Genomic DNA, 56571 nt, shown 5'->3' on the forward strand with positions numbered 1-56571 from the left:
CGCCGCCCTTGGCCGCGACGAGGTGGCGATGCCGCCGATCCTCAGCATGAACATCGCCGAGAGCAACGGCGAGGTCGACGTGAAGACCGCGCATATCCAGGGCTGGCCGCGTTTCGCGGTGAAGATCAGCCCCGGCTTCTTCGACAACCCCAAGCTCGGCCTGCCCAGTCTCAACGGCCTGATGCTGCTGTTCTCGGCCAAGACCGGGCTGGTCGAGGCGGTACTGTTCGATGAGGGCTACCTGACCGACATCCGCACCGCCCTGGCCGGCGCCATCGCCGCCAAGCACCTGGCCCGCGAGGACGCCCAGCGCGTCGCGGTGATCGGCGCCGGCCTGCAGGCCGAATTGCAGGTCGCGGCCTTGCGCCTGGTGCGCGATATCCGTGAGGTGCATGTGTACGCCCGCGACCGCGCCAAGGCCGAGGCCTATGCCGCGCTCATGCAGGAGCATCATGGCCTGACGGTGACGGTGCACGACAGCGCCGCCGACGCCTGCGCCGAGGCCGACATCGTGGTCACCACTACCCCGGCGCGCGAGCCGGTGCTGCGCTGGAGCGACCTGCCCAAGGGCGTGCACGTCACCGCCATGGGCTCGGACAACCCGCACAAGAACGAGCTGGAGGCGACCATCCTGGCCAGTGCCGACGTGCTGGTGGTCGATCGCCTCAGTCAGTCCCGCGCCCTCGGCGAGCTGCATCACGCTCCGGCCCTGCAGCGCGAGGTGTTCGAGCTGGGCAGCCTGATCGCCGAGGGCCGCCAGGCGCGCAGCGGCGCCGAGCAGATTACGGTGTGCGACCTGACCGGCACCGGGGTGCAGGACACCGCCATCGCCAACTACGCCGCGCGCCTGCTTGAGGAGGCCTGAGATGGAGCTGTCCTTCGCCGGCTTTCTGGACCTGCAACGCACCTTCGCGCATCAACGCGCGACAGATGACGGCCATGTGCGCATCGGCCTGGTGCAACTGGCCAGCGACTTCACCCTGGAAAACGAATGGCGCCAGCTGCTCGGCGAGCGGGTCGAGCTGTACAGCACCCGCACCCCCTGCAGTCCGACGGTCACCCCGGAGGGGCTGCGCAACATGGCTCAGAGCCTGACTCAGTCCAGCGCCCTGCTGGTGCCGGGGCTGCCCCTGGACGTGCTGGCGTTCGGTTGCACCTCGGGGAGCATGCTGATCGGCGAACAGGAGGTGAGTCGCTTGATCAACCGGGCGCATCCCGGCGTGCCGGTGACCAACCCCTGGAGTGCGGTCAAGGCGGCTATGCGTGGCCTGGGAGCGCGGCGCATCGCCGTGCTCACGCCGTATATCGGCGAGGTCAACTACCCGATCTACCAGGGGTTACGCCAGGCTGGTCTGGAGATCGCCGCCTTCGGCACCTTCGGCGTGCTCGAGGACGCCGAGATTCCGCGCATCCCGGCCGAGGCGATTCGCCAGGCCGCCGAGCAGTTGTTGCTCGGCACTCGGGCCGATGCGCTGTTCCTGTCCTGCACCAACCTGCGCACCCTGGAGTTGCTGGATGACCTGGAGAGGCAGCTGGGCTTGCCGGTGATCTCCAGCAACCAGGCGCTGTTCTGGCATGCCCTGCAGCTGGCCGGCTGCGTGCATCGGCCACAGGGATTTGGCGCCTTGCTGACCGACAGTTACCCTTTGCCTTAACGGCGCGCGTGTCAGTCGCCATGGGTTAGGGAGTCGCCGGTGCAGGACCGACAGAAAGGCTTGTTGTTGACCGCGCTGGGGGTGCTGGTGTTGTCGCCGGACGCCCTGGTGCTGCGCTGGCTGGCCGCCGATGCCATGCAAGTACTGGCCTGGCGCGGCCTGCTGATGGCCGTCGGGCTGAGCCTGCTGCTGAGCTGGCGTTACCGTGGCGGACTGCCCGCCGCGCTGCGCCGTTGTGGTTGGACCGGCCTTGGCTGCGCCCTGTGTTACTGCATCAGCACCCTCGGCTTCGTCCAGGCGATCAGCCTGGCCGGGGCGGCCAATACCCTGCTGATCCTCAGCATCGCCCCGCTGATAGCCGCGGCCATGGCCTGGCTGTTTCTCGGCGAACGCCTGGCGCTGCGTACCCTGCTGGCAATCCTGGTGTGCGTCGCCGGGGTGGGGCTGATCGTCGCTGACCGCACGCCGGGCAACAGCCTGCCGGGTAATGCCTGGGCGCTGGCGGCCGCCACCTTCCTGGCGGGTAACTTCACTCTGGCGCGCAGTCGGCCGACGGTGGACATGAGCCCGGCGCTGATGCCCGGCGCCTTGCTGGTGTCGTTGCTCGGGTTCGTGTTCGGCGGCAGCCCGCAGCTCGCGCCGCTGCAGTGGGCGGGACTGGCGCTGATGGCCGGTGTGCTGCTGCCCCTGGCGTTCACGCTGATTCAGCTCGGGCCACGCTGGATCAGCGGCACCGAGGTAGGGCTGTTGCTGTTGCTGGAGGTGGTGCTGGGGCCGTTATGGGTCTGGTGGCTGCTCGGCGAGGTGCCGAGCAGCCAGGTGCTGTTGGGTGGCGCGTTGATTTTCGTCACCCTGTGCGTGCACAGCCTGCTGGGCTGGCGGCGCAGCTCAATATCCCTGGCGGGTTGAGCGGCTCAGTCGAGCTTGACCACCTTGGCCAGGAGAATTTTCGGCCCCTTCATCTTCTTGACCACGATGCGCAGGCCTTCGACCTCCAGCACTTCTTCTTCTTCCGGCACCCGCTTGAGCGTCTCGTAGATCAACCCGGCGAGGGTCTCGGCTTCGATATGGTCGAAGTCGACGCCGAGCAGGCGTTCGACCTTGAACAGCGGGGTGTCGCCGCGCACCAGCAGCTTGCCGGGTTGGTAGGCGAGGATGCCGCGATCGGCCTTGCGGTGTTCGTCCTGAATATCGCCGACCAGGGCTTCCAGCACGTCTTCCATGGTCAGGTAGCCGATCACCTTGCCGTCGGCTTCCTCGACCAGGGCGAAATGCGCGCCGCCCTGACGGAACTGCTCGAGCAGGCTGGACAGCAGCATGTGCCGGCTGACGCGATCCAGCGGGTGCATCAGTTCGCCGATGTTGAGCGCCGAGGGCAGCATTTCCAGCAGGGACAGTTGCAGCAGCAGGTCCTTGATGTGCAGCACGCCGACAAACTCCTCTGCCTCGGTGTCGTAGACCGGGTAGCGGCTGTATTTATGCCGGCGAAACACGCTGAACACTTCATCCAGCGGCGCATTGAGCTCCAGGTAGATCAGGTCTTCGCGGGAGTTGGCCCAGTCGGCCACCTCCAGCTCACCCAGTTCCACTGCTGAGGCCAGCACGCGCATGTCCTGATCGCTGGGATCGCGGGCGCGGCTGGAGTGGAGGATCAGCTTGAGTTCGTCGCGGCTGTAATGATGTTCATGGTGCGGCCCCGGCTCGCCCTGGCCGGCAATGCGCAGGATGCCGTTGGCGCTGGCGTTGAGCAGGAAGATCGCCGGGTACATGGCCCAGTAGAACAGGTACAGCGGCATCGCCGTCCACAGTGACAGCAGCTCGGGCTGGCGGATCGCCCAGGACTTGGGGGCCAGCTCGCCAATCACGATGTGCAGGTAGGAAATGATGAAGAAGGCAGTGAAGAAAGCGATACCGCTGACCAGCGCCGGCGAGTCGATACCCAGGGCGCCGAGCATTGGCTCGAGCAGACTGGCAAAAGCCGGTTCGCCGATCCAGCCGAGGCCCAGCGAGGCCAGCGTGATGCCCAGCTGGCAGGCCGACAGGTAGGCATCCAACTGGTTGTGCACGGTGCGCAGGATCTGTCCGCGCCAGCCATGCTGGCTGGCAATGGTCTCGACCTTGGTGGCGCGCAGCTTGACCATGGCGAATTCGGCGGCGACGAAAAAGCCGTTGAGCAGCACCAGGGCCAGAGCGAACAACACGAGGCCGAATTCGGCTAAATAAGTGGCGATAGAGAAGCTAGGGGAGGGGTCCATATAGGGTTCGGTTGGCCAATGACCGCTAGAGGGTGAGGGCTGCCGTGCGGCTTTGCAAGCGTGGGCGTTTGCCGCGCCGACTACTTGCCGCGGCGGACCACCTGAGTGCCCGGGAAATGACAGATGAAGGTGCTGCCTTGACCCACTCGACTGTCGATGTCCAGGTGCGCGCGATGGCGCAGCAACACGTGCTTGACGATGGCCAGGCCGAGGCCGGTGCCGCCGGTGTTGCTGGCGCGACTGGAGTCGACCCGGTAGAAACGCTCGGTCAGACGCGGCAGGTGCTTGGCCTCGATGCCCAGCCCGTTGTCCTGCACCGCGAGGCGCGCACCATGCTCGTCGCCCGACCAACGGATATGGATCTGGCCTTCGTTGGGGGTGTATTTCACCGCGTTGAACACCAGGTTGGAGAAGGCACTGCGCAGTTCGGTTTCGCTGCCCTTGAGCTTGAGGTGGGGGTCGGCTTCCAGGCTGATACGGTGCTGGCGTTCGCCCGAGAGGGCCTGGGCGTCGTTCTTGATCGACAGCAACAGCAGGTCGACCGCCACTGGCTGATTGTCCGAGGGGTAGTCGGTGGCTTCCAGCTTGGCCAGCAGCAGCAGGTCATTCAGCAGGTTCTGCATGCGCCCGCCTTGTTGCTGCATCTGTTGCAGGGCACGCAGCCAGCGCGGGTTTACCGCCTCGACATTGTCCAGCAGGGTCTCCAGGTAGCCGGAGATCACCGTCAGGGGCGTGCGCAGCTCGTGGGAGACGTTGGCGACGAAGTCCTTGCGCATCTGTTCCAGCTGGTGAAGACGGGTGACGTCACGCACCAGCACCAGGTGTTCCTGATTGCCGTACTGGGTGATATGAAACTGCAGGTGCAGGCTGTCGCTCAGGGGCGAGGGCAGTTCCAGGGGTTCCAGGTAATTGTTGCGCGCAAAGTACTCCTTGAAGCGTGGGTGGCGCACCAGGTTGCCAATCGGCTGGCCGCTGTCCTGCAGGGTTTTCAAGCCGAGCAAGGTTTCTGCCGCGGGGTTCCACCACTCCAGGTTGCCGTCGCTGTCGAGCATGATCACCGCGTCTTTCAGCGCGGAAGTGGACTCCTGGGCACGGTCGATCACGGCCTGCAGGCGCGCTCGCGCGCGTTGCTCATTGCGCTGCTGGTGATAGATGCTGTCGAACACCTCTCCCCACAGCCCCGAGCTGTCGGGTGGCGGCTCGTCAGGTTGGTGGTGTTTCAGCCAGGTGTGCAGGCGCAACAGCTGATGCAGGGTCCAGCACAGGTAAGCGCCCAAGCCGAGCACCAGGGCCCAGGCATATTGGCCGCTGATCGCACCGAGCAGCAGGCAAATGCCGACTAACAGCAGCAGACGGCGTATCAGGGCGCCACGCCAGTCTTGATTCACTTAGAGCTCATCCGCCAATCGATCCATTATGCCGCCAGGTCCGGCCGGCAATCCTAACCCGCGCAGCTCGGCGCGGACATACTGCTAGGGTCTGTTGCCATTTCCCGCGCAACCCGANNAAACGGCAACAGACCCTAGCCTTTGGTGGAGAAACGGTAACCGGTGCCGCGTACGGTCTGCACCAGGTTTTCGTAGACTTCGCCCAGCGCCTTGCGCAGGCGACGGATATGCACGTCGACCGTGCGCTCTTCGACGTAGACGTTGCCGCCCCAGACCTGATCAAGCAACTGGCCGCGGGTGTAGGCCCGCTCCTGGTGGGTCATGAAGAATTGCAGCAGGCGGTATTCGGTCGGGCCCATCTCGGCCGGCTTGCCGTCGATGGTCACACGGTGGCTGATCGGGTCGAGCAGCAGGCCATTGACCTCGATCGGCCCTTCACTGTCACTGGGGCCGGCCCGGCGCAGCACGGCCTTGAGGCGTGCCACCAGCTCGCGCGGCGAGAACGGCTTGGTGATGTAATCATCGGCGCCGACTTCCAGGCCCTGGATCTTGTTGTCTTCCTCGCCCTTGGCGGTGAGCATGATGATCGGAATGTCGCCGGTCAGCTCGTCACGCTTGAGGCGCCGCGCCAGCTCGATGCCGGAGGTGCCGGGGAGCATCCAGTCGAGCAGGATCAAATCGGGCTTGCGGTCGACGATGATGGCATGGGCCTGCTGGGTGTTCTCCGCTTCCAGGCACTCGTAACCGGCCATTTCCAGGGCCACCGCGATCATTTCGCGGATCGGTGCTTCGTCATCGACGATCAGGATGTTCTTGCCAACCATGGGTCCTGCCTCGGTTTGTTCAGCTGTCTTGTGGCGCATTAGATAACGGAATTATTGCAGGGATATGACATCCCGATGTTAACGGCTGCGCCAGCGCCTGCCTGGTCTATGCTCAAGGATGCGCCCGGTCGGTCGATCGGGCGCGTGGAGCCTGGCGCAAAAGAGCCTGCTAGATGCAGGCTTTTCAGGGTTCTGCCTGCTCGTCCGTCGAGGTTGTCCGGCACCGATTTTAGCCTGTCGCCAAGCTAACGCTGTTAGACAAAAGGAGGCATCAGATGATCAGAATCAACCCAGTCCGACTGGCTCTGCTCGGCGGCGCGTTGCTGGCGCTATCAGGCCTGGTATACGCGGACGAACCGGCGATGGTCGAGAACGGCATGTTGGTCGACAGCAAAGGCATGACGCTTTACACCTACGACCCGGACGGCATGGATAAATCCAACTGCTATGGCCCGTGCGCGGAGAACTGGCCACCCTTGGCCGCCGAGGCCGGTGCTGTGGCTGAAGATGACTGGACGGTGGTCAAACGCGACGATGGCACCCTGCAGTGGGCCTATTACGGCAAACCCTTGTACACCTTCATCAAGGACATGAAGGCGGGTGATATTACCGGTGACGGCAAGGGGGGCGTCTGGCACGTGGCCAAGCCTGAGTGACCCACTGTCCACGCAGCGCTTGAGCGCTGCGTGGACCTCAGCGCAGGGCGTAGTCGGCGACCAGGCCGATAAAGATCGCCAGCCCGGCCCAGTGGTTGTGCAGGAACGCCTGGAAACAGGCCAGCGTCTCCCGCTGACGAGTGCTCCAGTATTCCCAGGCGAAACAACCGGTAGCCACCAGCAGGCCGAGGTGGAAATACAGACCCAGCTCGAAGCGCGCGCCGGCCAGAAGCAGGCACAGCAATGCCAGGCCCTGGAGAGTAGCGATGATCAGCCGGTCGGCTTCGCCGAACAGGATGGCGGTGGACTTCAGCCCGATCTTCAGGTCGTCGTCACGGTCGGCCATGGCGTAGTAGGTGTCGTAGGCCACGGTCCACAGCAGGTTGGCGAGATACAGCAGCCAGGCTTCGGGCGGCACACTGCCGGTTTCGGCGGTGAAGGCCATCGGCATGCCCCAGGAAAACGCCGCACCGAGCACCACCTGGGGGTAGAAAGTGTAACGCTTCATGAAGGGGTAGCAGGCGGCCAGGGCCAGGCCGCCGAAGGACAGCCAGACGGTCGTGGCGTTGGTCAGCAGCACCAGGCCGAAGGCCAGCGCCACCAGCCCGGCGAACAGCAGCAGTGCCTCGCGTGGCTTGATCTTGCCGCTGGCCAAAGGGCGCGCCTGGGTACGGCTGACGTGGCCGTCGAAGTTGCGGTCGGCATAGTCATTGATCACGCAGCCGGCAGCACGCATCAGGATCACCCCAACCACGAAAATGCACAGGTTCTTCGCGCTCGGCACGCCCTCGGCCGCCACCCACAGCGCCCACAGGGTCGGCCACAGCAGCAGGTAGATGCCGATGGGTTTGTCCAGGCGCATCAGTTGGATGAAGTCCCAGGCACGTGGGTGCAGGCGGTTCAGTGAGTGCAGCAGGCGGGTATACATCGGGCGCGTCTCCGTGCGAGTTGCGCGGATTATACGGAGTCGGGCACGGCGCAGCATGGTGAGTATGTCTTGACTGGGCAGCGGGTCGACAGCAGTGCTTCGCGGCCATTACCTGACGGCGAGGTTCAGGTCTCGACGTCAGCGGCCAGCCAGAACGCCGGCAGAAACACCTCGGCCACCAGCACCGCCAGAGCGCCGCGACTGAAGCGCGAGCGCCGTGCCCACAGGCGTTCGGCGCGCACTTCGCTCGGCAGCCAGGCGGCCGGGTAGCGGCAGGCTTGCAAGGGGCCGCGCTCGAAGGCGCGGTCGCTGAACAGCAGTTCGCCGAGGGAGCGGCTGCCCAGTTGGTCGAGGCCCATGCCGGAGCCCTCCAGAGCACTGCGCGCCGCCACGCTGCGGGCGAATACCCAGGGTTGGCCATGGCCGCGCAGGTACACCTCGCGCACCCAACCCTGACTGCCGTCGGCTACGCCGAGGGCGCTGCATTCGTCGTTGCGCAGGCGCTGCCAGCCCTCGCTCAGGGGGCTGACGCTGAAGTGCTTGGCAGACAGGTCGATCAGCCGCTGGGTCAGCGAGTCCTGGTTGACGAACAGCCAGCTGTACACCCCTGCCGCCGGGGTCGGTTGCAGTTGGCTGGCGGTCAGCCAGCTGGGCGGATGGGCGATGGAGGCGTGGGGCACGGTTGGGAGTCAGCACAAATCGGAAGCGCGCGAGTGTAGCAAATGCCTAGCAGGACGTTGAAAAACTACTGTGCTCGACAATTTGCGCGGCATACATCGCTCACAACGGGTGGGGCTGCTCCCAGTAGCCGGGCGCGCTGTACAGGGTCTTCAGATAATCGATGAATACGCGCACCTTGACTGGCAGATAGCGCTGTTGCGGATAGACGGCCTGGATGTCATAGGCGGGCACGGCGAACTCGTCGAGCACCGTCACCAGTTGGCCGCGCTTGAGTTCGGCCTGAATTTCCCAGGTCGAACGCCAGCCGATGCCCAGCCCTTGTTTCACCCAGTTGTAGAGCAGTTCGCCATCGTTGCAGTCGAGATTGCCGGACACTTTGACCGCCACCTGCTTGCCGTCGCGCAGGAAGGTCCAGCCGCGTTGCTGGCCGCCCTGCAGGTTGAACGCCAGGCAGTTGTGCTGGGCCAGATCCTCGAGTGTCTGCGGTACCGGGTGGCGCTGGAAATACCCCGGTGAACCACAGACCACCCGACGATTGGGGCACAGCTTGATGGCCACGTAGTTGGGATCGGTCACCTCGCCGATACGAATGCCCATGTCGTAGCCCTGGCGTACCAGGTCGACCACGCTGTCGGTCAGGTTGAACGACAGGTTCAGGTCCGGGTAGCGCGCCTGAAAGGCCGGCGCATGGGGTGCGATATGCCGCCGGCCGAATGCCGCCGGCGCCGACACCACCAGGTGTCCGCGCACCGAATGCGCTCCACGGGTGATGCTCGCGTCGGCCTCTTCAAAGTCGCGCAGTAAACCCCGGGCGCGCTCCAGGTATTGCTCGCCCAGATCGGTCAAGGACAGGCCGCGGGTCGAGCGATGCATCAGCTTGACCCCTAGCTGCCGTTCGAGTGCGTCGAGGCGGCGGCCCATCACCACCGGGGTCACGCCTTCGACCAGGGAGGCGGCGGCAAAGCTGCCGTGATCGGCCACCAGAACAAAACTGTGCAAGGCGGTGTAACGGTCCATTCGATACTCCTGATACCGACAGAACTAAAGAATGCAGCAATTCACCTCGGATAGTCATTAGTCGCATGCTTGAAGCATGTAGAAAAAATATCGACCAAAGTCTGGAGGTCTGACTGATGACGCGTATGAGAGCAATCGAAGCTGCAGTACTGGTGATGCGCCGCGAAGGCGTTGACACGGCGTTCGGCATTCCCGGCGCGGCGATCAACCCGCTGTACGCCGCCCTGCAGAAAGTCGGTGGCATCGACCACGTCCTGGCGCGTCACGTCGAGGGCGCCTCGCACATGGCCGAGGGTTACACCCGCACCAACGCCGGCAACATCGGTGTGTGCATCGGCACCTCCGGCCCGGCCGGCACCGACATGGTCACCGGCCTGTACTCGGCCTCCGCCGACTCCATCCCGATTCTGTGCATCACCGGCCAGGCGCCGCGTGCGCGCATGCACAAGGAAGACTTCCAGGCGGTCGACATCACCAGCATCGTCGAGCCGGTGACCAAGTGGGCGACCACCGTGATGGAGCCGGGCCAGGTGCCGCGTGCCTTCCAGAAGGCCTTCTATNNGGCCACTGGCGCCGAGTACCTTGACGCCCCGGTGTCCGGCGGCGAAGTCGGCGCCAAGGCCGGTAGCCTGTCGATCATGGTTGGCGGCAGCGAGGCGGCCTTCGAGCGCGCCCTGCCTTTGTTCCAGAGCATGGGCAAGAACATCACCCTGGTCGGTGGCAATGGCGACGGCCAGACCGCCAAGGTGGCCAACCAGATCATCGTCGCCCTGAACATTCAGGCGGTGGCCGAAGCCCTGCTGTTCGCCGCCAAGAACGGCGCCGATCCGGCCAAGGTGCGCGAGGCGCTGATGGGCGGCTTCGCCGGCTCGAAGATCCTCGAAGTGCACGGCGAGCGCATGATCAAGGGCACCTTCGACCCGGGCTTCCGCATCAGCCTGCACCAGAAGGACCTCAACCTGGCGCTGGCCGGCGCCCGCGAGCTGGGCCTGAATCTGCCCAACACCGCCAACGCCCAGCAGGTGTTCAGCACCTGCGCGGCCATCGGCGGCAGCAACTGGGACCACTCGGCGCTGATCAAGGGGCTGGAACACATGGCCAACTTCTCGATTCGCAAGGAGTAAACGCCTTTGATCGTTGCCACGCTCCGGCGTGGGAATGCCTCTGAAGACGCTCCAGCGTCTGCTGTAGTGACGCAGAGCGTCACGGGCTACATGCCCACGCAGAGCATGGGCACAATCAGCAATGCCCTGCGTGGGAACGCGCGACATCTGCGTTTTGATCGTTCCCACGCTCCGNNCGGAGCGTGGGAACGAGCGGCGCGCGGAGCCCAGCCCGCGCGCAACGAGCAACACATCGGCTGACTGATCCAAGGTAGGTTGGAGCGGTCAGCCGATGCCCCTTTCGATTTGCCCGGCAGGCGGTGTCACGGCCTGCCTGCCGGGTGGGTCGATTTCAGTGCACAGCGCCTGCGCGGCGGGTGTTGCGCACTAGAATCGATTTGATCAGTAACCCTTGTCGGAGCTTAATCCGACAGGCTGCCAAGCCTTAATCAGAGCGAGCCCGCCATGCCCATCGATCCGCACAGCCTGTTGCGCGACCTGTTCGCCAGCGCCATCGACGCCGCCCACCCGCGCCAGGTGTTAGCCGATTACCTGCCCAGCGATCGTAGCGGCCGGGTCATCGTCATCGGCGCCGGCAAGGCCGCCGCGGCCATGGCCGAGGTGGTCGAGAAGGAATGGCAGGGCGAAGTCTCCGGCCTGGTGGTGACCCGCTACGAGCACGGCGCCCATTGCCATAAGATCGAGGTAGTGGAAGCCGCCCATCCGGTACCGGACGATGCCGGCGAACGGGTGGCCCGCCGGGTGCTGGAACTGGTCAGCAACCTCACTGAGTCCGACCGGGTGATCTTCCTGCTGTCCGGTGGCGGCTCCTCGCTGCTGGCCCTGCCGGCCGAGGGCATCAGCCTGGCCGACAAGCAGGCGATCAACAAGGCGCTGCTCAAGTCCGGCGCGACCATCGGCGAGATGAACTGCGTGCGCAAGCACCTCTCGGCGGTCAAGGGCGGGCGCCTGGCCAAGGCCTGCTGGCCGGCCAGCGTGTACACCTACGCGATCTCCGACGTGCCGGGCGATGAAGCCACGGTGATCGCCTCCGGGCCGACCGTGGCCGACCCGACCACCTCGGTGCAGGCCCTGGCGATCCTCGCCCGCTACAGCATCGAGATCCCGGCCAACGTACGCGCCTGGCTGCAGGACCCGCGCTCGGAGACGGTCAAGCCGGGCGACCCCTGCCTGAGCCGCAGCCACTTCCAGCTGATCGCCACGCCGCAACAGGCGCTGGATGCCGCCGCTGCCAAGGCCGAGGCCGCCGGCCTGCCGAGCCTGATTCTCGGCGACCTGGAGGGCGAATCGCGCGAGGTGGCCAAGGTGCATGCCGGCATCGCCAAGCAGGTGCTGCTGCACGGCCAGCCGCTCAAGGCGCCGTGCGTGATCCTCTCCGGCGGCGAAACCACGGTCACCGTGCGTGGCAACGGCCGCGGCGGGCGCAACGCCGAGTTCCTCCTCAGCCTGACCGACAGCCTCAAGGGCCTGCCCGGGGTCTATGCCCTGGCCGGTGACACCGACGGCATCGACGGCTCGGAAGACAACGCCGGCGCCATCATGACCCCGGACAGCCATGCCCGCGCCGCGGCGCTGGGCCTGAGCAGCAGCGACGAGCTGGACAACAACAACGGCTACGGCTACTTCGCCGCCCTCGATCAACTGATCGTCACCGGGCCGACCCGTACCAACGTCAACGATTTCCGCGCCATTTTGATCCTAAAGGACCCTGCCCAATGAACGCCGACAAGAAAGTAAAAATCCTCGCCACCCTCGGCCCGGCGATCAATGGCATCGACGACATCCGCCAGCTGGTCGAGTCCGGGGTCAACCTGTTCCGCCTCAACTTCAGCCACGGCGAGCACGCCGACCACGCCCAGCGCTACCAGTGGGTGCGCGAAGTGGAGCAGCGCCTGAATACGCCGATCGGCATCCTCATGGACCTGCAGGGACCGAAGCTGCGGGTCGGGCCCTTCGCCGACGGCAAGGTCAATCTGGAGCGCGGCCAGGCCTTCCGTCTGGACCTGGACAGCACGCCCGGCAATGCTCAGCGAGTCAGCCTGCCGCACCCGGAAATCATCGAAGCGCTGCAGCCGGGGATGAACCTGCTGCTCGACGACGGCCGCCTGCGCCTGCAGGTAACCGCCAAGCACAGCGACGCCATCGACACCCAGGTGATCGCCGGCGGCGAGCTGTCCGACCGCAAGGGCGTCAACGTGCCGGAGGCGGTGCTGCAACTCAGCCCGCTGACCGAGAAAGACCGCCGCGACCTGACCTTCGGCCTGGAGCTGGGCGTGGATTGGGTGGCGCTGTCGTTCGTCCAGCGTCCCGAGGACATCCTCGAGGCGCGTGAACTGATCCAGGGCAAGGCCTTCATCATGGCCAAGATCGAGAAACCCTCGGCGGTGCAGCAGATCGAAGCCATCGCCCAACTGTGCGACGCGATCATGGTCGCCCGTGGCGACCTGGGCGTGGAAGTGCCGGCGGAAAACGTGCCGCGCATCCAGAAGGACATCATCCGCACCTGCCGCCAGCTCGGTAAGCCTGTGGTGGTGGCCACGCAGATGCTCGAATCCATGCGCTTTTCCCCCGCGCCGACCCGCGCCGAAGTCACCGACGTGGCCAACGCCGTGGCCGAAGGCAGCGACGCGCTGATGCTGTCGGCCGAGACCGCCTCCGGCGACTACCCGCTGGAAGCGGTGCAGATGATGAGCAAGATCATCCGCCAGGTGGAAAGCGGCCCGGACTTCCAGGCCCAGCTCGACGTCAGCCGCCCCCAGGCCGAAGCCACCGCCTCGGATGCGATCAGCTGCGCGATCAGGCGCATCAGCTCGATCCTGCCGGTGGCCGCGCTGGTCAACTACACCGAGTCCGGTGCAACCAGCCTGCGCGCCTCGCGCGAACGACCGAAGACGCCGATCCTCAGCCTGACCCCGAACCTGCACACCGCACGGCGCCTGACCGTCGCCTGGGGCATCTACTCGGTGGTCAACCCGCGCCTGCATGAAGTCGAGGAAGTCACCAGCACCGCCCTCGACATCGCCCAGGCCCAGGGCATGGCCCAGACCGGCGACACCGTGGTGATCACCGCCGGCGTACCCTTCGGCCAACCGGGCAGCACCAACAGCCTGCGTATCGAAACGCTTTCTTAGGTCACCAGCCGTCGAGGCGGCGCACAACCCCACCGGCGAACGGCTGGGTTGTGCGCCCCTAGGTCCAGCCTTCCAGGCGCATGCTCGCGCGCACCAGGCGTTGTTCCTCCTGCTCGATCTCCTTGAGATTGTCGCGGATGCTGTGGATGTGCTCGCGGGCGGCGCGCTGCGCCTGTTCCGGCAGGCGCTCGATCACCGCGTGGTACAGCCGCGCGTGTTGGCGGTCGATCTGGCGTTTCTGCACGGGCCGGTGATAGAGGTTGTTGACCGAGGCGAACACCGTGCTGAGCATCAGGTCGGTCAGCGACTGCAGGGTGTGCAGCAGCACCGGGTTGTGTGAGGCCTCGCAGATCGCCAGGTGGAAGGCATGGTCGAGGCGCGCATGCTCGCGCGGTTCGACGGTATCCGCCTGGGCGTGGGCGGCAAGCATTTCCTCGTAGCGGCGGGTCAGCAGGACGAAATCCGCGTCGGTGCCACGCAAGGCGGCCAGGCGCGCCGACTCGGCTTCCAGCAGGGCGCGCACTTCGAGCAGATCGAAGAGGGTGCGCGGCTGCGAGTTGAACAGGTGCATCAACGGGCTGGCATCGCGCGGCCCGCTGAGCGTGGCGACCCGCGAGTCGCGACCCTGGGCGGTCTCGATGATGCCGCGGCCGCGCAGCACCTTGAGTCCCTCGCGCAGGGCCGAACGGGATATCCCCAGCTTCTCGCACAGGCGCCGTTCCGAAGGCAGCGCCTGGCCAACCTTGAGCACGCCATCGACGATCAATCGCTCGATCCGTTCGGCGACCACATCGCTGACCTGGCGCCGAGCTCCAGGCGTTTCTTCGAGCATGTTTAAACCTCGAGCAACTGGTAGGACCAGTTCTGATTGGTTAATCGCAGCGCTTTCACTATAGGCATCCGTTCCAGCAAATGTAAGGCATGAGGTGACGGGTGGCGGACTGTGCACTTGAAAAAACTGGTCGTACCAGTGCGCTTAGCGATGGACGCCGAACACCCCGCGGCCTAAACATACTGGCCACAATAAGCAGCTCGGGTTCGCCGCCTGGCCTGCACAGAACAGCAACGTCATTCGAGTGAGCCTGCCATGAGCATTCTGTACGACGAGCGTGTCGATGGCCCGCTGCCCACAGTCGATAAGCTGGCCCTGCTGGCTGAGCTGCGCGCACAGCTGCCAGACCTGGACGTGTTGCACGATCAGGAAGACCTCAAACCCTACGAATGCGATGGCCTCTCGGCCTACCGCACCACCCCGATGCTGGTGGTGCTGCCCGAGCGCGTCGAACAGGTACAAGCCCTGCTCAAGCTGTGCCACCAGCGCGGCGTGCCGGTGGTCGCACGTGGCGCCGGCACCGGCCTGTCCGGCGGCGCCTTGCCGCTGGAGCAGGGCATCCTGCTGGTGCTGGCGCGCTTCAACAAGATTCTCGAGGTCAACCCGGCCGGGCGCTTCGCCCGGGTCCAGCCCGGTGTGCGCAACTTGGCGATCTCCCAGGCGGCGGCGCCGCATGAGTTGTATTACGCACCGGACCCGTCCTCGCAGATCGCCTGCTCGATTGGCGGTAACGTCGCCGAGAACGCTGGCGGCGTGCACTGCCTGAAGTACGGCCTGACCGTGCACAACCTGCTCAAGGTGGAAGTCCTCACGGTCGAGGGCGAGCGCATGACCCTGGGCAGTGATGCCCTGGACGCGCCAGGCTTCGACCTGCTGGCCTTGTTCACCGGCTCGGAAGGCATGCTCGGCATCATCACCGAGGTCACGGTCAAGCTGCTGCCCAAGCCGCAGGTGGCGCGGGTGCTGCTGGCCAGTTTCGATTCGGTGGAGAAGGCCGGTCGTGCGGTCGGCGACATCATCGCCGCCGGCATTATTCCCGGTGGCCTGGAGATGATGGACAACCTGGCCATCAGGGCGGTGGAAGACTTCATCCAGGCCGGTTACCCGGTCGAGGCCGAAGCCATCCTGCTGTGCGAACTGGACGGCGTCGAAGCCGACGTGCAGGACGACTGCGAACGGGTTCGCGCGGTGCTGCAGCAGGCCGGCGCCACTGAGGTGCGCCTGGCTCGCGACGAGGCCGAGCGGGTCAAGTTCTGGGCCGGACGCAAGAACGCCTTCCCGGCGGTCGGGCGCATCTCGCCGGACTACTACTGCATGGACGGCACCATTCCGCGCCGCGAGCTGCCCGGTGTGCTCAGGGGTATCAGCGAGCTGTCCGCCGAGTGCGGCCTGCGCGTGGCCAACGTGTTTCACGCCGGTGACGGCAACATGCACCCGCTGATCCTCTTCGATGCCAACCAGCCCGGCGAACTGGAGCGCGCCGAAGCCCTAGGCGGCAAGATCCTCGAGCTCTGCGTCAAGGTCGGCGGCAGCATCACCGGCGAACACGGCGTGGGCCGCGAGAAGATCAACCAGATGTGCGCCCAGTTCAACAGCGACGAGCTGACTCTGTTCCACGCGGTGAAAGCGGCCTTCGACCCCAGTGGTCTGCTCAATCCCGGCAAGAACATCCCGACCCTGCACCGCTGCGCCGAATTCGGCGCCATGCACGTGCACCACGGCCAGCTGCCCTTTCCCGATCTGGAGCGTTTCTGATGTCAGTCGATCACGACGCCAGTGCGGCGCTGCTGGAACAGGTCAATCACGCCCTGAACAGCTCGACTGCGCTGCGCATTCAGGGCGGCAACAGCAAGGCCTTTCTCGGCCGTAACGTGGCTGGCGAGGTGCTCGACACCCGCGCCCACCGGGGCATCGTCAGCTACGACCCGACCGAGCTGGTGATCACCGTTCGCGCCGGCACGCCGCTGGTGGAACTGGAGGCGGCGCTGGATGAGGCCGGGCAGATGCTCACCTGTGAAGCGCCGCATTTTGCTGAAGGCGCCACGGTCGGCGGCATGCTCGCGGCCGGGCTGTCCGGGCCGCGCCGGCCCTGGTCCGGGGCGGTGCGTGACCTGGTCCTGGGCACTCGGCTGATCACCGGTTTCGGCAAGCAGCTGCGTTTCGGCGGTGAGGTGATGAAGAACGTCGCCGGCTACGACCTGTCGCGCCTGCTGGCGGGCAGCTTCGGTTGCCTCGGGGTGATCACCGAAGTGTCGCTCAAGGTGCTGCCCAAGCCGCGCCAGACCATCAGCCTGCGCCTGCAGATGGACGCCGCCTGCGCCCTGCAGAAACTCGCCGAGTGGGGCCAGCAGCCGATCCCGATCAGCGCCGCCAGCCATGACGGTCAGGCCTTGCACCTGCGTTTGGAGGGCGGTGAGGGCTCGGTGGCCGCGGCCCGCGAACGCCTCGGCGGCGAGCTGCTGGATAGCGCCTACTGGGGCGAGCTGAACGAGCAGCGTCTGCCTTTCTTCGCCGCTGCGGCGCCGCTGTGGCGCCTGTCCGTGCCGAGCCACTGCGGCGTGCTGGCCCTGCCCGGCGAGCAGCTGATCGACTGGGGCGGCGCGCAGCGCTGGCTGAAGTCCGACGCCGATGCCGCGCTGATCCGCCAGGTCGCCACGGAAGTCGGTGGCCACGCCACCTGCTTCAGCGCCGGTCACTGTGACAGTCCGTTGCAGCCGCTGGCCGCGCCCTTGCTGCGCTACCACCGCCAACTGAAAGCCCAGCTCGATCCCCAGGGGATTTTTAACCCCGGTCGGATGTACGCGGAGATTTGAGGTCGAGTCATGCAAACCAACCTAAGTGAACACGCCAAGCGTCTGCCGCGTGGCGAAGAGGCCGAAAGCATTCTGCGCAGCTGCGTGCATTGCGGCTTCTGCAACGCCACCTGCCCGACCTACCAACTGCTCGGCGACGAGCTGGACGGCCCCCGTGGGCGTATCTACCTGATCAAGCAGGTGCTCGAAGGCAATGAGGTCACCGCCAAGACCCAGCTGCACCTGGACCGCTGCCTGACCTGCCGCAACTGCGAGACCACTTGCCCCTCCGGTGTGGACTACCACAACCTGCTGGACATCGGTCGCGCCGTGGTCGACGCGGCGGTGCCGCGCTCACTGGGCCAGCGCGTGCTGCGACAAGGCCTGCGCGCCGTGGTGCCGAACGCGAACCTGTTCAAGGGCCTGACCCAGGTCGGCCAGGTGCTGCGCCCGCTGCTGCCTGAGGCGCTCAAGGCCAAGTTGCCGCGCGCCGCACGTGCGGCCAAGCCGCGCCCCGCCCCGCGCCATGCACGCCGCGTGCTGATGCTCGAAGGCTGCGTGCAGCCGGGGCTGTCGCCCAACACCAATGCCGCCACTGCGCGGGTGCTCGATCGCCTCGGCATCAGCGTCACGCCGATCCGCGAGGCCGGCTGCTGCGGTGCGGTGGACTACCACCTCGATGCCCAGGAAGCGGGCCTGCAGCGTGCCCGGCGCAACATCGACGCCTGGTGGCCGGCCATCGAGCAGGGCGCCGAGGCCATAGTGCAGACCGCCAGCGGCTGCGGCGCCTTCGTCAAGGACTACGGTCACCTGCTCGAGCAGGACCCGGCCTACGCCGAGAAAGCCAAGCGGGTCAGCACGCTGGCCAAGGACCTGGTGGAAGTGTTGCGCGATGAACCCTTGGAAGGTCTCGGCGTGCGCAGTGAGCTGCGCCTGGCTTTCCATTGCCCCTGCACCCTGCAGCACGCGCAGAAACTCGGGGGCGCGGTCGAGGAAGTGCTCGCTCGCCTCGGTTTCGGCCTCACCGCCGTGGCGGACAGCCACCTGTGCTGCGGGTCGGCCGGCACCTATTCGCTGACCCAGCCGGAGCTGTCCAAGCAGCTGCGCGACAACAAGCTGAACGCTCTGGAAAGCGGCAAGCCGCAGGTGATAGTCACCGCCAACATCGGCTGTCAGACCCACCTCGACGGCGCCGGGCGCACCCCGGTGCGGCACTGGATCGAGCTGGTCGAAGAGGCCATGAACTAAGAGCCACGGCCTCGTTGCTGTAGCCCGGATGCAATCCGGGACAGCCGCAAGCTCCCGGATTGCATCCGGGCTACGAATTCACGCACTACGCGACAATCAATCACGAGGAATTACAAATGCAAAGCAAAGCCGTACTGGGTCAAGCCGAAGTCGCCCGCATTCTTGCCGCTGCGCGCGCCGAAGCGCAGCAGCACAACTGGGCCGTGGCCATTGCCGTGGTCGACGACGGCGGCCACCCGCTGGCCCTGGAACGCCTCGACGGTTGTGCGCCGATCGGTGCCTACATCGCCACCGAGAAGGCGCGCAGCGCGGCGATCGGTCGCCGTGAAACCAAGGGTTACGAGGACATGGTCAACGGCGGGCGCAGTGCCTTTCTGTCGGCCCCGCTGATCACGTCACTGGAAGGCGGCGTACCGGTGATCGTCGACGGCCAGGTGGTCGGCGCGGTGGGTGTCTCCGGGGTCAAGGCCGAGCAGGACGCCCAAGTGGCCAAGGCCGGCATCGCCGCCCTGGCCTGAATTGACTACTGACACGGCTGCCGTGGGCGCCGCTGACGGCGCTCCGCGCCGCACCTGCACAGTTTGATGGAGAGTGGAAAATGACCGATCGCGTGAACTGCCAGCGCCTGCAAGTGGCCGCCAACCTGCAACGTTTCGTCGACGAGGACGTGCTGCCGGGCAGCGGTATCGAGCGCGAGGCCTTCTGGAGTGGATTCGACGCCCTGGTGCATGAGCTGGCGCCGCACAATCGTGCCCTGCTGGCCGAGCGTGAGCGTCTGCAGGTCGAACTGGATGCCTGGCACCGTGCCAACCCGGGCCCGGTGACCGACATGCCGGCCTACCGCGCCTTCCTCGAGTCCATCGGTTACCTGCTGCCACAGCCAGACAGCGTGCAGGCCAGCACCGCCAACGTCGACAGCGAAATTACCAGCCAGGCCGGCCCGCAACTGGTGGTGCCGGTGATGAACGCGCGTTACGCGCTGAACGCCGCCAACGCCCGCTGGGGCTCGTTGTACGACGCCCTGTACGGCACCGACGCCATCTCCGAAGAGGGCGGCGCCGAGAAGGGCCCGGGCTACAACCAGGCCCGTGGTGCCAAGGTCATCGCCTTCGCTCGTGCCTTCCTCGACCAGGCTGCGCCGCTGGCCACTGGCTCCCACGCCGACGCGGTCAGCTATCGGGTGGTCGACGGCCAGCTCCAGGTGGCCCTGGAGGATGGCAGTCAGAGCGGCCTGGCCCAGGCCGAGAAGTTCGTCGGCTATCAGGGCGAGGCCACTGCGCCCAAGGCCGTGCTGCTGAAGAACCACGGCCTGCACGTGGAAATCCAGATCGACCCGAACAGCCAGATTGGCGCCACCGACGCCGCCGGGGTCAAGGACCTGCTGATCGAAGCCGCGCTGTCGACGATTCTCGATTGCGAGGACTCGGTGGCCGCGGTCGACGCCGACGACAAACTGCTGATCTATCGCAACTGGCTCGGCCTGATGAAGGGCGACCTGACTGAAGAACTGGAGAAGGGCGGCCAGCGCATCGTCCGCCGCCTCAATCCGGACCGCCAGTACGTGGCTGCCGCCGGTGGCGAATTGAAGTTGCACGGCCGCTCGCTGCTGTTCGTGCGCAACGTCGGCCATCTGATGAGCAACCCGGCGATCCTCGACGGCGAAGGCAATGAGATCCCCGAGGGCATCCTCGACGGCGTGATGACCAGCCTGATCGCCCTGCACGACCTCAAGCGTCGCGGCAACTCGCGCAGCGGCAGTGTCTACATCGTCAAGCCGAAGATGCACGGCCCGGCCGAAGTGGCCTTCGCCGACCAGCTGTTCGGCCGCATCGAAGACCTGCTCAAGCTGCCACGGCATACCCTGAAGATCGGCATCATGGACGAGGAGCGGCGCACTAGCGTCAACCTCAAGGCATGCATCGCCGCCGCCAGTGCGCGGGTGGCGTTCATCAACACCGGCTTCCTCGACCGCACCGGCGACGAGATGCACAGCGCCATGCAAGCCGGCGCCATGCTGCGCAAGGGCGATATGAAGAGCAGTGCCTGGATCCAGGCCTACGAGCGCAACAACGTGCTGGTCGGCCTCAACTGCGGCCTGCGTGGCCGCGCGCAGATCGGCAAGGGCATGTGGGCCATGCCGGACCTGATGGCGGCCATGCTCGAACAGAAGATCGGGCATCCGCTGGCCGGCGCCAATACCGCCTGGGTGCCGTCGCCGACCGCCGCCGTGCTGCACGCGCTGCACTACCACCAGGTCGACGTGGCGGCGCTGCAACGCGAGCTGGAAAGCATCGACCTCGACGCTCAGCGCGACAGCCTGTTGCACGACCTGTTGAGTGTGCCGGTGGTCGCCGAGCGCAACTGGAGTGCTGCGGACATCCAGCAGGAACTGGACAACAACTGTCAGGGCATCCTCGGTTACGTGGTGCGCTGGGTGGAGCAGGGCGTCGGCTGCTCCAAGGTGCCGGACATCCACAACGTCGGCCTGATGGAAGACCGCGCGACCCTGCGCATTTCCAGTCAGCACATCGCCAACTGGCTGCACCACGGCGTGGTCGCCGAGACGCAGGTGCGCGAGACCCTCGAGCGCATGGCCAAGGTGGTCGATGCGCAGAACGTCGGCGATCCGCAGTATCGGCCGATGGCGGCCAACTACGCGCAGTCGGCGGCCTTTCAGGCGGCCAGCGATCTGGTGTTCAAGGGGCGCGAGCAGCCCAGCGGTTATACCGAGCCGCTGTTGCACGCCTGGCGCCTGCGTTTCAAGCAACAGACCCTAGGCGGAGTCGATTGATAAACCGCCCCGTCAGACGCGTGCTGGCGGGACTATTGAGCATTGACGCCGGCGTGGGGCTACCCCGTGTCGTCGTCGAAGGATCTGTGGAGGCTTAGCAGACTGCTGCACCGCGGCCTGGCAGGTCCAGATGCGTGGCACCGGGTACCCCCGGAACACTGTGGTTCACAATAACAAATAGGAACCAACTCATGAGTCAAACGATGCTGTCCATCCTGGCCTTCGTGCCACTGGTGCTGGCGGGTGTGCTGCTGATCGGCTTTCGCTGGCCGGCCAAGTACGCGATGCCGGTGGTCTTCCTGCTCACTGCGATTATCGGCCTGACGGCCTGGGACATGACCCTCAATCGGGTTATCGCCTCCAGCTTGCAGGGGCTGATTCTCACCGCGGCGATCCTCTGGATCATCTTCGGCGCGATCCTGCTGCTCAATACCCTCAAGCACTCGGGCGGCATCAGTGCGATTCGCCGGGGCTTCTCCAGCATCAGCCCGGATCGCCGGGTGCAGGCGCTGATCGTCGCCTGGCTGTTCGGTTGCTTTATCGAAGGCGCTTCCGGTTTCGGTACCCCGGCCGCGGTCGCCGCGCCGTTGCTGGTGGCCCTGGGTTTCCCGGCACTGGCTGCGGTGATATTGGGGATGATGGTGCAATCCACTCCGGTGTCGTTCGGCGCGGTTGGTACGCCGATGCTGGTGGGTGTCGCGGGAGGTCTGGACCAGTCCGGAATGAGCGCACAGTTGCTGGCGCTCAATAGCAGCTGGGACATCTTCTTCCAGCTGATCTACTCGCGGGTGGCCATCACTCATGGCCTGATCGGCATCCTCATGCCGTTGATCATGCTGATGATCATGACCCGTTTCTTCGGCAAGAATCAGTCCTGGAAAGAAGGCCTGATGGTGGCGCCGTTCGCCATTTTCACCGGTCTGGCCTTCGTCCTGCCGTATATGGCGGCGGGGGTGTTCCTCGGCCCTGAGTTCCCCTCGATGATTGGCGCCATGGTCGGCCTGGCCATCGTGATTCCGGCTGCCAAAGCAGGCTTCCTGCTGCCGAAGGAAACCTGGGATTTCGCCGACGCGAAAGACTGGCCAGCCGAATGGATGGGCAAGCTCGAGTTGAAAATCGAGGACATCGCCGGCAAGACGCCGATTTCCGTGCGCATGGCCTGGGCCCCGTATCTGCTGCTGGCGGTATTTCTGGTGGCCTCGCGGATATTCCCCGAGCTGAAAGCCGCGTTGATGGCGGTCAGCTTTGGCTGGACCGACATCCTCGGTGAAACCGGTGTCTCTGGCACCCTGCAACCGCTGTATCTGCCGGGCGGCATCCTGTGCATGGTGGTGCTGGTGACCTGCTTCCTGCACCGCATGCGCCTGGCCGAGCTGGGCGCGGCAGTCAGCGAGTCGAGCCGTACGCTACTCGGCGCCGGTTTCGTGCTGATCTTCACCATCCCGATGGTGCGTATCCTGATCAACTCCGGGGTCAATGCGTCCGATCTGATGTCGATGCCGGTGGCCATGGCCAAGCTGGTGGCGGACAGCGTAGGCGGCATCTATCCGTTGTTCGCCCCAGCCGTCGGCGGCCTCGGTGCCTTTATTGCCGGCTCCAACACCGTGTCGAACCTGATGCTCTCGCAGTTCCAGTTCAACACCGCCGGGTTGCTCGGAGTTTCCGGGGCTATGATGGTGGCTGCGCAGTCGGTCGGCGCCGCTGCCGGCAACATGATCGCCATCCACAACGTGGTGGCGGCTTCGGCCACCGTGGGCCTGCTTGGACGTGAAGGCATCACCCTGCGCAAGACCATGTTGCCGACCCTCTACTACCTCCTGGCAGCCGGTGCCCTGACCATGATCGCCATGTACGGCATGGCCATTACCGACCCGCTGCAGGTCGTGCGTTAAGCGACCCCGCCGGGTGGCATTCGTCGCCCGGCGGCTTGGCGCCTGCGTGCATTTGCGGTAGCGTGCCTCGCGCACTACCGTGAAAGTTACAGAGGTCGTTATGAAGAAGTGGCAATGTGTGGTCTGTGGGCTGATTTACGACGAAAGCCAGGGTTGGCCCGATGAAGGCATAGTTGCCGGCACCCCGTGGCAAGACGTACCGGAAGACTGGTTGTGCCCGGACTGCGGCGTGAGCAAGATGGATTTCGAGATGATCGAAATCGCCTGATCCCAGAATTGACTAACGGCGGCCCAGCAGGCCGCCGTTTTTATTGGGCGGGCTAAACCACCTCGACCTGCTGGGGGAGGCGTCTGTCCCGGTTTGCCGCCGGGCCGATGAGTGGGCTAGGTTTAGCAGCAGTTGCCGTATCGCGGAGGCAGCATGGGCAAGTGGCAATGCGTGGTTTGCGGCTTTATCTACGACGAAGCGGCTGGTCTGCCGGAAGAGGGGATTGCCCCCGGAACCCGTTGGGAAGACATTCCCGCAGACTGGATCTGCCCGGATTGCGGCGCGGGCAAGATGGATTTCGAGATGATCGAGCTCGCCTGAGTCGGCAACGCAGTATCGGGGTCGCAAACGCCGAAATTGACTAATTGAACTAGCCACACAGACCACTAGGGGCTGCCACGGCGTTTTTACGAGTGAGGAATGGGCAATGAGTGCACCTGTGGTGATCGTCGGCACCGGCCTGGCCGGCTACAACCTGGCGCGGGAGTTTCGCAAGCTGGACAGTCAGACGCCGTTGCTGCTGATCACCGCCGATGACGGTCGCTCCTACTCCAAGCCGATGCTCTCCACCGGCTTCGGCAAGCACAAGGACGCCGACGGCCTGAGCATGGCCGAGCCGGGTGCCATGGCCGAACAGCTGCAGGCCGAGGTGCGCACCCATACGCGGATTACCGGTATCGATGCCGGGCACCAGCGCCTGTGGATCGGCGAAGAAGCCGTGCCCTACCGCGACCTGGTGCTGGCCTGGGGCGCCGAGGTGATCCGCGTACCGGTCGCGGGCGACGCCGGGGATGCGCTGTTCCCGATCAATGACCTGGAAGACTACGCGCGCTTTCGCCTGGCGGCGGCCGGCAAGCGCCGCGTGTTGCTGCTCGGTGCCGGCTTGATCGGTTGCGAGTTTGCCAATGACCTGAGTCTCGGTGGCTATCAGGTTGAACTGGTCGCGCCGTGCGAGCAGGTGATGCCCGGGCTGCTGCATCCGGCGGCAGCCGCGGCGGTGCAGGCGGGCCTGGAAAGCCTCGGCGCGCGCTTTCACCTCGGGCCGGTGTTGAGCAGCCTCAACCACGCGTCGGAGGGCTTGCTCGCGCGCCTGTCCGACGGTACGCAGATCGCCTGTGACCTGGTGGTCTCGGCGGTCGGCCTGCGTCCACGTATCGAGCTGGCCGCTGCGGCCGGCCTGGCGGTCAATCGCGGGGTGATGGTCGATCGCCAGTTGCGCACCTCGCACGCCAATATCTATGCCTTGGGCGATTGTGCCGAGGTCGATGGCCTCAACTTGCTCTACGTGATGCCGCTGATGGCCTGTGCTCGTGCCCTGGCGCAGACCCTGGCCGGTCAGCCGACCGCAGTCCGCTATGGCGCCATGCCGGTCACAGTGAAAACCCCGGTGTGTCCGCTGGTGGTGTCGCCGCCACCGCGTGGCCTGCAGGGCGAATGGACGGTGGAGGGTAGCGGCAGCGACATCAAGGCCTTGTGCCGCGACGCCTCTGGCGCCTTGCTTGGCTACGCCCTGACCGGCGCGGCCGTGCAGGAAAAACTGGCCCTGAATAAGCAGCTGCCGGCGCTTCTGGCGTGAATGTCTGCGGTTCTGTCGGGTATGTCGTAAAACCCCGGATTAAACTGTCGGACAAGACTGGCGCGGGTCGAAATGGCGTGCCATTCTCCCTCAGTCTGCCGCAGCACAGAGCTGTTGCGGCGCTTTGAGCGCTGTTCTGACGAACAGCACGGACACAACAACAACAAACCGTCAAAGAGGCTTTTTATGCGTAAACCGGAACTCGCCGCCGCCATCGCCGATAAGGCAGATCTGACCAAGGATCAGGCCAATCGTGTACTCAACGCCGTGCTCGAAGAAATCACCGGCGCGCTGAACCGCAAGGACAGTGTGACCCTGGTTGGGTTTGGCACTTTCCTGCAGCGCCATCGTGGCGCGCGCACCGGCAAAAACCCCCAAACCGGCCAGCCGGTGCAGATCAAGGCCAGCAATACCGTTGCCTTCAAACCGGGCAAGTCCCTGAAAGACGCGGTCAACTGAGCTTTGCCAGCCCGGAGCTAGCTGGCTCCGGGTGCCCTCTCGAGCCCCGCACGCTCGCCTCCGCCAGGCTTTAGTTTGGCTGTAGTCCTCGCGACAAACCGCTACACTGCGCGCCGTTTCTTTTCCCTCGCCGAGGCTGCGTGCATGAAATTCCGTTTTCTCCTGTGGATGCTGGGTCGCCTGATGACCAAGGCCAGCCGTGAAAACCCTGCTTTCCAGCAACAACTGGTTGACCGTGACATGGTGTTCCAGCTGCACACCCTGGATGGCAAGATCGCCCGTCACTTCATCGTCAAAGATCAGCGCATCAGCAGCAAGCGCGGCCCTGCGCTCGAGCCGGCTTTCGCCCTGGGTTTCAAGGACGGCGCCTATGGCTTCGCCACCATGAGTGCGAAGAACAAGCAGCTGGCCTTTATGCAGGGCATCCAGAACAAGGATATCCAGATCCAGGGCAACCCCGCGCTGGTGCTGTGGTTTCAGGGGCTGACCAAGTACCTGGTCCCGAAGAAAAAAACGGCCGAAAAAAAGGCCGCCTGACGCGCAACCTCGCGCGCCACTGCTGGTCGGCGCGCGCCTCTTTGGTTAGGCTGGCCGGAGTCCCTGCGGAAGCCTGCCAATGCGTTTCATCATCCTGTGTCTGTTGTCCGTCGCCAGCCTGGCGCACGCATCACCACCTAAAGCCGAAGCCTTCGCCCCGTTGTTCGAGCTGGCCGGGATTCGCCTGCTCTGCGAGCAGAGTGCACCGCTGCTGCAGCGTGGGCTGAGCGCGACGCGGCAGGCCGAGCTGGGTCGGCTGTTTGCCGCCGATGCCTTGTGCCAGGACTTGGCCAAACGCCTGGTCGGCACCCTTGACCAGGCTCAGCTAGAGCAGGCACAGCGGGTGCTCGACAGTCCCCTGGCGCGGCGTTTTACCGCCGCCGAGCGCGCCGTCGGCGAAGACGGCGCCGAGGCCCTGGCCAGCTACCGTGCACAGCTGGCCGCTCGTCCGCCACTGCAAGCACGCCTGGCGTTGGTGCGGCGTCTCGATGTCGCGGCGCACACCACCGCCCTGGCTGCGCTGCTGCGTTATGAGGTGGGTAAGACCCAGGCGCTGCTGGCGCTCAAGGCGCGCGGCGAAACCCTTGATGAGCAAGCCCTGAGCAAGCAGACGGAGGCCCAGGCGCGGGCGCTTCACGCCTCAAGTGCCGAGGGCGTGGAATCGTTCATGTTGTACGCTTATCGCCAGATGCCCAGCGCGCAACTCGACGAGTATGCGGCCTTATATGAACAGGCAGCGGTCAGGCTACTACTGGAAAGCAGCGAGCAGGCACTGCCTGCGCTATTTGCCGAGCGCCGGGCCCAACTGAAATGATCCGGCGCAGCTATTGAGAGGTCACCCAGACGCATAAAAAAGGGGCCTGAACCTGCCCCTGTGTACTGTGTGTATGAGGTCCGCCTGCACCGAGCAAGGCGTCCCTTCTCGGCTTATTGTGGTGGGTGGAATTGCGCGGCCAGTTCACGCAGCGCCGCTTCGGCCGTGAGTACCTTGTCGACGGCCTCATCGGCCTTTTCGCGGCTCAGCCCCAGGCCGTCGAGCAGGCTCTGTGGGATTTCGCCTTGCGGCCCGGCACCGATGCCGCGGTTGCGCAGCAGGCTGACGGCCAGGCACACCAGATTCGGATAGACCGCATGGGGGCCGGCATAGTCGGGGTCATGCTGGAAACGCAAGGCGCTGGCCAGTTCTTCCGGCATGTCCCAGTAACGCATCAGCCAGGCGCCAATCTGCTCGCGGCTGATGCCCAGCAAGTGCTGCTCGATGTAACTGTGGGAGAGGTGCGGATTGACCTCCAGGTGTCGGCAGATCAGCGAGAAGTGCGGTGGGAAGACATGCGCCAGCAGCAGATAACCGAAGTTGTGTAGCAGGCCGGCGAGGTAGGTCAGACCGGCTTCCGGGCGCTGGGTGCGCGGCATGGCGCGGGTCAGTCCCTCGATCACTGCCGCAGTGTAGATGGCTTGCTGCCAATACGGCGTGGTCTGCTGCGGATGGTCCTTGGGCAAGCTCAGGGTCTTGCCCAGAGCCAGGCCGAGGGCCAGGTTGATCACCAGGTCGAAACCCAGCACGCGGACAATTGCATCTTCCACCGAGCGGATCTTGCCGGGTGCGGCATAGTAGGGCGAGGCCGCCCAGCTGACTACCTGGGCGGCCAGTGCCGGGTCGGTTTCCACCACCCCGGTGATGTCGTCTACCGTGGCATTCGGGTCGACCCGCAGCTTGACGATCTTCTGCGCGGTTTCCGGCAGTGGCGGGATTTCGATGGTCTCCTCCAGGCGTTGCTGGATACGCCTCGCGGTGAAGGCCTGCACCGCCTGGCTGATCTCGGCGCGGTCGTCGTGCGGGCGGTCGAGGTTCGGCTGGATAGTGCTCAGCGGCTCGCCGAAACGCGCCGCACTGGCCTTGCTCAGCAGGCTCTTGAAGACCTCGCTGGACATCTCCAGAAGCACACCGGGCTGGCCGGACTCAACCAGCAGGCTAGGTACCTGGAGCAGGCGCTCATCGTACAGGCACGGCGAGCTGGTCAGCGGTGGCAGGCCGGGCAGCGTGCTCAGGCTGTGCTTGCCGAGCATGCGCTCCAGTCGTTCCGGCTTCACCGCGGTGAGTTTGCGCCCGGTCAGCTCGGCCAGGCGATTGAGGTCGAGTAGCTGGCTCTGTGGGTAGAGCACCAGCAGGGCGCCAAGCGCATCTTCGAGCAGCACAGCCTGCAGGCGCTGGGCGGCCGGCAGCCCCGAGTGTTCGCTGCGCACCCGATAGGTCAAGGCGAGCTTATCCAGCAGTTGCAGAATCACTGTCGGTGGCTGCGGCGTGGTGACGGGAGCGAGGGCTACTTCGGTCATAACGAAATCCGGCTGAGGTGCAGTGGGCAGAAGTATAAACAGCAGTCCAGCCAAGCAACGGCTGAGGCGACGGCTGCACTGTGCGCTGGTTCACACTTGGCCGTATTGCTGGCCGTGGCGTAACCAGCGTTCCAGTAGCGGGCTGACATGCTGCGGCCAGTGGGCCAACAGGGCTTGGGCGGCGTCGCGCACCGCGGGCAGCAGGTCGGCATCGCGCATCAGGTCGGCGACCTTGAATTGCAGCAGGCCGGTCTGGCGGATACCGAGCATTTCCCCTGGGCCACGCAGTTCCAGGTCTTTTTCGGCGATGACGAAACCATCGCAGGTCTCGCGCATGATGCCCAGGCGCTGCCGCCCCAGTTGTGACAGCGGCGGGTGATAGAGCAGCACGCAGTGGCTGGCGGCGCTGCCGCGACCGACCCGGCCACGCAGTTGGTGTAGCTGGGCCAGGCCCAGGCGTTCCGGGTTCTCGATGATCATCAGACTGGCATTGGGCACGTCAACGCCGACTTCGATCACCGTGGTGGCGACCAGTAATTGCAGTTGGCCCTGCTTGAACCGATCCATCACCGCGGCTTTTTCCGCGGGCTTCATGCGTCCGTGGATCAGCCCGACCTGCAGGCCATCGAGGGCGGCGGTGAGGTCCTCGAAGCTGGTCTCGGCGGCCTGGCAGGTCAGCTCTTCGGATTCTTCAATCAAGGTGCAGACCCAATAGGCCTGGCGCCCCTCGTGGCAGGCCGAGCGCACCCGCTCGATCACCTCCAGGCGGCGGCTGTCGGCGACCAGAACGGTGTTCACCGGGGTGCGACCGGGCGGTAGTTCGTCGAGGATCGAGGTGTCCAGGTCGGCGTAGGCGCTCATCGCCAGGGTGCGCGGGATGGGCGTTGCGGTCATGATCAGCTGGTGCGGGCACAGGCGCCCGCCGACGCCTTTCTGACGTAGCGCCAGGCGCTGCTGCACGCCGAAGCGATGTTGTTCGTCGATGATCACCAGGGCCAGGCGTTTGAACTGCACCTCATCCTGAAACAGCGCGTGGGTGCCGACCACCATGGGCGTGCCGTCGGCGATCTGTTGCAGGGCGGCGGCGCGCGCCTTGCCCTTGAGTTTGCCGGCCAGCCAGGCGACGTCGAGACCGAGCGGTGCCAGCCATTTGCTGAAGTTGAGAAAGTGCTGTTCGGCGAGAATCTCGGTTGGCGCCATCAACGCCACCTGGTAACCGGCCTCCAACGCTTGCAGTGCGGCGAAGGCGGCGACCACGGTCTTGCCGGCGCCGACATCGCCCTGAATCAGGCGCAGCATGGGTTCGTCCTGGCTCAGGTCGTAGGCGATCTCGGCGCCCACGCGGTTTTGTGCGCCAGTCGGCGGGAAGCCGAGGTTGCTGAGGAATTGCTGCGGCAGCTGTTTGGCGATGGGCAGGCACGGCGCCTGTTGGGCGCGCAGGCTCTCGCGCAGGCGTTGCAGTGACAGCTGGTGAGTCAGCAGCTCTTCGAAGGCCAGGCGGTGCTGGGCCCAGTGGCGGCCTTCGGCCAGCTCTTCCAGGTCGGCATCCGCCGGTGGCCGGTGCAGGTAACGGATGGCCTGGTCCAGCGGACTGAGCTGGTAGTCGCGGGCCAGCTCGCTGGGCAGCCAATCCGGCAGGCTATGCGGGCCGAGCCGCGCCAGCGCCTGCTCGCTCAAGCTGCGCAGGCGCTGCTGGGTCAGGCCTTCGGTGCTCGGATAGATCGGCGTCAGGGTCTGTTCCACGGCAATCGGTTCGCTGCCGGACAGGGCGCGGTATTCTGGATGGTAGATCTCCAGTCCGGATGAGCCGGGGCGCACCTCGCCGTAGCAACGCACCTGGGTGCCGCGTTTCAGGCCCTCTTTTTGCGCCTGGCTGAAATGGTAGAAACGCAAACTGAGGGTGCCGCTGCCGTCCTGCAGGCGTACCAGCAGGCTGCGCCTGCGGCCCATGACCACGTCGGCGCCGGCGACTACGCCTTCGACCACCGCATCCTGGCCGGGCCGCAGTGCGCCGATTGGCACGATGCGGGTGCGGTCCTGGTAGCGCAGCGGCAGGTGGAACAGCACGTCCTGCAGGCTTTCCAGGCCGACCTTGGCGAGCTTCTCGGCCAGGGCGGCGCCGACGCCTTTGAGCGCCGTAACGGAAACCGCGGCCAGTTCTGTCATGCGCGGGCCTTAGGCTTCTTGGCTTTGAGGCTGGGCCACCGAGCACAGGCGGATCGAGTCGCCCAGTACTTCAATGGCTTTCGGCCGCGGGAAGCTGGCGCGCCAGGCGATGGCCACGGTGCGGAACGGCACCGGTGCGCTTAGCGGGCGCACATCGATCACTCCAGGGGCATAGTGGTGACTGTCCACGGCGGAAAGCGGCAGGATCGAAACGCCGAGGCCGGAGGCGACCATGTGGCGGATGGTTTCCAGCGAGCTGGACTCCACGGTGGTGTGCTTGGCGTGCTCTTCGCTGCCCTTGCGCAGGGTCGGGCAGGCTTCCAGTACCTGGTCGCGGAAGCAGTGGCCCTCGCCGAGCAGCAACAGGCTCTTGTCGTTGAGCAGCTTGCTGTCGATGCTGTCCAGCGCGGCCCAGGGGTGGCCGGCCGGCATCAGCGCGTAGAAGGGTTCGTCATACAGCGGCTTGGTCAGTACATCGGCTTCCTGGAACGGCAGGGCGATGATGATCGCGTCCAGCTCGCCGGTGCGCAGCTTGTCGCGCAGTACGTGGGTGAAGTTTTCCTCGATGTACAGCGGCATCTGCGGCGCCACGCGATGCAGTTGTGGAATCAGGTGGGGAAACAGGTAGGGGCCGACGGTGTAGATGGCACCGATCTTCAGCGGCGCGGTCAACTGATTCTTGCCGGCCTGGGCCAACTCGCGGATGCCCTGCGCCTGCTCCAGCACCTTCTGCGCCTGGGTGACTATGCCTTCGCCGACCGGAGTCAGGCGCACCGCGCTTTTGCTGCGCTCGAAGATCAGCACACCGAGCTCGTCCTCGAGCTTCTTTACCCCCACCGACAGGGTCGGCTGGCTGACATGGCAGCGCTCGGCTGCGTGGCCGAAGTGTTGCTCCTGAGCGAGGGTGACGATGTAGCGCAGTTCGGTGAGGGTCATAGTGTTTATCCATTAAGTTACCGCTAAGCATAGCCTTTGCATTGCAATGAACCAACCGGGCTACACTGCGCCTCATGGATATTCTGGAGGCGCTTGTGATGGGTTCAGCGAGGCTGTTGATTGCCGGTTGCGGGGATGTCGGTAGCCGCCTGGGGTTGCGTCTGGTCGATGCTGGCTGGGCGGTGTATGGCCTGCGCCGCACGGCTGCGGCGCTGCCGCCGCAGATTCTGCCAGTCGCCGGTGATTTGCAGGTCGATCACTGCCCAGGCGCGTGGCCCACTGGCGCGCTGGACTACCTGGTGTATTGCGCGGCGGCCAGCCAGCACGACGAGCCGGGTTATCGCGCAGCCTATGTCGAGGGTTTGCGCCGGGTACTCGGTTGGCTGGCCGAGCATGGGCAACGACCGCAGCGCCTGCTGTTCGTCTCCAGTAGCGGGGTGTATGGCCAGCAGCAGGGCGAGTGGGTCGATGAGCAGTCGCCGGCCGCCGCCGAGGGCTTCTCCGGTCGGGTGATGCGTGAAGCCGAGCAGCTCGCGCTGCACAGCAATATCCCGGCGACCGTGGTGCGCCTGAGCGGGCTGTACGGGCCGGGACGGCAGCGCCTGATCAATCAGGTCCAGCAAGGCTATCGGGTGGCGGCTGAACCGCCGCTGTACGGCAATCGCATCCATGTCGACGATGCCGCGGGTCTGCTGGCGTTTCTGCTGCAAGCCGATGCCCGTGGCGTGGCGTTGCAGGACTGCTATATCGGCGTCGACGACGAGCCGGCCGCGCTGCACGAAGTGGTGGCCTGGTTACGCATGCAGCTGGGTGTCAGCCACCGGGCCGAGGAGTCGACGCTGGGCCGCGTCGGCAGCAAGCGTTGCAGCAATGCGCGCGCGCGGGCACTGGGCTGGGCTCCGCAGTACCCAAGCTACCGCGAGGGTTATGCGGCGGTACTGGCGAGTCAGGCTGGGTAGTGAGGCGTGAACTGGCGCCGCCGAGGCGTGCTGCGCTGGGCCAATGAAAGTGGCGGGGTGACGAACCCCGCCGGGGTACTTAGTCGAGTACTACGATAGCGTCCATTTCCACCGCCGCGCCGCGCGGCAGAGCGGCTACGCCGATGGCGGCACGGGCCGGGTAGGGCTGCTCGAAATAACGCCCCATCACCTCGTTGACCGTGGCGAAGTGCGACAGGTCGGTGAGGAAGATGTTCAGTTTTACGATGTCTTTGAACGAGCCGTCAGCGGCCTCAATCACTGCCTTGAGGTTTTCAAACACCTGCACGGTCTGCGCCTCGAAGCCTTCGACCAGCTCCATGCTCTGTGGGTCCAGCGGGATCTGCCCGGACACATACACGGTGTTGCCGGCCTTGATCGCCTGGGAGTAGGTGCCGATGGCGGCCGGCGCTTTGTCGCTATTGATAACGCTCTTGCTCATGAGTTTCTCCTGGTGAGGGTAGGGGGCATCGCCCGCCAAAGGATTTAGCGAGCGCGGTGAGCTCAAGCCCACTCTAATGGGAATGAGTGTATTGGCATGTACTTAGGCGCGAACCCGGGTGATGCGAATGACCCCGGCGAGCGCACGCAGCTTCTTGATTACGCGGGCCAGGTGCACGCGGTCATGCACGCTGACCACCAGTTGCACGATGCTGATGCGACCATCGCGCTCGTCCATGCTGATCTTCTCGATATTGCCATCGGCGGCGTTGACGCTGCCGGCCAGCAAAGCAATTAGTCCGCGCTGGTGTTCCAGTTCGATGCGCAGTTCGACATTGAACTCGCCGACCACATCCTTGGCCCAGGACAGCTGGATGCATTTTTCCGGGTTATGCCGGATTTCGCCGATATTGCGGCAGGTTTCCAGGTGCACCACCATGCCTTTACCGGCGGACAGGTGACCCACGATAGGGTCGCCGGGGATCGGTGTGCAGCATTTCGCGTAGCTCAGCACCAGGCCTTCGGTGCCGCGGATCGCCAGCGGGCCTTCGGCACTCGGCAGTTCCTCGCCGTCGCTGGCGAGCAGGCGGCGGGCCACCACGTAGGCCATACGATTACCCAGGCCGATATCTTCCAGCAGGTCTTCGATGACTTCCAGGCGATATTCGGCGAGCACCGCTTGCACCCGTTCGTGGGTGAGCTTGTCCAGATGGCTGTTGAAGCTGGCCAGCACCTTGTTCAGCAGACGCTCGCCGAGGCTGATCGACTCGGAGCGGCGTTGCAGTTTCAGGGCGTGGCGAATGTGCGTGCGGGCCTTGCCGGTGACCACGAAATTCAGCCAGGCCGGGTTTGGGCGGGCGCCGGGGGCGCTGACGATTTCCACCGTAGAGCCGCTTTCCAGGGCTTGCGACAGCGGCGCCAGGCGGCGGTTGATGCGGCAGGCGATACAGGTGTTACCGACATCGGTATGCACCGCGTAGGCGAAGTCGACCGCGGTGGAGCCTTTCGGTAGCTCCATGATGCGGCCCTTGGGCGTGAACACGTAGACCTCGTCGGGGAACAGGTCGATCTTCACGCTTTCGATGAATTCAAGCGAGTTGCCGGCGCGCTGCTGCATTTCCAGCACGCCCTTGACCCACTGGCGGGCGCGGGCGTGGGTACCCTTGGGTTGATCTGTATCGTTGGACTTGTACAGCCAGTGCGCGGCAATGCCGTTGTTGGCCATCTCCTCCATTTCGCGGGTGCGGATCTGGATTTCGATGGGCACGCCGTGCATACCGAACAGGGTGGTGTGCAGCGACTGGTAGCCGTTGGCCTTGGGGATCGCGATGTAATCCTTGAAGCGTCCGGGCAAGGGTTTATACAAGTTGTGCACGGCGCCGAGTACCCGATAGCAGGTGTCGACCTTGTCGACCACGATGCGAAAGGCGTAGACGTCCATTATTTCGTTGAACGCCCGGCGCTTGCCGCGCATCTTCTGGTAGATACCGTAGAGGTGCTTCTCGCGTCCGAGCACGTCGCCCTCCAAGCCTTCGCGGGCGAGGCAGTGGGTCAGCGACTCTTCGATCTTGTTGACGATTTCCTTGCGGTTGCCGCGCGCGCGGCGCACGGCGATGCGGATGCGCTCGGAACGCATCGGATGCATGGCCTTGAACCCGAGGTCCTCGAACTCCACCCGCATGCTGTGCATGCCCAGGCGATTGGCGATCGGAGCGTAGATTTCCAGGGTTTCCTTGGCGATGCGTCGGCGCTTCTCGCCGGATAGCACTTCCAGGGTGCGCATGTTGTGGAGGCGGTCGGCCAGCTTGACCAGGATCACGCGGATATCGCGGGCCATGGCCATGGCCATCTTCTGGAAATTCTCGGCCTGCGCCTCGGCCTTGGTCTCGAAGTTCATCTGGGTCAGCTTGCTGACCCCGTCTACCAGTTCGGCCACGGTTTCGCCGAACTGCGCATGCAGCGCTTCCTTGGCGATCCCGGTGTCTTCGATCACGTCATGCAGCATGGCGGCCATCAGGCTTTGATGGTCCATGTGCATGTCGGCAAGAATATTCGCCACCGCCAGGGGATGGGTGACGTAGGCTTCGCCGCTACGTCGGCGTTGGCCGTCGTGGGCTTGTTCGGCGTAGAAATAGGCACGCCGGACCAGGTTGACCTGGTCGGTGCCGAGGTAGGTCGAAAGTCGACCGGCGAGGGCGTCTATGCTCGGCATGGATGTTCTCCGTACCGATTGTTATGACCCTGCGCCGTATGACGTCGACCCGGCATAAACTTACTGAGGCTCGTTGGCCTCTTCCTCGAATGCCGCAAACAGCGGTTCTTCTTCGACGATTTCAGCTTGTGCGATGACGTCGTAGTCGACCAGGCCAGCAGCGATTTCGCGCAGGGCCACCACGGTCGGCTTGTCATTTTCCCAGGCCAGCATCGGCTCTTTGCCGCCGGTGGCGAGTTGGCGCGAACGCTTGGTGGCAAGCATGACCAACTCGAAGCGGTTCTCAACGTTGTCCAGGCAGTCTTCGACGGTTACGCGGGCCATGGTGTTCCTCGTAGCAAAATGCAGATAAAGCTGGGCCCGAATGGGCGAGCGGACTAAAGAGTTTAAAAAAACCCCCGCATTAAGGGAAGCACTGATTTATCCGGGGCCGCGGCGGGTCAGGCCAGCAGCTCGCTGAGCAGGCCAGCGTGACGCTGCTGTTGCGGACTCTGCAGCAGCTGGTTGGCGCGGAAAATGGCTCTCAGGTCGCTGAGTGCGTGGGCGAAGTCGTCGTTGATCAGCAAGTAATCGTATTCGACATAGTGGCTCATTTCGCTGACCGCTTCACGCATGCGTTGTTCGATGATTTCCCCGCTGTCCTGACCGCGGTTGGTCAGGCGGTGACGCAGAGCCTCCTGAGTTGGCGGCAGAATGAAAATCGACTTGGCCTGGGGCATCAGGCGGCGTACCTGCTGCGCGCCCTGCCAGTCGATCTCCAGAATCAGGTCGAAGCCTTCGGCCAAGGTCTGCTCGACCCACTTTTGCGAGGTGCCATAGAGGTTGCCGAAGACCTCGGCATGCTCGAGGAATTCGTTGTTGTCGAGCATGCGGGTGAACTGCTCGCGGTTGGTGAAGTGGTAGTTCACCCCCTCCACTTCGCCCGGGCGCATGGCGCGAGTGGTGTGGGACACCGAGACGCGAATCAGCGCCTCACTGTCGAGCAGCGCCTTGACCAGGCTGGTCTTGCCGGCGCCGGAGGGTGCAGAAATGATGTAGAGGGTGCCGGTGGTGATGGACATAAACAATTCTCGGGTTGGATCTGATTTACTCGTTTCACTCGCTCGGCGAGCCAGCCTTTGGCTGTCGCTCCGTATTCGTTGCAGAGCAACGCGGCATAGCCTAGCGCAGTCGTTTTATTCGATGTTCTGTACTTGTTCGCGCATCTGCTCAATCAGTACCTTGAGGTTGACCGCGGCCTGAGTGCTGCGTGTGTCGAAGGCCTTGGAACCGAGGGTGTTGGCTTCGCGGTTGAGCTCCTGCATCAGGAAGTCCAGGCGTCGACCCGCAGCACCGCCGGCCCCGAGTACTCGCCTGACTTCACTGACATGGGTGCTCAGGCGGTCCAGTTCCTCGGCCACATCGCTTTTCTGCGCGAGCATCACCAGTTCCTGCTCCAGGCGTTGCGGATCGAGTTCGGTCTGCATTTCACTGCAACGCTCAAGGATCTTCTGCCGTTGCGTGGCGAGCATCTGCGGCACCAGTTCGCGCAGGGCCGTGACTTCCTCGAGGATGCTGTCCAGGCGCTCGTTGAGCAGCTTGGCCAACTCGGTCCCTTCGCGTGAGCGACCGCTCTTCAGCTCGTTCAGCGCTTGCTTGAACAGCGTCAGCGCGGCTTTGTTGAGCGCCTGCGGATCGGCAGCATCGGCCACCAGCACGCCAGGCCAGCCGAGCACTTCCAGCGGGTTGAGGGGGGCCGGTTGCTTGATCAGGCTGGCCACGCTCTCCGCGGCGGCGATCAGCTGGGCGGCGCGTTCGCGGTCGACTTGCAGGGGCTTGCCGGCGCTGTCTTCGGCGAAGCGCAGGGTGCATTCAACTTTGCCCCGCGATAACCCTTGGCGCAGCGCCTCGCGTGCGGAGCCTTCCAGATCACGGAAGGCGTCCGGCAGGCGCAGGTGCGGCTCCAGGTAGCGGTGGTTGACCGAGCGCAGCTCCCAGCTCAGGGTGCCGTGAGCCGTTGCCTGTTCGACGCGGGCGAAGGCCGTCATGCTATGGATCATGGGATAGACCTCTCGGTAAGTCGGGGGCGAAAAACGCCGGATTGTAACGCAGTGCGTCGGTCGCTCCCAATTCGACATGTCGTCGTCGTCTTGCGCGCCCTATAATGCCGGACAGATTTCACTCCAGAGCAGGTATTCCTCGATGAAACGTCCCAGCGACCGCGCCGCCGATCAGTTGCGCTCGATCCGCATCACTCGCAATTACACCAAACATGCCGAAGGTTCGGTGCTGGTGGAGTTCGGTGATACCAAGGTGATCTGCACGGTCAGCGTCGAGTCTGGCGTACCGCGCTTCCTTAAAGGTCAGGGCCAGGGCTGGCTGACCGCCGAGTACGGCATGCTGCCGCGCGCCACCGGCTCGCGCAACCAGCGCGAGGCAAGCCGTGGCAAGCAGGGTGGGCGCACCCTGGAAATCCAGCGGTTGATTGGCCGTTCGCTGCGCGCCGCGTTGGACATGTCCAAGCTGGGTGAGAACACCTTGTATGTCGACTGCGACGTAATCCAGGCCGACGGCGGCACCCGCACCGCGTCGATCACCGGTGCCATGGTCGCGCTGGTTGATGCATTGCGGGTAATCAAGAAGCGCGGCGGCCTGAAAGGTGGCGACCCGCTCAAGCAGATGATTGCCGCGGTGTCGGTGGGCATGTACCAGGGTGAGCCGGTGCTCGATCTGGACTACCTGGAAGACTCCGCTGCCGAGACCGACCTCAATGTGGTGATGACCAGCAGCGGCGGTTTCATCGAAGTGCAGGGCACCGCCGAGGGTGCGCCGTTCCAGCCGGAAGAGCTGAACGCCATGCTGGCCTTGGCACAGAAAGGCATGGCCGAGCTGTTCGAACTGCAGCAGGCGGCGCTGGCAGACTGATACACGGCAAAGCATAAGGAGAGCGATGATGGGCGAGAACGAGCAAGCACCGGTGCCCGTACCGAGTCAGGAAGCCCGGCAGTGGGCGATGTTCTGTCACTTCTCGGCCTTCCTCGGGTTCGTTTTTCCCTTCGGCAGTCTGATTGGTCCGCTGATCGTCTGGCAGCTGAAAAAGGACCTCGATCCCTTTGTCGATGAGCAGGGTAAAGAGGCGCTGAACTTTCAGATCAGTGTGGCCATTGCCTTCATGATCAGCGTGTTGCTGATGCTGGTAGTGGTGGGTTTCCTGTTGGCCAGCCTGATCGCCATAGGTGCTCTGGTCATGACGATCATTGCCGGGATCAAGGCCAACGAGGGGCAACCCTATCGCTACCCGTTCTGCTGGCGGCTGATCAAGTAGCTTGCTCCCCAGCAAACAAAAAGCCGGCATCTAGCCGGCTTTTTGTTTGCTGGGTATTGCTTACACGCTGAGCGTCCAGTCGTAATCGACGGTCAGCGGTGAGTGCTGCGAGAACCGTGGCTGCCGAGGCAACCGCGCGCTGCGTACGCTACGACGCATGCCGGGCGTGAGCAGCTGATAGTCGAAGCGATAGCCCAGGTTGAGCAGCTCTGCCTGCTCGTTGTCCGGCCACCAGCTGAACTGGTCGCCCTCACGGCTGACTTCGCGCAGGGCATCGACATAGCCCATGCTGCCGGTCACTTCATCCAGCCAGGAGCGTTCAGGTGCAAGAAAACCGGGCGATTGCTGGCAGTCGCGCCAGTTCTTCACGTCCAGCTTCTGATGTGCCACGTAGAACGAGCCGCAATAGATGTACTCACGGCGCTTGCGGCGTTGCTTGTCCAGATAATGGGTGAAGTCGTCCATGAACTTGAATTTTTGGTTCAAATCCTCGTCGCCGTTCTGCCCGGATGGCAGTAACAGCGTGGCGATACTCACTTTGTCGAAATCAGCCTGCAGATAACGCCCGTAGCGGTCGGCCATTTCAAAGCCGAGGCCGCTGATTACCGCCTTGGGTTGCAACCGCGAATAGAGTGCCACGCCACCTTGGCTTGGCACTTCAGCATCGCAGGCATAGAGGAAATAGCCATCCAGTTGGAAGGCTTGGTCGTCCAGTTCAAAGGCGGAGGCACGGGTGTCTTGCAGGCAGATCACGTCGGCATTCTGCGCTTGCAGCCAGCTGAGCAAACCGCGCTCGACTGCAGCGTGAATACCATTCACGTTCACACTGATGATCCGCATAAATGGCCCCCAAAAACACGTGCGTGTATGATACCCGAGCTCGTCTCCATTAGGTGAGTTCCTAGCCAAATCCGTGCCGTCCGGGGCTTTTCATGCAAGCGTATCAGCGCGAATTCATTCGTTTTGCCATCGAGCGCGGAGTATTGCGCTTCGGTGAGTTCACTCTCAAGTCTGGGCGTACCAGCCCGTATTTCTTCAACGCCGGGTTATTCGACAGTGGTCTGGCGCTGGCCAGGTTGGGGCGTTTTTACGCCGCAGCAGTGGTCAACAGCGGACTGTCCTTCGATGTGTTGTTTGGTCCGGCCTATAAAGGCATTCCGCTGGCGGCGACCACCGCGGTAGCGCTGGCCGAGCATCACCAGCGTGATCTGCCCTGGTGCTTCAACCGCAAGGAAGCCAAGGCGCATGGTGAGGGCGGCACCTTGGTCGGTGCGCCTCTGGCGGGTAGAGTGCTGATCATCGACGACGTGATCACTGCCGGTACGGCTATCCGTGAGGTGATGCAGATCATCCAAACGCAGGGTGCGCAAGCTGCGGGCGTGCTGATTGCGCTGAACCGCCAGGAGCGTGGCCAGGGTGAGTTGTCGGCGATCCAGGAGGTCGAGCGCGACTTCGGCATGCCGGTAGTGAGCATCGTGTCACTCGAGCAGGTGCTTGAATACCTGGCGGACGATGCCGAACTCAAGCAGTATTTGCCTGCGGTGCAGGCCTATCGCGCCGAGTACGGAATCTAACTCTCGATACAAGGTATGACTCCGATGCCCAAACCGGCTCTGATGCGGTGTTCGCTGTTGCTCGGTTTACTGTTGCCGCTCGTGGCGCAAGCCACCGAGCTGTATCGCTATGTCGATGATCATGGCGTCACCGTGCTCAGTCGCCAGGGGGTTCCGCCGGAGTTCATCGGCAAGGGCTACGAGGTGCTCAATGATCAGGGGCGTGTGGTCAAGGTGATTGCGCCTGCGCCGACTGCCCAAGAAAGGCAGCGCCTGCTGGCGGAGAAGGCCCGCGCCAGCTCGGATGCGCAGTTGTTGCGGCTGTATTCCAACCCCGCCGATGTCGACCGGGCGCGTACGCGCAAATTGGCCGAGCTGGATGGGTTGATCGGTGTGGCGCGGGGTAATTTGCAGTCGGCGCGCGCTCAGCAGGCCAATTTGCAGAGTCAGGCGGCCGAGCATGAGCGGGCCGGACGCAAGGTGCCGGCGAATTTGCTGACGCAAATGGATAGTCAAAAAGCCGAACAGCAACGCCTGCAGGCTGACATCAGCCGCTATCAGGCAACCCGTCAGCAAGCCGAGACCAGCTTCGCTGCCGATCACGCGCGACTCAGCGAGTTGCTTGGGCAGCGCCGCTGAGCGCTGATTCCTGCTGTGTGGGTTGCGTAGCCGCTAACTTTCTCGCGAAATCACATCGGCCCTGATTGGTTGCGGGCGACGCATGCCCGTGACAGATCGCACTCACTCGCTCATGTAGACATGAAGATCCAGGCGCGCTCGCAGGCGTGATGCGCGGGGCAACGGACCAGGCGGCTCGATTACTCGGCATGACTGATCCGTTCGCAGGCCAATGCTCGGCTCAGGCGCGTTTGCGGTTGCAGATCAGGGTGCCGACGCCGCTGTCGGTGAAAATCTCCAGCAGCACCGCATTGGGCACCCGGCCATCGATGATATGCGCGCTGATCACGCCGCCTTGCACCGCCTCCAGGGCGCAGCGGATCTTTGGCAGCATGCCGCCGTAGATGGTGCCATCGGCGATCAGGCCGTCGACCTGTTCGGTGGTGAGGCCGGTCAGTACCTCGCCCTGCTTGTCCATCAGGCCGGCGATGTTGGTCAGCAGCATCAGCTTCTCGGCCTTCAGCGCCTCGGCGACCTTGCCGGCGACCAGGTCGGCGTTGATGTTGTAGGACTCGCCGTCCGGGCCGACGCCGATCGGCGCGATCACCGGAATGAAGTCGCCCTTGACCAGCATGTTCAGCAGGTCGGTATTGATCCCGGTGACCTCGCCGACATGACCGATGTCGATGATCTCCGGCTGGGTCATCTCCGGGGTCTGGCGGCTTACCTTGAGTTTCTTCGCGCGGATCAGTTCGGCGTCTTTGCCGGTCAGGCCGATGGCGCTGCCGCCGTGGCGATTGATCAGGTTGACGATGTCCTTGTTGACCTGGCCGCCGAGGACCATTTCCACCACGTCCATGGTCTGCGAGTCGGTGACGCGCATGCCGTCGACGAAGTGGCTCTCGATCGAAAGGCGCTTGAGCAGGTCGCCGATCTGCGGGCCGCCTCCATGCACCACCACGGGATTGATACCGACTGCCTTCATCAGCACGATGTCGCGGGCGAAGCTGGTCTTCAGTTCGTCGCTTTCCATGGCATTGCCGCCGTACTTGACCACCAGGGTCTTGCCGACGAAGCGACGGATATACGGCAGGGCTTCGGATAGAACCTTGGCCACCTGAGTGGCTGCATCACGTTCGAGGGTCATGCGGGACTCCAATACTAATTCGGCAGATCAAAACGGCAGATTAAGGTCGGGTGCAACGCCGTGCAGCTGGGTGCGGAATACCTGTTTGATCCGCTCCAGCTCTTCGTCGCTCTCGGCCTCGAAGCGTAGCACCAGCACCGGCGTGGTGTTGGAGGCGCGAACCAGGCCCCAGCCCTTCGGGTAATCGACGCGCACGCCATCCAGGGTGGTGATGTTGGCCTCGCCCCAGGCGCCGTTGCGTTGCAGGGCATCGATGATGCTGAATTTGCTCTGTTCGGTGACCTGGATATTGATTTCCGGGGTGGAAATATCGCTGGGGAAGGCGGCGAACACCTGCTCGGCATCGCGCTTGTCCTGGCTGAGAATCTCCAGCAGGCGGGCGGCGGCATAGATGCCGTCATCGAAACCGAACCAGCGTTCCTTGAAGAAGATGTGCCCGCTCATTTCGCCGGCCAGCAGGGCGCCGGTTTCCCTCATTTTCTTCTTGATCAGCGAGTGGCCGGTTTTCCACATCACTGGACGGCCACCGTAGCCACTGATCAGCGGGGTCAGGCGACGGGTGCATTTGACGTCGAAGATGATGTCGGCGCCGGGATTGCGCGACACCACGTCCTTGGCGAACAGCATCAGCAGGCGATCCGGGTAGACCATGGTGCCGGTATTGGTCACCACGCCGACGCGATCACCATCGCCGTCGAAGGCCAGGCCAAGATCGGCCTTTTCAGCTTTCACCTTGGCAATCAGGTCGACCAGGTTTTCCGGCTTGCCTGGGTCCGGGTGATGGTTGGGGAAGTTGCCATCGACGTCGCAAAACAGCGGAATTACCGTGCAGCCCAGTGCTTCGATCAGCTGCGGGGCGATCACCCCGGCGGCGCCGTTACCGCAGTCGACCACCACTTTCAGCGGCTTGGCCAGGGCGATGTCGTCACGGATCTGCTTGAAATAGCGCTCCAGCACGTCGACCTGTTCGACAGTGCCGACACCGCTGGCGAGGTCGTTGTTATCGATGCGGGTCTTTAGTGCCTGGATCTGTTCGTTGGCCAGGGTGTCGCCGGCGATGACGATCTTGAAACCGTTGTAATCCGGTGGATTGTGGCTACCGGTGAGCATTACTGCGGACTTGCCGCTGAGGATGTTGGCGGCGTAGTACACCACCGGGGTCGGCACCATGCCGACGTCACTGACCGTGCAGCCGCAGTCGAGCAGGCCTTGGATCAGGTGCTGCACCAGCTCGGGGCCAGACAGTCGGCCGTCGCGGCCCACCGCAACGTTCGGTTCGCCCTGGGCCAAGCTTTGCGAGCCAATTGCGCGACCGACCCAGTAGGCGGTTTCCGCAGTCAGGCTGGTGCCGACCACGCCGCGGATGTCGTAAGCGCGGAAGATATCGGCGGGCAGTTTTGGCGCGAGGTGCGGGGTATTCATAACGGGGGTTTGCTCCAGTCCCAGGAGATCCTGGTCTTCGTCGAGAAAATCGATATCGAGGATATCGGCGTCTTGAAACAGTGGGTCGACCAAGTCGGCCGGTTCGCTTGGCGCGGCGGCGGTCGCTTGGCCGGCGTCGCTGCGGGGGGTATCCGCGGACGCGTTGGTCGCTGTGGCATAGGCGCGTCGCGGCAGGCGTGCCAGGGCTTGGGCCAGGCTGTCGAGCGCCGGCAAACCCAGGCTGAAGACTTTGACGGACTTGCCCGTGGAGAGTTCATTGAGCAATTGGCCGAGTTGCCGTACGTCATCGCGCAGGCGCCGCTGTAGGCCGCTATGCACTAGATACAGGCCGAGTAGAACACCGGCCAGGGCAAGCGACAGGACCAGGCCGAGCAGGGGCAGCGAGAAAGCCGCCTCAGTCAAGGCGGGGCCAGGGGTAAAGCTGAGTGTCCAGTGGGGATTGCCGCTGCTGAAACGCTGGGCCGCGCCCTGCGCCTGACCGCGTTGCGTCAGCAGTTGAGGGGTGGTGTTGCCGAACTGCTGCAGGAGCTGCACCTGGCCTACCTCGGCCGGCAGCGGGGGGATACTGGCCAGCAGGCGCTCGAGCTCGACCGCCAGCAGCAGGGTGCCTTGCTGCGGCTGATCATCACTCAGACGCACCGGTGCGGCGCTGTAGACCAGCCAGCGCTGGTCGATTTTGTAAGCCTCGACGGCCGGCGTCTGCCCCTTCTCCACACGGCGCAGCATGTCCAGTGCGGCAAAATTCATCGGTGCGCGGCGGTTCATGTCCTGCACCGCCTGACCGGGAGCATTGAGGTGCGCGTCGACCACGCCATGCCAGTAGCTGAGGTTGCGCTCGGCGCTGTGAATCGCCTCGGTTTCCTGACTTTGCAGGGCTTCCAGTAGTTGCGGGTTGTGCGCAGCGGCTTGGGTGTCGGCAGCCAGCTGTTTCAGTGCTTGTTGCAGGGCTGCTGCTTGTCCGCCCCCCCAGGCCTGGCTGAGTTGCGCTTGTTGTTGTTGGTGAATGCCGTCGAATACCGCAAACCAGAGCAGCCCTGCCGCAAGCGCCAGGCCAGCGCCGGCGGCCAGTAAGCCCGGCAGCCAGGTCTTGGCTTCGGGCTTTTTCGGGCCTGGCGCGGCATCCTTGGCGGTGCGTTTGAAGCCTTTCATTGAACGTCTCCTTGGCATTTCATCCTGAAGTGGTGAGCGTCACTCAATGACTACCGGAGTGCCCGAAACCCCCGGCGCCACGCTGGCTTTCATCGAATTGCTCGACCAGTTCAAAGTGCGCCTGCACCACTGGCACCAGGATCAGCTGGGCAATGCGCTCGCCAATGGCCACGGTGAAGGCGCTCTGCCCACGGTTCCAGCACGAGACCATCAGCTCGCCCTGGTAGTCCGAGTCGATCAGGCCTACCAGGTTACCGAGCACGATGCCGTGCTTGTGGCCGAGTCCGGAGCGCGGCAGGATCATCGCGGCCAGTCCGGGGTCGCCGATATAGATCGACAGGCCGGTGGGGATCAGCACGGTTTGTCCCGGCTGCAAAGTCAGGTCGCTCTTGAGCATGGCGCGTAGGTCGAGGCCGGCAGAGCCGGGGGTGGCGTATTGCGGCAGGGGGAATTCGTGGCCCAGGCGCGGGTCGAGGATCTTGGCTTGTAAAGCGTGCATGTCAGGCTCTGTAGTCGATGAATAAGCGCATCAGGTGCGCGGCAGGCGCTCGGCGATAAAGTCTACCAAGCGGCGGGCGATCTTGCTTTTACTGGTCTGGGCGAAGCTGCTGGGCTGTAATTCACGGTCAATGATGGTGATGGCGTTGTCCTCACTGTTGAAGCCGATGTCGGGGTTGGCCACATCGTTGGCGACAATCAGGTCGAGGTTCTTGTCCTTCAGCTTGCGTGAGGCGTATTCCAGCAGGTTCTCGGTCTCGGCGGCGAAGCCGACGCTGAACGGGCGGTCGCTGCGGCTGGCCAGGGTGGCGAGGATATCCGGGTTGCGCACCATTTGCAGGAGCAGGCCGTCGCCGCTGCTGGGGTCTTTCTTCAATTTGTGCTGGGCGACCACTTCTGGGCGGTAATCGGCGACGGCAGCGGCGGCGATCAGCACATCGCAGGGCATTGCCGCTTCGCAGGCGGCGAGCATGTCGCGGGCGCTGATCACGTCAATGCGGTTGACCCGGTCGGGGGTCGGCAAGTGTACCGGGCCGCTGATCAGGGTGACCTGGGCGCCGGCTTCGGCGGCGGCTTCGGCGAGGGCAAAGCCCATTTTGCCGGAGCTGTGGTTGGTGATGTAGCGCACCGGGTCGATGTTTTCCTGGGTCGGTCCGGCAGTAATCAGCACGTGTTTACCGGTCAGCGATTTGCGCTCGAAGCAATCGGCGGCGCGCTGCGCCAGCTCCTCGGCCTCGAGCATGCGACCCAGGCCGACGTCGCCACAGGCCTGGCTGCCGGCAGCGGGGCCGAACAGGCGCAGGCCGCGCTCGGCCAGCAGCAGGGCGTTGGTCTGGGTGGCCGGGTCGCGCCACATCGCCTGGTTCATCGCCGGCGCCAAGACAACCGGGGCATCGGTGGCCAGCACCAGGGTGGTCAGCAGGTCGTCGGCGACGCCCTGGGCCAGGCGCGCCATCAGGTCGGCGGTGGCCGGGGCGATCAGCACCAGATCGGCCCAGCGAGCCAGCTCGATATGACCCATCGCGGCTTCGGCGGCGGGGTCGAGCAGGTCCAGATGGACCGGTTGGCCGGACAGTGCTTGCAGGGTCAGCGGCGTGATGAATTCGCAGCCTCCACGGGTCATCACGACTCGCACGTCGGCGCCTTGATCCTTGAGTCGGCGGACCAGTTCGGCGCTCTTATAGGCGGCAATGCCGCCGCCCACGCCGAGGATGATGCGTTTCCGATACAGCCGCTGCATAGGCCTGCCTTTAGTCAAGGTGGATGTGCGCCACGGCGATGACGCCTCCCCAGGCCAATCGCCGCGCGAAAAGATGGGCTACGATAGCACAGCGCCCGCACTGGAACAGCGGGGCCCAGCAGGCCGGATGACCACGCCCGGTAGTTTTCACAAGACCTGCATCGCTCGACACGGAGGTTTTATGAGCATTCGCGATTGGCCCGCGGCGGAACGCCCGCGGGAGAGGCTTCTGGCCCAAGGGGCCGACACCCTGACCGATGCCGAGCTGTTGGCGATCTTCCTGCGAACCGGGGTTGCCGGGCAGAGCGCGGTGGATCTGGCGCGCCATCTGCTCCAGGATTTTGGCAGTTTGCGGGCTCTGCTGCAGGCCGATCTGGAGTCATTCAGTCAGCGTCTCGGCCTGGGGCCGGCGAAGTTCGCTCAGCTGCAAGCGGTATTGGAGATGGCGCGTCGGCACTTGGCCGAACAGTTGCGCCGCGACTCGGCGCTGGAGAGCCCGCAGGCAGTGCGCGATTATCTGAAAGCCCTGTTGCGCCACGAGCCGCATGAGGTGTTCGGCTGTTTGTTTCTCGATGCCAAGCATCGGGTGTTGGCCTTCGAAGCGTTGTTCCACGGCTCCATCGACAGCGCCAGCGTCTATCCCCGGCAGGTGGTCAAGCGGGCGCTGGCGCACAACGCGGCGGCATTGATTCTTCGTGGTTATCGGACATGTCAATCATTTCATTTTGCGCCACTTCCTATATCTATGGGCCTTTTCGCGCTCTTGGATCGAAATGAGTGTTTCAACGTGGAGTGTTTCACTGTCTATACCTGATCGAGTGAGATGCAGCTGCCACAAGCTGCCGGTGCGTAATTGCATGGTCTTGACCACCCAATTGCATCCGACTTAACCATGTTGACGACAGGCTGATATCGGCCAAAAGCGGTCACTCCGTTTCTCTGCGCCCCGAGTGGACCGCTGCAAGCAGCCTTACCCCCAACATCCTACGCTGAGCCGTGCCATTTGTTTTTTGAAAGAGATTCGCTCTCTCTATTTCATACTGCGCCAATGAACTTGTGATGTAGTCATCCAGGCTCTTTATCCACTGGCCATTGCTGCAAAAGGAAAAGGCTTTCCCCCAACCTAGGATTACTCGGTCGAGATTCTGTAGCGCGCCAGAGTAGGACCCCTTTGGGGATATATCTCCAGCTTCGACACTGAATTTCATCATGCGTATCGATGCGTCTAAATCGGATTTGATCCGTTTCTTGAATCGCTCCCTCGTAGCTGTAGATGGCTGGACCAACCCTGCCGAAACGAAGCAGCCTAAGAAATCGAATCCTTTAGCTGTATGGCCCCTTGAAGCTTTGTCGCTTGTTGCTGACGGCCGGTATGCTTCAAGTGAGAGCTTCTTGAGCTCAGTCTGTGCTTTGCTAAATGCACGATCCACACAGCCCATGTCCTTCCCGAGGATCAGGAAGTCATCGATGTAGCGAAGACAATTGACCTCACTATCGTTCATGACCTTGTCAAAGTCATGCAGGTACAAATTGGCTATGAGTGGGGATAGGGGAGATCCTTGAGCTACACCCTCCACCCCGATGGGGAAAATCTCATCTAGGCCCTGTCGTCGAAGCACGTCAATATTCGCAAGGTCTGTGGTGATCGCAGCTCGAAATAATGCAATCGTGTCAGGGCATATGATGTGAGGGGCCACAAGTGTCATCACACGGGCCTTGTCAATTCTAGTGAAGAACTCGGCGATATCTGACCTGATATGGAAGGCGGCTCCTTTGGCAATGGCTGCTTTGGCGTCGGCTATCGCCATCGAGACCCGTTTATCTTTTATGCCTCCGTAGCTCGTAGGGGTAGCCAGCGCTTCTTTCACGAATTTAATACGGGATAAGGCGTCGAGTAGAGCCCGCTGGACGATCCGGTTGGGTATAGGTGAAAGCACAATCGGGCGAGAATTTCCGTTGGCTTTGGTTTTTGCCACGCCGGTCTGCTTTTGGAAGGTAAAGATCTTTTTGGATAGCGCGCGCTGGATGTCGGAAAGCGACTTGGGGAGTTGGCTCTCGAAGTCCTTGGCTTCGTTTCGGATAGTTTCGGATGATGAAGAAAAGGCGCTTTCTTTGACCTTCCTCCAGGCCGAATACAACGAATCCCCGCTGTAAATCCTACGGTAAAGCGACGAGGCCACAAAAACTCCTTGTTTGTTGGGAGACACCAGTGAACTCTCACCCAACTGCTGCAGGGGACCTTCAACCTTCGGGAGACCGCGAAGCNNGCACCAGCAAGCAGGCGAGGCATCCCGATGTTAATCAGCCATCCGGCCAAAAGCCATCTATTTGGCGGATCGTTTATTGAAAAGCGATAGGATGAGGATTGGGCTCACAAGACTGCTCGTTTAAAAAAATCGCGAAAGTGAATGCCCCAAATTAGACGCCCGACTCTAACGTTAGCGATAGTCGTCTACAGCGCAAGCTCAAATGCAGTGCGGATCGAGTAAAATCAGAACCATATCGGCTGTCTGTTAATGGCCGAGCGCTGCCGGTTGTCACTTGCCGCTCTGGTCGGTCGCGGCCAAGAGGACTCCCAGCTAAATTAAGTTACCGTAATCGCTGCAGGTATCTCGCTTGAACGATACAACTGTTTCAGAAGCCGAAATGCGCCGCGCATTTGGACTTGATCACATCCCCCAGAAACAACCAGCGCCCAAATCCAACCCCTTTTCCATTTACACGCTCGTCGAACTGAGCGTGCGATAAAATGGTGGCCCTCCTTTCCGCTTCGAGCACCGCTCGCGCTCTATCAGCACGCTCACCGCGCAGCTTGAGGCCGAGAAAGCGGCGCGGGAGAATGGGTCGTGTTAGGCATCAGGCAGGTTTCAACATAGCGATGCCTGAATAGTTTCCGGTCAGCGTGACCCGAACGGCGTACCGCATCTAAACCGGATCGCCTACCAAGACAGCCGCGGTCATATCCCCTTCGCAGTCTTCGCCTGGCAACCATTTCATGGTCGCGCCCTGCCCTATCAGGTCGATGTACAGCACACGATGGCGTCCGGCCATAGCGCTCTTGGCCACCGCCTCCGGTTGCGTCTCACTCCAGGAAATCACTTCGTAGCTGAACACTTCGGCCACAAGATCCAAGCCGGTATCGTGCTGCAGGAGCGAGGCATACGTCTCGGTGCATGTATTTTGCGCGCGTACGCAGCGAATCTCCACGGCATTGGTGCCGGGCGGCTCGTAGCCGGCCACTGTGCGCCGGCCACCCCATAGTAGTAAACCGTCAGGCTGCTCAAGCACCGACAATGGAGGCAGCGTGACAGTGTTTTCGAGGGGCGTTGGATGGATGAACCAGAGAACCTCCCCTTAGAGACATCCGAAAGCCCGCCTTGTTTTGGCGGGATTTTTAATTTGGCGTGAACGTCAAACGCCAGCGTCGAGCATTTGCTCCGGGCACTGAGCCTTACTCCAAGGAATGGACATGCTGATTGAGCTCGATCTGAACATCAATGACGCGGAGGCTCTATTGCGCCATCGCATTGAGCACCAGCTAAACTCTGGGGAGTTTCGAGAAAATGCTCGCCAGAGGGAAGCACTGGGAACGGTCGCAGCAGCGATCAACGACGCGATGAGTCCAGAGCAGGAACACGCCAACTAGTCGGAAACGATTGCTCCGCAGCTGCTTGATGCCGCCATCGCTTTGTTCGGCGACAAGGCAAGCACGGTCTACTGGCTATCGAAACCCTTACGAGCGCTCGGCGATAGAAGCCCGAGGGATGTCCCCGTCGCACGCTGGCCGGAGGCGTTGACCGGAATTCAGCGCTGTGATATCAAATCACCATCGGGTTCGGGGCACAATTTAACTTTCCACTGACTATATGCGGTGGCCACTGTAAGGGTAGCTTTGCCTGATCGTGCTATACGGTTACGTTATCGATGGCGACGGTAAAAGAGAAAATAGCCCCGAAACCCGGTACTATGAATGGATATCGACGAGATTTTTAAGGATTTATTTGGCCCAGGCTTCAAGAGCCTCGATGGGTTCTGCCAGCTATTAAAAGTTGACCAAGACAAACTGCTCAACTTCCTTTACAAGAGGAAAGGCAGCCATTACGTTAGCTTTTCCATCTTAAAGAAAAACAAAACCCATCGTACCATTAAAGCACCCAAACGGGTGATGAAGAAAATTCAGCATGCGCTTTTGCCGCATCTCGAAAAATACTATTCCCCCAAACCTTCCAGCCATGGCTTCGTCAAGGGTAGGAACGTCAAGACAAATGCTCAGATCCACTCCAGAAAGAGATACGTGTTCAACATTGATCTGAAGGATTTTTTCGAAAGTATCCATTTCGGGCGAGTCAGAAATTTATTCATGGCCCACCCATTTAGTGCACCCCACAATGTTGCGACAGTTATGGCACAAATCTGTTGCAGCGACGGAAAATTAGCTCAAGGTGCCCCAACCTCACCGCTAATATCGAACATGATTTGCCGGAAGCTTGACTCACAACTTCAGGCCTTAGCAAAATCAGGTAAGTGTCATTTTACACGGTACGCTGACGACATCACGTTTTCCTTTACCAGTACCGCAAAATACTTACCGAAGGATATTGTCGAAGTCTCCGAGGACGGCAGAGCGATACCTGGGCGCGAACTGGAAGAAATCATCAAATCCAATGGTTTCATCATAAACTCTGAAAAAACGCGTCTTCAGCACCGAACGCAGCGCCAGATGGTAACGGGCCTAGTCGTCAATGAGATGCCAAACGTAACCAGAGAATTCATCCGCTTAACGAGCTCGATGATCAACGCTCTTAAACGCTACGGGCCTGAACTGGCAGAAGCCAAGTATTTGGAGATTCTGAAGGGCGAGAATCAGCGGCTTCAGCCTCGACAGATTCTGCGGACGAAGGACAGTGCTGGCGATTTTTTTATCAAGGTGGTCAAGGGGCGACTGAATTACATTCAAATGGTTCGCGGGCGAGGTGACAATATCTATCGTCGGTTGGCATATGAATTCACAGTAGCTATAGGCAAAGAGAATCCTGAGTTCAAAAAATCACCTGAAGAGATCTTAGGAAACTCGATTTTTGTCGTAAACAACATCATTGAGGAATGTCAGGGGACGGCCTTCCTTCTGGAAGGGGTCGGCATCGTTACCAACGAACACGTTGTGACCGGGGTATCTAAAACCATCGCTCGCCACTCCATTTCATTCAGCCGTGCCGGCGACACGAGAGAGTACTCAGCAGAGCTTATCCTTTCGGACAAAAAAGCAGACTTGGCTATTTTTCATCCCAATGAGGAGTTCCGAAATATTCCCGCCCTACGCAAGTCCGACAAGACGATTGTTCGCCCCACGGATCCAGTTCTATCGATTGGTTTCCCTAAGCATCGAGACGGTACCACACACTACATCGCAAAAGGCCATACTACTCAACGGCGCCGCCAGGTCGACCTAGATCTGTGGTTGGTTGATTTCACGCTGATGGAGGGAAATAGCGGTGGCCCTATATTCAACGACTCCATGGAAGTGATCGGCGTCACAGCTAGAGGAGCAAAAAATAATATCGACGCAGCACTTTACGGATTCATACCACTAGATAGCTTGAACAGCTTTACAAGCAGAGCGGACTTTCTACTTCTGAAAAGGTTGTACGACTATCTAGGGAATGGATCACTGAGCCTCTTACCTGGAATTCTCGGTAAGGGGATTTTTAGCAGCGCCTACCAAACAAAGCTCCACAAGGAACGCCTTCAGAAAGCTAAGGCAGCTTAATGAATGATCAAGGCTCAATGGCTGGTTAGCCGCGCCCCAAGCGATTGAGCATCCATTCTTCTGCTTGGTCACAATCACGCATCAAGTCACCAAACTCCTGCGTCGAGAGCCGCCTGGGTACTCCATGGGAATCAGGGTCAGGTGAGTCGAGTTGGGATGATCAGCGCGACCTTGATCCCTTTGAGAGCCATCGACATGCAAGGTGTAGTGACCAGACGCTTATAATTCTGCTTCCGCCCCAGAGTTGACGGTCGTGACAGGCCACAACCGGCCAAAAACGGTCATTCGAAGGTGTCTACTAGACTAGGAGCTATTCAGTTCTTTCAGCGCAATACCCCTTCTTCAGCACGACCGGCTCAAATCCGAACCAAGCCAAATAGCCCAGATCAATGGGCCAACCTCCCGATGACAGAAAGCGGAAAATCCTTGATGCATTAGTTTCAAATGCCGCGCCACCAAGACCGGTTATCTAGCCTCATAGAGAGTGACGGATCGGAGCAAACCCCTGATAATCATGGGAATGAGCGATACACATGAGATATGACAACCGTTAGCAATATGTATGAGCGCTCCAAGCGCCGCGAAACCGCCGGGATCACGAGACGGAAGTCATGAAAATAAACGCTAAAGACCCAGACATCTCAAGTATATATCAAAGGATCAAGCGCGGAAGCATAGACCTCCGGCCAGATTTTCAACGCGACATGGTATGGAATAAGGCAAAGAAACAGGGGCTGATCGATACTATACTTCGGGACTGGAAATTCCCCCCTGTGTTTTTTGTAGTTACGGGCAATGATGAAATGATGGAGGTGCTCGACGGACAGCAAAGGCTAAGCGCTATAGTTGAATTTCTTGAAAACGAATTCGCCATTGATGGCAGCATTGAACCTCACGACACCGAAATCCAGAAACTTAACGGGCTGCGGTTTAGTCAGCTTCCTGATCGTGTACGATTCCGGATCGAACAGTATTCTATAAGAATTCATGAGTTGTACGACTATCAGGAAGGTGAGCCTTATGAATTGTTCTTCAGGCTCAACCAAGGAGTGACTTTAACCCCTGCCGAAAAACGAAATACTTTTTTTGGCCCTGTACGCGAACAAATCAAAAAATTTGTTTCCTACATGAGCGAACTGATGCTTGACGGCTCTCGAATAGGTTTCAACAATAACAGACTGGCTTATGACGATGTCATCGCCCGCTTTGTATATGCTATTCACACCAAAATAATTAACAAAAAAATAACGGACGTGAGTCTTGTCGAGTTCTACAGGGCAGGAACACCTGTTCCGTATAACATTGAATCTCAAGTAACGAGCGCAATCCACGCGCTTGCCGAGGCATGTGAAATCAGCGCTAGCCTTGGTAGCAAACTCAAGCTAAATAAACCTACTCTCTTAACGTGGCTGATATACCTCTCGAATGATCGATCAGTGGAGAATATTGAACACCTGTGTAGATTTGAGCGTATTAGGGAGTCTGTCAAAGGAAGCAGTGAAGATAATAGCAAGCTTGCTTTTCTACTAGGTATTTACCAAGAGCGTTCCGCGTCAAGTGTAAACGATGCCACACCGGTTCAATTGCGATTATTAGTTATTTATCTGATTGGCTGGATGGAAGGGCAGGTATATGACAGCACCGTTGGAGAGCGCGCGCGTGCGATATTAGATAAAATTAATCAGATGGACAGTTTGACCGAGGAAATGGTCATCTCATTTATGGAAGAAGAGCACTGGGGCTTGCAATGAAAAAAGCCGCGATTGCTGACTACTGGAGCAGGCTAAATGACGTCCAAAATGTCGCTAAGGGTATAAAATCGTTAAAGCAATTTATTCCACCTAGTACCGATCTTGAGTTTAGTACTGGAGGACTGTTCGCTGTAGTGGGTGCAAACGGTGCGGGAAAGAGTAGCTTTTTTTCTTTTCTGACAGATACTGGCTACGACAGGGTTGAATTCTACAGGCACGAAGCGACGCTTTATAACGGAGAAGTGATTAAATTTCCTGGTGAAGCATTGCAGGCGGTCGTCACCGAGCCACTTTCCGAGCTTCGTGAGGCTAACGCAACACTTGTAAATTTCAAAAGTACTTTTGGCCAAGGGGGCATAGCTGATTTACCAAGTAAGGAGCTAAGCTTAGTAAATTACGTGTTAGGCAGCAGCTACGATTCGATTCGCATTGAAGAAGTGGTAACGGGAGACGAAGAAAGTTGCCCCCGATTCGTTTTTACCAAAAATGACAGAGAGCACGATAATTTTACAGCCTCGATGGGCGAACAGCTTGTTTTATTCATTTATTGGACGTTGTCGAAGAAATACAGTAGACCAGGAGTGTTTTTTTTAGAAGAGCCTGAAACCGGGCTTACTCCTGCGGCACAAGATCGCATTGTCGATTTATTAGCCTACCTTTCTGCCGATAGGAAAAAGCAGCTTTTCATAGCAACCCACTCCCCTTTTATCGTTTCTAAGCTCGGAATTGAACGAGTAATAGTAATGAAGCGACCTGAAGTTGCTCATTGGGATTTAGCAATAAACAGTAATTACCTGAATGAGCTTGGGGTAACCCCCGTCAGGAAGGGGATTTTCTTTCTTGAGGATAATAAAGCCAAAGTTTTTTTTGAAAAACTTCTAGATATATATGGAAGCAGCGTCAGAAGGACTCACGAAATTATTTTCTTAAACGGCGAATCCCATGTGTATGAAGTGGTTAGCAGGTACGCTAGGCAAAGTAAAAACTATGCGGTAAAAGGCATCATTGATGCGGATCAGAAAGGAGAGGCCAAGTATATTTCACCCGATTATGATTTTCTTCCTGGCACCCTTGCTCCTGAAGAAGAGTTAATCTCCGCCATCCAAACCGATGTGGCTGGATTCGCCCGAAAACTTGGCGTTCGGTCAGACAGACTTGCGGATGCTATACGTCTCTGCCAAGGCTATGAGTTACATGACAAGTTTGAAGAGATATCAAAAGAAATCTATGGAGAAATCAAGACGATAGTATATGAAACTGCGTTCCTACTCTGGTTTGAAAAATTCCACGCCCGACAGGAAATCCATGATTTCATGATGTCTATTGATCCGGACCTTACAGCTGATGACATAGACGTGGTGCGAAGCCAGTATCCATAGATACGTATCGACTGAATGGCTGTTTTCGACCCCTATAATCTTCCGCGACAGAGCCGTGTTTGACTTACAGATTCACACGCCAAATTAGCCAATCATGAGAAAGGGGACGGATGTATTCATAGAACAGACTGGCCGCTTTTGGCCGATTCCTGCCTTTCATGACCGGCAGGTGTCGGCCAAAAGCAGTCAGTCGCCTGCTCGATACGTGGTGCGACTAAAATCCTAATCTGACTATCACGGAAAGTATAAAGATGAGTGATTTGTTCCAGGCTGCTGCAGTTCTGCGAGCAACCCATCACAGTGACCCAGGCTTCAACCTATTTTCAGTACTACGCTCCGACAGCGACGAGGTCTATTTGCACTCCCGCTTTCTCGCCTTCCTACTCAACCCACAAGCTGCGCACGGTTGTGGTAACGCTTTGCTCAAGACATTGCTCCAAGTTCTTCGTATTGAGGATTTTGACGTAGAGACCGCTAGCGTCCATGCCGAATTTAAGGGCATCGATATCTTCATCCGTAATGCCAAAGGCCAAGCCATCATCATAGAAAACAAGATCTATCATCACGACCAAGATGAGCAGATCTACCGTTATGACCAATTGATAAAAAATCAGGGTTACACGGTGATTGCCAACCTCTACCTGACGCTCGACGGTTCAGAGCCATCTGAGCAAAGTAGCAAAGGCATCAAAGTTGACTTGGTTAGCTATGAGACGGACATCATCTGTTGGCTTTAGCGCTGTGTGTCACTGGTTGCACGAGATGCCGGCTTGCGTGAAAGCATATTCCAGTACATCGAACTGCTAAAGAAACTGACATCAACGGACCAGGGAGGGATTTATGTGAGTGAGTTGAAAAAATGTTATTGGAGGGAGACAACCTGCTGCTGGTGGCCGATATCGAACAGGCTTACAAGGAGGCACTCATTGATCTACAAGAGCAGGTTTGGGGGCGTATACGGACGTACCGTGAAGTAAGCTACCCTGAGATGCCTAAGCCAGAAGACACCGCTAGTCGGGATGCCATACGCAACTACTACAGCAAGTCGCGAGACAATCGCAAATACGGTTTGTATTTTGATCTGGGCGCGATGACAGGTTTTGTCTATATCGAGATCAATCACCGTTTTTACTTCGGCTATGGTGTGCCTGAGGAGGCCAAGGCATCTGAACGAAAACGCCTTCTCAAGCTAAGCAACTCCATAGCAGGATCATCTGGTAAGAGTACCGAACTGTTTTGGCGCTTCCCCAAAGTCAACATCAACCTGTACACGCTGCCTCGGGCTGATCTGATTACGCTGCGTGATCCGGTAAAACAGCAGGCAATTGCCCAAGACCTGGTGGACGGTATGTATAACCTATGGGTCAAGGGGCGGGACTATGCCTTGAGCGGCCGATAACGATTTTCGCAACTGACCGCCCCTCAGCCTGCTGCCAAGCACACGTTATTCAGCAACGAGTATCGCCACCACACGGCTGCCAAGGTAGCGAGTGATAGGCCCGTGTACCATATCGATATCTTTGTTTTCGAATCAGAACTTATTCCCTCGATCAATGGAGCCAGTTCAGAGGGAATAGCAGAAGTAGCGCTGGACGCAAAATT

At 61.7% G+C, this 56571-nt stretch carries 53 protein-coding genes and 3 pseudogenes (2 of these 56 only partly in view); 33 read left to right on the forward strand and 23 right to left on the reverse strand.

Annotated features, from left to right (window positions below; translation table 11 throughout):
• The 3 genes in view from TMS3_RS03445 to TMS3_RS03455 are tightly spaced (at most 39 nt apart) and all read left to right on the forward strand, a layout consistent with a single transcriptional unit that may run on beyond the window.
• Positions 1 to 865, forward strand: the 3' portion of a protein-coding gene (locus TMS3_RS03445) for a cyclodeaminase (RefSeq protein ID WP_025163855.1). 80 nt of this gene lie to the left of the window's left edge; the window shows 865 of its 945 coding nt (coding positions 81–945); its start codon lies beyond the left edge, outside the window; its stop codon occupies positions 863 to 865.
• A gap of 1 nt (position 866) precedes the next feature.
• A complete protein-coding gene (locus TMS3_RS03450; protein ID WP_025163856.1) occupies positions 867 to 1655 on the forward strand; it encodes a maleate cis-trans isomerase family protein in 789 nt (262 codons plus the stop codon).
• A gap of 39 nt (positions 1656 to 1694) precedes the next feature.
• Positions 1695 to 2564, forward strand: coding sequence for a DMT family transporter (locus TMS3_RS03455; RefSeq protein WP_025163857.1), 870 nt, complete (start codon positions 1695 to 1697; stop codon positions 2562 to 2564).
• A gap of 5 nt (positions 2565 to 2569) precedes the next feature.
• Here the strand turns inward: TMS3_RS03455 and TMS3_RS03460 are convergent, their stop codons facing one another.
• The 3 genes from TMS3_RS03460 to phoB all read right to left on the reverse strand — a co-directional run bounded on the left by TMS3_RS03460 (position 2570) and on the right by phoB (position 6122).
• Positions 2570 to 3910 carry a hemolysin family protein gene (locus tag TMS3_RS03460; protein WP_025163858.1) on the reverse strand — a complete coding sequence of 447 codons (1341 nt, stop codon included), beginning with the start codon at positions 3908 to 3910 and terminating at the stop codon, positions 2570 to 2572.
• Positions 3911 to 3990: 80 nt separating this feature from the next.
• Positions 3991 to 5298 (reverse strand): phosphate regulon sensor histidine kinase PhoR, encoded by a 1308-nt coding sequence (gene phoR / locus TMS3_RS03465; RefSeq protein WP_025163859.1) that lies wholly within the window; start codon positions 5296 to 5298, stop codon positions 3991 to 3993.
• 134 nt (positions 5299 to 5432) lie between these two features.
• On the reverse strand, positions 5433 to 6122 hold the full coding sequence (phoB, locus tag TMS3_RS03470) for a phosphate regulon transcriptional regulator PhoB (RefSeq protein ID WP_025163860.1): 690 nt from the start codon (positions 6120 to 6122) through the stop codon (positions 5433 to 5435).
• A gap of 275 nt (positions 6123 to 6397) precedes the next feature.
• On the opposite strand from phoB, the gene TMS3_RS03475 reads away from it, so the two are divergent.
• Positions 6398 to 6778, forward strand: coding sequence for a COG4315 family predicted lipoprotein (locus TMS3_RS03475; RefSeq protein ID WP_025163861.1), 381 nt, complete (start codon positions 6398 to 6400; stop codon positions 6776 to 6778).
• A gap of 37 nt (positions 6779 to 6815) precedes the next feature.
• On the opposite strand, the gene ubiA is transcribed toward TMS3_RS03475, so the two are convergent.
• From ubiA to TMS3_RS03490, 3 genes are all read right to left on the reverse strand, one after another.
• Complete coding sequence (ubiA, locus tag TMS3_RS03480) at positions 6816 to 7706, reverse strand: 4-hydroxybenzoate octaprenyltransferase (RefSeq protein ID WP_025163862.1); 891 nt, start codon at positions 7704 to 7706, stop codon at positions 6816 to 6818.
• 125 nt (positions 7707 to 7831) lie between these two features.
• Complete coding sequence (locus TMS3_RS03485; protein WP_025163863.1) at positions 7832 to 8386, reverse strand: chorismate--pyruvate lyase family protein; 555 nt, start codon at positions 8384 to 8386, stop codon at positions 7832 to 7834.
• A 100-nt stretch (positions 8387 to 8486) separates the two neighbouring features.
• Entirely contained in the window at positions 8487 to 9404 is a 918-nt protein-coding gene (locus tag TMS3_RS03490; RefSeq protein WP_025163864.1) for a LysR family transcriptional regulator, read from the reverse strand.
• A gap of 116 nt (positions 9405 to 9520) precedes the next feature.
• Here TMS3_RS03490 and TMS3_RS25395 point away from each other — a divergent pair.
• The 4 genes and pseudogenes from TMS3_RS25395 to pyk form a co-directional block, all read left to right on the forward strand.
• Positions 9521 to 9961, forward strand: a pseudogene (locus TMS3_RS25395) (thiamine pyrophosphate-binding protein); the annotation flags it as partial.
• A 15-nt stretch (positions 9962 to 9976) separates the two neighbouring features.
• Positions 9977 to 10528: pseudogene (locus TMS3_RS25400) on the forward strand (NAD-binding protein); the annotation flags it as partial.
• Positions 10529 to 10972: 444 nt separating this feature from the next.
• Positions 10973 to 12247 (forward strand): glycerate kinase type-2 family protein, encoded by a 1275-nt coding sequence (locus TMS3_RS03500; RefSeq protein WP_025163866.1) that lies wholly within the window; start codon positions 10973 to 10975, stop codon positions 12245 to 12247.
• Positions 12244 to 13659 carry a pyruvate kinase gene (gene pyk, locus TMS3_RS03505; protein WP_025163867.1) on the forward strand — a complete coding sequence of 472 codons (1416 nt, stop codon included), beginning with the start codon at positions 12244 to 12246 and terminating at the stop codon, positions 13657 to 13659. The genes TMS3_RS03500 and pyk overlap by 4 nt, the downstream gene beginning before the upstream one ends.
• A 58-nt stretch (positions 13660 to 13717) precedes the next feature.
• Here pyk and glcC read toward each other — a convergent pair whose 3' ends face one another.
• Positions 13718 to 14491 (reverse strand): transcriptional regulator GlcC, encoded by a 774-nt coding sequence (glcC, locus tag TMS3_RS03510; protein ID WP_025163868.1) that lies wholly within the window; start codon positions 14489 to 14491, stop codon positions 13718 to 13720.
• Positions 14492 to 14746: 255 nt separating this feature from the next.
• Here glcC and glcD point away from each other — a divergent pair, with 255 nt between their 5' ends.
• The 12 genes from glcD to TMS3_RS03570 all read left to right on the forward strand — a co-directional run bounded on the left by glcD (position 14747) and on the right by TMS3_RS03570 (position 26868).
• The gene (glcD, locus tag TMS3_RS03515; RefSeq protein WP_025163869.1) at positions 14747 to 16246 is read left to right on the forward strand and encodes a glycolate oxidase subunit GlcD; all 1500 of its coding nucleotides are present in this window, start codon (positions 14747 to 14749) and stop codon (positions 16244 to 16246) included.
• The gene (gene glcE, locus TMS3_RS03520; RefSeq protein WP_025163870.1) at positions 16246 to 17304 is read left to right on the forward strand and encodes a glycolate oxidase subunit GlcE; all 1059 of its coding nucleotides are present in this window, start codon (positions 16246 to 16248) and stop codon (positions 17302 to 17304) included. The genes glcD and glcE overlap by 1 nt, the downstream gene beginning before the upstream one ends.
• Positions 17305 to 17313: 9 nt before the next feature.
• Positions 17314 to 18531, forward strand: a complete 1218-nt coding sequence (glcF, locus tag TMS3_RS03525) for a glycolate oxidase subunit GlcF (protein WP_025163871.1) — start codon at positions 17314 to 17316, stop codon at positions 18529 to 18531.
• Positions 18532 to 18647: 116 nt separating this feature from the next.
• Positions 18648 to 19049 carry a heme-binding protein gene (locus tag TMS3_RS03530; RefSeq protein WP_025163872.1) on the forward strand — a complete coding sequence of 134 codons (402 nt, stop codon included), beginning with the start codon at positions 18648 to 18650 and terminating at the stop codon, positions 19047 to 19049.
• An 80-nt stretch (positions 19050 to 19129) separates the two neighbouring features.
• Positions 19130 to 21322 (forward strand): malate synthase G, encoded by a 2193-nt coding sequence (locus TMS3_RS03535; protein WP_025163873.1) that lies wholly within the window; start codon positions 19130 to 19132, stop codon positions 21320 to 21322.
• A gap of 191 nt (positions 21323 to 21513) precedes the next feature.
• Entirely contained in the window at positions 21514 to 23214 is a 1701-nt protein-coding gene (locus tag TMS3_RS03540) for an L-lactate permease (RefSeq protein WP_025163874.1), read from the forward strand.
• Between the two features lie 100 nt (positions 23215 to 23314).
• Positions 23315 to 23482 (forward strand): rubredoxin, encoded by a 168-nt coding sequence (locus TMS3_RS03545; protein WP_025163875.1) that lies wholly within the window; start codon positions 23315 to 23317, stop codon positions 23480 to 23482.
• Positions 23483 to 23635: 153 nt separating this feature from the next.
• A complete protein-coding gene (locus TMS3_RS03550) occupies positions 23636 to 23803 on the forward strand; it encodes a rubredoxin (protein ID WP_025163876.1) in 168 nt (55 codons plus the stop codon).
• 106 nt (positions 23804 to 23909) lie between these two features.
• Positions 23910 to 25058, forward strand: coding sequence for an NAD(P)/FAD-dependent oxidoreductase (locus tag TMS3_RS03555; RefSeq protein WP_025163877.1), 1149 nt, complete (start codon positions 23910 to 23912; stop codon positions 25056 to 25058).
• 186 nt (positions 25059 to 25244) lie between these two features.
• Positions 25245 to 25517 (forward strand): HU family DNA-binding protein, encoded by a 273-nt coding sequence (locus TMS3_RS03560; protein WP_025163878.1) that lies wholly within the window; start codon positions 25245 to 25247, stop codon positions 25515 to 25517.
• Positions 25518 to 25661: 144 nt separating this feature from the next.
• The gene (locus tag TMS3_RS03565) at positions 25662 to 26054 is read left to right on the forward strand and encodes a hypothetical protein (RefSeq protein ID WP_025163879.1); all 393 of its coding nucleotides are present in this window, start codon (positions 25662 to 25664) and stop codon (positions 26052 to 26054) included.
• Positions 26055 to 26133: 79 nt separating this feature from the next.
• On the forward strand, positions 26134 to 26868 hold the full coding sequence (locus TMS3_RS03570; RefSeq protein ID WP_025163880.1) for a hypothetical protein: 735 nt from the start codon (positions 26134 to 26136) through the stop codon (positions 26866 to 26868).
• 113 nt (positions 26869 to 26981) lie between these two features.
• On the opposite strand, the gene TMS3_RS03575 is transcribed toward TMS3_RS03570, so the two are convergent.
• The 3 genes from TMS3_RS03575 to TMS3_RS03585 form a co-directional block, all read right to left on the reverse strand.
• Complete coding sequence (locus TMS3_RS03575) at positions 26982 to 28388, reverse strand: aminoacyl-tRNA deacylase and HDOD domain-containing protein (RefSeq protein ID WP_025163881.1); 1407 nt, start codon at positions 28386 to 28388, stop codon at positions 26982 to 26984.
• A 90-nt stretch (positions 28389 to 28478) separates the two neighbouring features.
• Complete coding sequence (gene recG / locus TMS3_RS03580; protein ID WP_025163882.1) at positions 28479 to 30554, reverse strand: ATP-dependent DNA helicase RecG; 2076 nt, start codon at positions 30552 to 30554, stop codon at positions 28479 to 28481.
• Between the two features lie 9 nt (positions 30555 to 30563).
• Positions 30564 to 31490, reverse strand: coding sequence for a hydrogen peroxide-inducible genes activator (locus TMS3_RS03585; RefSeq protein WP_025163883.1), 927 nt, complete (start codon positions 31488 to 31490; stop codon positions 30564 to 30566).
• Between the two features lie 98 nt (positions 31491 to 31588).
• On the opposite strand from TMS3_RS03585, the gene TMS3_RS03590 reads away from it, so the two are divergent.
• Positions 31589 to 32449: an SDR family oxidoreductase gene (locus TMS3_RS03590; RefSeq protein WP_025163884.1), complete on the forward strand. Its 861-nt coding sequence runs from the start codon at positions 31589 to 31591 to the stop codon at positions 32447 to 32449.
• Positions 32450 to 32528: 79 nt separating this feature from the next.
• Here the strand turns inward: TMS3_RS03590 and TMS3_RS03595 are convergent, their stop codons facing one another.
• From TMS3_RS03595 to TMS3_RS03615, 5 genes are all read right to left on the reverse strand, one after another.
• On the reverse strand, positions 32529 to 32909 hold the full coding sequence (locus TMS3_RS03595; protein WP_025163885.1) for a RidA family protein: 381 nt from the start codon (positions 32907 to 32909) through the stop codon (positions 32529 to 32531).
• A gap of 102 nt (positions 32910 to 33011) precedes the next feature.
• Positions 33012 to 35120 (reverse strand): bifunctional GTP diphosphokinase/guanosine-3',5'-bis pyrophosphate 3'-pyrophosphohydrolase, encoded by a 2109-nt coding sequence (gene spoT, locus TMS3_RS03600; RefSeq protein WP_025163886.1) that lies wholly within the window; start codon positions 35118 to 35120, stop codon positions 33012 to 33014.
• 60 nt (positions 35121 to 35180) lie between these two features.
• A complete protein-coding gene (gene rpoZ, locus TMS3_RS03605) occupies positions 35181 to 35444 on the reverse strand; it encodes a DNA-directed RNA polymerase subunit omega (RefSeq protein ID WP_025163887.1) in 264 nt (87 codons plus the stop codon).
• Positions 35445 to 35560: 116 nt separating this feature from the next.
• Positions 35561 to 36181, reverse strand: a complete 621-nt coding sequence (gene gmk, locus TMS3_RS03610) for a guanylate kinase (RefSeq protein WP_025163888.1) — start codon at positions 36179 to 36181, stop codon at positions 35561 to 35563.
• 114 nt (positions 36182 to 36295) lie between these two features.
• Positions 36296 to 37159: a YicC/YloC family endoribonuclease gene (locus tag TMS3_RS03615; protein ID WP_025163889.1), complete on the reverse strand. Its 864-nt coding sequence runs from the start codon at positions 37157 to 37159 to the stop codon at positions 36296 to 36298.
• A 142-nt stretch (positions 37160 to 37301) separates the two neighbouring features.
• Here TMS3_RS03615 and rph point away from each other — a divergent pair, with 142 nt between their 5' ends.
• Both rph and TMS3_RS03625 read left to right on the forward strand, forming a co-directional pair.
• Entirely contained in the window at positions 37302 to 38024 is a 723-nt protein-coding gene (gene rph, locus TMS3_RS03620; RefSeq protein WP_025163890.1) for a ribonuclease PH, read from the forward strand.
• Between the two features lie 28 nt (positions 38025 to 38052).
• The gene (locus tag TMS3_RS03625; protein ID WP_025163891.1) at positions 38053 to 38424 is read left to right on the forward strand and encodes a DUF4870 domain-containing protein; all 372 of its coding nucleotides are present in this window, start codon (positions 38053 to 38055) and stop codon (positions 38422 to 38424) included.
• A 60-nt stretch (positions 38425 to 38484) separates the two neighbouring features.
• Here the strand turns inward: TMS3_RS03625 and TMS3_RS03630 are convergent, their stop codons facing one another.
• Positions 38485 to 39264, reverse strand: coding sequence for an exodeoxyribonuclease III (locus tag TMS3_RS03630; RefSeq protein WP_025163892.1), 780 nt, complete (start codon positions 39262 to 39264; stop codon positions 38485 to 38487).
• A 92-nt stretch (positions 39265 to 39356) separates the two neighbouring features.
• On the opposite strand from TMS3_RS03630, the gene pyrE reads away from it, so the two are divergent.
• Complete coding sequence (pyrE, locus tag TMS3_RS03635) at positions 39357 to 39998, forward strand: orotate phosphoribosyltransferase (protein ID WP_025163893.1); 642 nt, start codon at positions 39357 to 39359, stop codon at positions 39996 to 39998.
• Between the two features lie 24 nt (positions 39999 to 40022).
• The gene (locus TMS3_RS03640) at positions 40023 to 40616 is read left to right on the forward strand and encodes a DUF4124 domain-containing protein (RefSeq protein ID WP_025163894.1); all 594 of its coding nucleotides are present in this window, start codon (positions 40023 to 40025) and stop codon (positions 40614 to 40616) included.
• Positions 40617 to 40836: 220 nt separating this feature from the next.
• Here TMS3_RS03640 and argB read toward each other — a convergent pair whose 3' ends face one another.
• The 4 genes from argB to coaBC all read right to left on the reverse strand — a co-directional run bounded on the left by argB (position 40837) and on the right by coaBC (position 46072).
• On the reverse strand, positions 40837 to 41742 hold the full coding sequence (argB, locus tag TMS3_RS03645) for an acetylglutamate kinase (protein WP_025163895.1): 906 nt from the start codon (positions 41740 to 41742) through the stop codon (positions 40837 to 40839).
• 27 nt (positions 41743 to 41769) lie between these two features.
• A complete protein-coding gene (gene algC / locus TMS3_RS25405) occupies positions 41770 to 43164 on the reverse strand; it encodes a phosphomannomutase/phosphoglucomutase (RefSeq protein ID WP_200929609.1) in 1395 nt (464 codons plus the stop codon).
• A 1213-nt stretch (positions 43165 to 44377) separates the two neighbouring features.
• Positions 44378 to 44833 carry a dUTP diphosphatase gene (gene dut / locus TMS3_RS03655; RefSeq protein WP_025163897.1) on the reverse strand — a complete coding sequence of 152 codons (456 nt, stop codon included), beginning with the start codon at positions 44831 to 44833 and terminating at the stop codon, positions 44378 to 44380.
• Between the two features lie 30 nt (positions 44834 to 44863).
• Positions 44864 to 46072 carry a bifunctional phosphopantothenoylcysteine decarboxylase/phosphopantothenate--cysteine ligase CoaBC gene (gene coaBC / locus TMS3_RS03660; protein ID WP_025163898.1) on the reverse strand — a complete coding sequence of 403 codons (1209 nt, stop codon included), beginning with the start codon at positions 46070 to 46072 and terminating at the stop codon, positions 44864 to 44866.
• A gap of 181 nt (positions 46073 to 46253) precedes the next feature.
• On the opposite strand from coaBC, the pseudogene radC reads away from it, so the two are divergent.
• Positions 46254 to 46766, forward strand: a pseudogene (gene radC, locus TMS3_RS03665) (RadC family protein); the annotation flags it as partial.
• Between the two features lie 232 nt (positions 46767 to 46998).
• On the opposite strand, the gene TMS3_RS03670 reads toward radC, so the two are convergent.
• Both TMS3_RS03670 and TMS3_RS25545 read right to left on the reverse strand, forming a co-directional pair.
• Positions 46999 to 48279 (reverse strand): reverse transcriptase domain-containing protein, encoded by a 1281-nt coding sequence (locus TMS3_RS03670; RefSeq protein ID WP_235576599.1) that lies wholly within the window; start codon positions 48277 to 48279, stop codon positions 46999 to 47001.
• Positions 48280 to 48997: 718 nt separating this feature from the next.
• Entirely contained in the window at positions 48998 to 49204 is a 207-nt protein-coding gene (locus TMS3_RS25545) for a hypothetical protein (RefSeq protein WP_235576600.1), read from the reverse strand.
• Between the two features lie 337 nt (positions 49205 to 49541).
• On the opposite strand from TMS3_RS25545, the gene TMS3_RS25550 reads away from it, so the two are divergent.
• The 7 genes from TMS3_RS25550 (at position 49542) to TMS3_RS03705 (ending at position 56368) form a co-directional block, all read left to right on the forward strand.
• Positions 49542 to 49718, forward strand: a complete 177-nt coding sequence (locus TMS3_RS25550) for a hypothetical protein (RefSeq protein ID WP_235576601.1) — start codon at positions 49542 to 49544, stop codon at positions 49716 to 49718.
• 42 nt (positions 49719 to 49760) lie between these two features.
• The gene (locus TMS3_RS25555) at positions 49761 to 49934 is read left to right on the forward strand and encodes an MbcA/ParS/Xre antitoxin family protein (protein ID WP_235576602.1); all 174 of its coding nucleotides are present in this window, start codon (positions 49761 to 49763) and stop codon (positions 49932 to 49934) included.
• Positions 49935 to 50042: 108 nt separating this feature from the next.
• Entirely contained in the window at positions 50043 to 51839 is a 1797-nt protein-coding gene (locus TMS3_RS03685; RefSeq protein WP_025163902.1) for a reverse transcriptase domain-containing protein, read from the forward strand.
• Between the two features lie 611 nt (positions 51840 to 52450).
• Positions 52451 to 53590 carry a DUF262 domain-containing protein gene (locus tag TMS3_RS03690; protein WP_025163903.1) on the forward strand — a complete coding sequence of 380 codons (1140 nt, stop codon included), beginning with the start codon at positions 52451 to 52453 and terminating at the stop codon, positions 53588 to 53590.
• Complete coding sequence (locus tag TMS3_RS03695) at positions 53587 to 54969, forward strand: ATP-dependent nuclease (protein WP_025163904.1); 1383 nt, start codon at positions 53587 to 53589, stop codon at positions 54967 to 54969. The genes TMS3_RS03690 and TMS3_RS03695 overlap by 4 nt, the downstream gene beginning before the upstream one ends.
• Before the next feature lie 251 nt (positions 54970 to 55220).
• Positions 55221 to 55706, forward strand: a complete 486-nt coding sequence (locus TMS3_RS03700; RefSeq protein WP_025163905.1) for a PDDEXK-like family protein — start codon at positions 55221 to 55223, stop codon at positions 55704 to 55706.
• A 122-nt stretch (positions 55707 to 55828) separates the two neighbouring features.
• The gene (locus TMS3_RS03705) at positions 55829 to 56368 is read left to right on the forward strand and encodes a hypothetical protein (RefSeq protein WP_025163906.1); all 540 of its coding nucleotides are present in this window, start codon (positions 55829 to 55831) and stop codon (positions 56366 to 56368) included.
• A 23-nt stretch (positions 56369 to 56391) separates the two neighbouring features.
• Here the strand turns inward: TMS3_RS03705 and TMS3_RS03710 are convergent, their stop codons facing one another.
• Positions 56392 to 56571, reverse strand: partial view of a hypothetical protein gene (locus tag TMS3_RS03710; RefSeq protein WP_025163907.1) — the end only. The gene runs 243 nt beyond the window's last position; 180 of the gene's 423 nt are visible here — the last part of the coding sequence; its start codon lies beyond the right edge, outside the window; the stop codon is at positions 56392 to 56394.

Source organism: Pseudomonas taeanensis MS-3, assembly GCF_000498575.2.
Classification (GTDB): domain Bacteria; phylum Pseudomonadota; class Gammaproteobacteria; order Pseudomonadales; family Pseudomonadaceae; genus Aquipseudomonas; species Aquipseudomonas taeanensis.

Coding starts and splice junctions, on each gene's coding strand:
- TMS3_RS03450 (WP_025163856.1), top strand. CDS start 867: ATGGAGCTGTCCTTCGCCGGCTTTCTGGACCTGCAACGCACCTTCGCG.
- TMS3_RS03460 (WP_025163858.1), bottom strand. CDS start 3,910: ATGGACCCCTCCCCTAGCTTCTCTATCGCCACTTATTTAGCCGAATTC.
- phoB (WP_025163860.1), bottom strand. CDS start 6,122: ATGGTTGGCAAGAACATCCTGATCGTCGATGACGAAGCACCGATCCGC.
- TMS3_RS03475 (WP_025163861.1), top strand. CDS start 6,398: ATGATCAGAATCAACCCAGTCCGACTGGCTCTGCTCGGCGGCGCGTTG.
- ubiA (WP_025163862.1), bottom strand. CDS start 7,706: ATGTATACCCGCCTGCTGCACTCACTGAACCGCCTGCACCCACGTGCC.
- TMS3_RS03490 (WP_025163864.1), bottom strand. CDS start 9,404: ATGGACCGTTACACCGCCTTGCACAGTTTTGTTCTGGTGGCCGATCAC.
- TMS3_RS03500 (WP_025163866.1), top strand. CDS start 10,973: ATGCCCATCGATCCGCACAGCCTGTTGCGCGACCTGTTCGCCAGCGCC.
- pyk (WP_025163867.1), top strand. CDS start 12,244: ATGAACGCCGACAAGAAAGTAAAAATCCTCGCCACCCTCGGCCCGGCG.
- glcC (WP_025163868.1), bottom strand. CDS start 14,491: ATGCTCGAAGAAACGCCTGGAGCTCGGCGCCAGGTCAGCGATGTGGTC.
- glcD (WP_025163869.1), top strand. CDS start 14,747: ATGAGCATTCTGTACGACGAGCGTGTCGATGGCCCGCTGCCCACAGTC.
- glcE (WP_025163870.1), top strand. CDS start 16,246: ATGTCAGTCGATCACGACGCCAGTGCGGCGCTGCTGGAACAGGTCAAT.
- glcF (WP_025163871.1), top strand. CDS start 17,314: ATGCAAACCAACCTAAGTGAACACGCCAAGCGTCTGCCGCGTGGCGAA.
- TMS3_RS03530 (WP_025163872.1), top strand. CDS start 18,648: ATGCAAAGCAAAGCCGTACTGGGTCAAGCCGAAGTCGCCCGCATTCTT.
- TMS3_RS03535 (WP_025163873.1), top strand. CDS start 19,130: ATGACCGATCGCGTGAACTGCCAGCGCCTGCAAGTGGCCGCCAACCTG.
- TMS3_RS03540 (WP_025163874.1), top strand. CDS start 21,514: ATGAGTCAAACGATGCTGTCCATCCTGGCCTTCGTGCCACTGGTGCTG.
- TMS3_RS03545 (WP_025163875.1), top strand. CDS start 23,315: ATGAAGAAGTGGCAATGTGTGGTCTGTGGGCTGATTTACGACGAAAGC.
- TMS3_RS03550 (WP_025163876.1), top strand. CDS start 23,636: ATGGGCAAGTGGCAATGCGTGGTTTGCGGCTTTATCTACGACGAAGCG.
- TMS3_RS03555 (WP_025163877.1), top strand. CDS start 23,910: ATGAGTGCACCTGTGGTGATCGTCGGCACCGGCCTGGCCGGCTACAAC.
- TMS3_RS03560 (WP_025163878.1), top strand. CDS start 25,245: ATGCGTAAACCGGAACTCGCCGCCGCCATCGCCGATAAGGCAGATCTG.
- TMS3_RS03565 (WP_025163879.1), top strand. CDS start 25,662: ATGAAATTCCGTTTTCTCCTGTGGATGCTGGGTCGCCTGATGACCAAG.
- TMS3_RS03570 (WP_025163880.1), top strand. CDS start 26,134: ATGCGTTTCATCATCCTGTGTCTGTTGTCCGTCGCCAGCCTGGCGCAC.
- TMS3_RS03575 (WP_025163881.1), bottom strand. CDS start 28,388: ATGACCGAAGTAGCCCTCGCTCCCGTCACCACGCCGCAGCCACCGACA.
- recG (WP_025163882.1), bottom strand. CDS start 30,554: ATGACAGAACTGGCCGCGGTTTCCGTTACGGCGCTCAAAGGCGTCGGC.
- TMS3_RS03585 (WP_025163883.1), bottom strand. CDS start 31,490: ATGACCCTCACCGAACTGCGCTACATCGTCACCCTCGCTCAGGAGCAA.
- TMS3_RS03590 (WP_025163884.1), top strand. CDS start 31,589: ATGGGTTCAGCGAGGCTGTTGATTGCCGGTTGCGGGGATGTCGGTAGC.
- TMS3_RS03595 (WP_025163885.1), bottom strand. CDS start 32,909: ATGAGCAAGAGCGTTATCAATAGCGACAAAGCGCCGGCCGCCATCGGC.
- spoT (WP_025163886.1), bottom strand. CDS start 35,120: ATGCCGAGCATAGACGCCCTCGCCGGTCGACTTTCGACCTACCTCGGC.
- rpoZ (WP_025163887.1), bottom strand. CDS start 35,444: ATGGCCCGCGTAACCGTCGAAGACTGCCTGGACAACGTTGAGAACCGC.
- gmk (WP_025163888.1), bottom strand. CDS start 36,181: ATGTCCATCACCACCGGCACCCTCTACATCATTTCTGCACCCTCCGGC.
- TMS3_RS03615 (WP_025163889.1), bottom strand. CDS start 37,159: ATGATCCATAGCATGACGGCCTTCGCCCGCGTCGAACAGGCAACGGCT.
- rph (WP_025163890.1), top strand. CDS start 37,302: ATGAAACGTCCCAGCGACCGCGCCGCCGATCAGTTGCGCTCGATCCGC.
- TMS3_RS03625 (WP_025163891.1), top strand. CDS start 38,053: ATGGGCGAGAACGAGCAAGCACCGGTGCCCGTACCGAGTCAGGAAGCC.
- TMS3_RS03630 (WP_025163892.1), bottom strand. CDS start 39,264: ATGCGGATCATCAGTGTGAACGTGAATGGTATTCACGCTGCAGTCGAG.
- pyrE (WP_025163893.1), top strand. CDS start 39,357: ATGCAAGCGTATCAGCGCGAATTCATTCGTTTTGCCATCGAGCGCGGA.
- TMS3_RS03640 (WP_025163894.1), top strand. CDS start 40,023: ATGCCCAAACCGGCTCTGATGCGGTGTTCGCTGTTGCTCGGTTTACTG.
- argB (WP_025163895.1), bottom strand. CDS start 41,742: ATGACCCTCGAACGTGATGCAGCCACTCAGGTGGCCAAGGTTCTATCC.
- algC (WP_200929609.1), bottom strand. CDS start 43,164: ATGAATACCCCGCACCTCGCGCCAAAACTGCCCGCCGATATCTTCCGC.
- dut (WP_025163897.1), bottom strand. CDS start 44,833: ATGCACGCTTTACAAGCCAAGATCCTCGACCCGCGCCTGGGCCACGAA.
- coaBC (WP_025163898.1), bottom strand. CDS start 46,072: ATGCAGCGGCTGTATCGGAAACGCATCATCCTCGGCGTGGGCGGCGGC.
- TMS3_RS25550 (WP_235576601.1), top strand. CDS start 49,542: ATGCTGATTGAGCTCGATCTGAACATCAATGACGCGGAGGCTCTATTG.
- TMS3_RS03685 (WP_025163902.1), top strand. CDS start 50,043: ATGGATATCGACGAGATTTTTAAGGATTTATTTGGCCCAGGCTTCAAG.
- TMS3_RS03690 (WP_025163903.1), top strand. CDS start 52,451: ATGAAAATAAACGCTAAAGACCCAGACATCTCAAGTATATATCAAAGG.
- TMS3_RS03695 (WP_025163904.1), top strand. CDS start 53,587: ATGAAAAAAGCCGCGATTGCTGACTACTGGAGCAGGCTAAATGACGTC.
- TMS3_RS03700 (WP_025163905.1), top strand. CDS start 55,221: ATGAGTGATTTGTTCCAGGCTGCTGCAGTTCTGCGAGCAACCCATCAC.
- TMS3_RS03705 (WP_025163906.1), top strand. CDS start 55,829: ATGTTATTGGAGGGAGACAACCTGCTGCTGGTGGCCGATATCGAACAG.